This is a genomic window from Nitrospinaceae bacterium, assembly GCA_018669005.1.
In the GTDB taxonomy this organism is placed as follows: Bacteria; UBA8248; UBA8248; order UBA8248; family UBA8248; genus UBA8248.
Genome location: JABJAL010000067.1, coordinates 1 through 57107, shown reverse-complemented (window position 1 = coordinate 57107; position 57107 = coordinate 1). Strand labels below are relative to the sequence as shown.

The 57107-nt window shown below is 53.7% G+C and carries 56 protein-coding genes and 2 pseudogenes (1 of these 58 running past the window's edge); 23 read left to right on the top strand and 35 right to left on the bottom strand.

The annotated features are described in order from the left end of the window. On the top strand, positions 1-779 hold the 3' portion of the coding sequence (locus tag HOJ95_09260) for a DSD1 family PLP-dependent enzyme (GenBank protein MBT6394880.1). Its footprint begins 349 nt before the window's first position; 779 of the gene's 1128 nt are visible here — the last part of the coding sequence; the start codon falls outside the window, past its left edge; it ends in the stop codon at positions 777-779. Between the two features lie 13 nt (positions 780-792). Here the strand turns inward: HOJ95_09260 and HOJ95_09255 are convergent, their stop codons facing one another. From HOJ95_09255 to HOJ95_09235, 5 genes and pseudogenes are all read right to left on the bottom strand, one after another. Next, positions 793-1227 (bottom strand): VOC family protein, encoded by a 435-nt coding sequence (locus tag HOJ95_09255; protein MBT6394879.1) that lies wholly within the window; start codon positions 1225-1227, stop codon positions 793-795. 230 nt (positions 1228-1457) lie between these two features. Then, entirely contained in the window at positions 1458-2210 is a 753-nt protein-coding gene (locus HOJ95_09250; protein ID MBT6394878.1) for an SUMF1/EgtB/PvdO family nonheme iron enzyme, read from the bottom strand. Between the two features lie 3 nt (positions 2211-2213). Next, positions 2214-3011 carry a c-type cytochrome gene (locus HOJ95_09245; GenBank protein ID MBT6394877.1) on the bottom strand — a complete coding sequence of 266 codons (798 nt, stop codon included), beginning with the start codon at positions 3009-3011 and terminating at the stop codon, positions 2214-2216. A 152-nt stretch (positions 3012-3163) separates the two neighbouring features. Continuing rightward, positions 3164-3298, bottom strand: a pseudogene (locus tag HOJ95_09240) (thioredoxin family protein). A 1448-nt stretch (positions 3299-4746) separates the two neighbouring features. After that, positions 4747-5172 carry a DUF4079 family protein gene (locus HOJ95_09235; GenBank protein MBT6394876.1) on the bottom strand — a complete coding sequence of 142 codons (426 nt, stop codon included), beginning with the start codon at positions 5170-5172 and terminating at the stop codon, positions 4747-4749. 127 nt (positions 5173-5299) lie between these two features. On the opposite strand from HOJ95_09235, the gene HOJ95_09230 reads away from it, so the two are divergent. Beyond that, positions 5300-6094 (top strand): cyclase family protein, encoded by a 795-nt coding sequence (locus tag HOJ95_09230; GenBank protein MBT6394875.1) that lies wholly within the window; start codon positions 5300-5302, stop codon positions 6092-6094. Between the two features lie 32 nt (positions 6095-6126). Here the strand turns inward: HOJ95_09230 and HOJ95_09225 are convergent, their stop codons facing one another. The 9 genes from HOJ95_09225 to HOJ95_09185 form a co-directional block, all read right to left on the bottom strand. Then, positions 6127-7290 (bottom strand): GGDEF domain-containing protein, encoded by a 1164-nt coding sequence (locus tag HOJ95_09225; protein ID MBT6394874.1) that lies wholly within the window; start codon positions 7288-7290, stop codon positions 6127-6129. 85 nt (positions 7291-7375) lie between these two features. Continuing rightward, complete coding sequence (locus HOJ95_09220) at positions 7376-8221, bottom strand: alpha/beta hydrolase (protein ID MBT6394873.1); 846 nt, start codon at positions 8219-8221, stop codon at positions 7376-7378. A 90-nt stretch (positions 8222-8311) separates the two neighbouring features. Further along, positions 8312-8731 carry a monovalent cation/H(+) antiporter subunit G gene (locus HOJ95_09215; protein ID MBT6394872.1) on the bottom strand — a complete coding sequence of 140 codons (420 nt, stop codon included), beginning with the start codon at positions 8729-8731 and terminating at the stop codon, positions 8312-8314. Beyond that, positions 8724-8993 (bottom strand): hypothetical protein, encoded by a 270-nt coding sequence (locus HOJ95_09210; GenBank protein ID MBT6394871.1) that lies wholly within the window; start codon positions 8991-8993, stop codon positions 8724-8726. The genes HOJ95_09215 and HOJ95_09210 overlap by 8 nt, the downstream gene beginning before the upstream one ends. Beyond that, positions 8990-9463, bottom strand: a complete 474-nt coding sequence (locus HOJ95_09205; protein ID MBT6394870.1) for a Na+/H+ antiporter subunit E — start codon at positions 9461-9463, stop codon at positions 8990-8992. The genes HOJ95_09210 and HOJ95_09205 overlap by 4 nt, the downstream gene beginning before the upstream one ends. 24 nt (positions 9464-9487) lie before the next feature. Beyond that, on the bottom strand, positions 9488-10963 hold the full coding sequence (locus HOJ95_09200) for a hypothetical protein (protein ID MBT6394869.1): 1476 nt from the start codon (positions 10961-10963) through the stop codon (positions 9488-9490). Beyond that, positions 10960-11307 (bottom strand): Na+/H+ antiporter subunit C, encoded by a 348-nt coding sequence (locus HOJ95_09195; GenBank protein MBT6394868.1) that lies wholly within the window; start codon positions 11305-11307, stop codon positions 10960-10962. The genes HOJ95_09200 and HOJ95_09195 overlap by 4 nt, the downstream gene beginning before the upstream one ends. Next, entirely contained in the window at positions 11304-11747 is a 444-nt protein-coding gene (locus HOJ95_09190) for an MnhB domain-containing protein (protein ID MBT6394867.1), read from the bottom strand. The genes HOJ95_09195 and HOJ95_09190 overlap by 4 nt, the downstream gene beginning before the upstream one ends. Next, positions 11748-14096 carry a DUF4040 domain-containing protein gene (locus HOJ95_09185; protein ID MBT6394866.1) on the bottom strand — a complete coding sequence of 783 codons (2349 nt, stop codon included), beginning with the start codon at positions 14094-14096 and terminating at the stop codon, positions 11748-11750. It lies immediately after the preceding gene. A gap of 263 nt (positions 14097-14359) precedes the next feature. On the opposite strand from HOJ95_09185, the gene HOJ95_09180 reads away from it, so the two are divergent. After that, positions 14360-15043, top strand: a complete 684-nt coding sequence (locus tag HOJ95_09180; GenBank protein ID MBT6394865.1) for an N-acyl homoserine lactonase family protein — start codon at positions 14360-14362, stop codon at positions 15041-15043. A 201-nt stretch (positions 15044-15244) separates the two neighbouring features. Here HOJ95_09180 and HOJ95_09175 read toward each other — a convergent pair whose 3' ends face one another. From HOJ95_09175 to HOJ95_09165, 3 genes are all read right to left on the bottom strand, one after another. Continuing rightward, the gene (locus HOJ95_09175) at positions 15245-15658 is read right to left on the bottom strand and encodes a hypothetical protein (GenBank protein ID MBT6394864.1); all 414 of its coding nucleotides are present in this window, start codon (positions 15656-15658) and stop codon (positions 15245-15247) included. A 243-nt stretch (positions 15659-15901) separates the two neighbouring features. Then, complete coding sequence (locus HOJ95_09170; GenBank protein MBT6394863.1) at positions 15902-17296, bottom strand: VWA domain-containing protein; 1395 nt, start codon at positions 17294-17296, stop codon at positions 15902-15904. Positions 17297-17299: 3 nt separating this feature from the next. After that, positions 17300-18343, bottom strand: coding sequence for a MoxR family ATPase (locus tag HOJ95_09165; protein MBT6394862.1), 1044 nt, complete (start codon positions 18341-18343; stop codon positions 17300-17302). 206 nt (positions 18344-18549) lie between these two features. Between HOJ95_09165 and HOJ95_09160 the strand changes: the two genes are divergently transcribed. The 4 genes from HOJ95_09160 to HOJ95_09145 all read left to right on the top strand — a co-directional run bounded on the left by HOJ95_09160 (position 18550) and on the right by HOJ95_09145 (position 21264). Continuing rightward, a complete protein-coding gene (locus HOJ95_09160) occupies positions 18550-19161 on the top strand; it encodes a hypothetical protein (GenBank protein MBT6394861.1) in 612 nt (203 codons plus the stop codon). 642 nt (positions 19162-19803) lie between these two features. Further along, complete coding sequence (locus HOJ95_09155) at positions 19804-20334, top strand: (2Fe-2S)-binding protein (GenBank protein ID MBT6394860.1); 531 nt, start codon at positions 19804-19806, stop codon at positions 20332-20334. A gap of 45 nt (positions 20335-20379) precedes the next feature. Next, complete coding sequence (locus HOJ95_09150) at positions 20380-20880, top strand: VOC family protein (protein MBT6394859.1); 501 nt, start codon at positions 20380-20382, stop codon at positions 20878-20880. Between the two features lie 126 nt (positions 20881-21006). Then, positions 21007-21264 carry a hypothetical protein gene (locus tag HOJ95_09145; GenBank protein MBT6394858.1) on the top strand — a complete coding sequence of 86 codons (258 nt, stop codon included), beginning with the start codon at positions 21007-21009 and terminating at the stop codon, positions 21262-21264. Positions 21265-21522: 258 nt separating this feature from the next. Here the strand turns inward: HOJ95_09145 and HOJ95_09140 are convergent, their stop codons facing one another. Continuing rightward, positions 21523-21831, bottom strand: coding sequence for a hypothetical protein (locus tag HOJ95_09140; GenBank protein ID MBT6394857.1), 309 nt, complete (start codon positions 21829-21831; stop codon positions 21523-21525). A gap of 112 nt (positions 21832-21943) precedes the next feature. Here HOJ95_09140 and HOJ95_09135 point away from each other — a divergent pair, with 112 nt between their 5' ends. The 3 genes from HOJ95_09135 (at position 21944) to HOJ95_09125 (ending at position 23603) form a co-directional block, all read left to right on the top strand. Continuing rightward, a complete protein-coding gene (locus HOJ95_09135) occupies positions 21944-22453 on the top strand; it encodes a universal stress protein (protein ID MBT6394856.1) in 510 nt (169 codons plus the stop codon). A 95-nt stretch (positions 22454-22548) separates the two neighbouring features. Then, positions 22549-23136 carry a GAF domain-containing protein gene (locus HOJ95_09130; protein ID MBT6394855.1) on the top strand — a complete coding sequence of 196 codons (588 nt, stop codon included), beginning with the start codon at positions 22549-22551 and terminating at the stop codon, positions 23134-23136. A gap of 128 nt (positions 23137-23264) precedes the next feature. Then, positions 23265-23603, top strand: coding sequence for a hypothetical protein (locus tag HOJ95_09125; protein ID MBT6394854.1), 339 nt, complete (start codon positions 23265-23267; stop codon positions 23601-23603). 250 nt (positions 23604-23853) lie between these two features. On the opposite strand, the gene HOJ95_09120 is transcribed toward HOJ95_09125, so the two are convergent. The 4 genes and pseudogenes from HOJ95_09120 to HOJ95_09105 all read right to left on the bottom strand — a co-directional run bounded on the left by HOJ95_09120 (position 23854) and on the right by HOJ95_09105 (position 26647). After that, positions 23854-24306 (bottom strand): hypothetical protein, encoded by a 453-nt coding sequence (locus HOJ95_09120; protein MBT6394853.1) that lies wholly within the window; start codon positions 24304-24306, stop codon positions 23854-23856. Between the two features lie 104 nt (positions 24307-24410). Next, positions 24411-24599, bottom strand: a pseudogene (locus HOJ95_09115) (hypothetical protein). A 238-nt stretch (positions 24600-24837) separates the two neighbouring features. Beyond that, positions 24838-25902 (bottom strand): HAMP domain-containing protein, encoded by a 1065-nt coding sequence (locus HOJ95_09110; protein ID MBT6394852.1) that lies wholly within the window; start codon positions 25900-25902, stop codon positions 24838-24840. Next, on the bottom strand, positions 25892-26647 hold the full coding sequence (locus tag HOJ95_09105) for a response regulator transcription factor (protein ID MBT6394851.1): 756 nt from the start codon (positions 26645-26647) through the stop codon (positions 25892-25894). Before HOJ95_09105 ends, HOJ95_09110 begins: the two co-directional genes overlap by 11 nt. Before the next feature lie 253 nt (positions 26648-26900). Here HOJ95_09105 and HOJ95_09100 point away from each other — a divergent pair, with 253 nt between their 5' ends. Beyond that, on the top strand, positions 26901-27695 hold the full coding sequence (locus tag HOJ95_09100) for an SDR family oxidoreductase (protein MBT6394850.1): 795 nt from the start codon (positions 26901-26903) through the stop codon (positions 27693-27695). Positions 27696-27863: 168 nt separating this feature from the next. Here HOJ95_09100 and fetB read toward each other — a convergent pair whose 3' ends face one another. Together fetB and HOJ95_09090 are read right to left on the bottom strand one after the other, a co-directional pair. Further along, entirely contained in the window at positions 27864-28667 is an 804-nt protein-coding gene (gene fetB / locus HOJ95_09095; protein ID MBT6394849.1) for an iron export ABC transporter permease subunit FetB, read from the bottom strand. Further along, entirely contained in the window at positions 28664-29260 is a 597-nt protein-coding gene (locus HOJ95_09090) for an ATP-binding cassette domain-containing protein (GenBank protein MBT6394848.1), read from the bottom strand. Before HOJ95_09090 ends, fetB begins: the two co-directional genes overlap by 4 nt. Before the next feature lie 217 nt (positions 29261-29477). Here HOJ95_09090 and arsM point away from each other — a divergent pair, with 217 nt between their 5' ends. Next, on the top strand, positions 29478-30263 hold the full coding sequence (gene arsM / locus HOJ95_09085) for an arsenite methyltransferase (protein MBT6394847.1): 786 nt from the start codon (positions 29478-29480) through the stop codon (positions 30261-30263). A gap of 28 nt (positions 30264-30291) precedes the next feature. On the opposite strand, the gene HOJ95_09080 is transcribed toward arsM, so the two are convergent. Together HOJ95_09080 and HOJ95_09075 are read right to left on the bottom strand one after the other, a co-directional pair. Further along, positions 30292-31140 (bottom strand): hypothetical protein, encoded by an 849-nt coding sequence (locus HOJ95_09080; GenBank protein ID MBT6394846.1) that lies wholly within the window; start codon positions 31138-31140, stop codon positions 30292-30294. Between the two features lie 16 nt (positions 31141-31156). Beyond that, positions 31157-32422: a M20/M25/M40 family metallo-hydrolase gene (locus HOJ95_09075; GenBank protein ID MBT6394845.1), complete on the bottom strand. Its 1266-nt coding sequence runs from the start codon at positions 32420-32422 to the stop codon at positions 31157-31159. Positions 32423-32603: 181 nt separating this feature from the next. On the opposite strand from HOJ95_09075, the gene HOJ95_09070 reads away from it, so the two are divergent. The 3 genes from HOJ95_09070 to HOJ95_09060 all read left to right on the top strand — a co-directional run bounded on the left by HOJ95_09070 (position 32604) and on the right by HOJ95_09060 (position 34627). After that, complete coding sequence (locus HOJ95_09070; GenBank protein MBT6394844.1) at positions 32604-32768, top strand: zinc ribbon domain-containing protein; 165 nt, start codon at positions 32604-32606, stop codon at positions 32766-32768. Between the two features lie 94 nt (positions 32769-32862). Beyond that, complete coding sequence (locus HOJ95_09065) at positions 32863-33258, top strand: cytochrome c (protein ID MBT6394843.1); 396 nt, start codon at positions 32863-32865, stop codon at positions 33256-33258. 1 nt (position 33259) lies between these two features. Next, the gene (locus HOJ95_09060; protein MBT6394842.1) at positions 33260-34627 is read left to right on the top strand and encodes a phenylacetate--CoA ligase family protein; all 1368 of its coding nucleotides are present in this window, start codon (positions 33260-33262) and stop codon (positions 34625-34627) included. Between the two features lie 81 nt (positions 34628-34708). Here the strand turns inward: HOJ95_09060 and HOJ95_09055 are convergent, their stop codons facing one another. The 5 genes from HOJ95_09055 to HOJ95_09035 all read right to left on the bottom strand — a co-directional run bounded on the left by HOJ95_09055 (position 34709) and on the right by HOJ95_09035 (position 39763). After that, the gene (locus tag HOJ95_09055) at positions 34709-35413 is read right to left on the bottom strand and encodes an ABC transporter ATP-binding protein (protein MBT6394841.1); all 705 of its coding nucleotides are present in this window, start codon (positions 35411-35413) and stop codon (positions 34709-34711) included. After that, positions 35413-36147 carry an ABC transporter ATP-binding protein gene (locus tag HOJ95_09050; GenBank protein ID MBT6394840.1) on the bottom strand — a complete coding sequence of 245 codons (735 nt, stop codon included), beginning with the start codon at positions 36145-36147 and terminating at the stop codon, positions 35413-35415. The genes HOJ95_09055 and HOJ95_09050 overlap by 1 nt, the downstream gene beginning before the upstream one ends. 1 nt (position 36148) lies before the next feature. Continuing rightward, positions 36149-37360 (bottom strand): branched-chain amino acid ABC transporter permease, encoded by a 1212-nt coding sequence (locus HOJ95_09045; protein ID MBT6394839.1) that lies wholly within the window; start codon positions 37358-37360, stop codon positions 36149-36151. Positions 37361-37382: 22 nt separating this feature from the next. Continuing rightward, on the bottom strand, positions 37383-38366 hold the full coding sequence (locus HOJ95_09040) for a branched-chain amino acid ABC transporter permease (GenBank protein ID MBT6394838.1): 984 nt from the start codon (positions 38364-38366) through the stop codon (positions 37383-37385). Between the two features lie 113 nt (positions 38367-38479). Then, on the bottom strand, positions 38480-39763 hold the full coding sequence (locus tag HOJ95_09035; protein ID MBT6394837.1) for an ABC transporter substrate-binding protein: 1284 nt from the start codon (positions 39761-39763) through the stop codon (positions 38480-38482). A 720-nt stretch (positions 39764-40483) separates the two neighbouring features. On the opposite strand from HOJ95_09035, the gene HOJ95_09030 reads away from it, so the two are divergent. The 3 genes from HOJ95_09030 (at position 40484) to HOJ95_09020 (ending at position 46268) form a co-directional block, all read left to right on the top strand. Then, positions 40484-41122: a flagellar brake protein gene (locus HOJ95_09030; protein ID MBT6394836.1), complete on the top strand. Its 639-nt coding sequence runs from the start codon at positions 40484-40486 to the stop codon at positions 41120-41122. Between the two features lie 214 nt (positions 41123-41336). Further along, the gene (locus tag HOJ95_09025; protein MBT6394835.1) at positions 41337-43739 is read left to right on the top strand and encodes a tetratricopeptide repeat protein; all 2403 of its coding nucleotides are present in this window, start codon (positions 41337-41339) and stop codon (positions 43737-43739) included. Positions 43740-43853: 114 nt separating this feature from the next. Continuing rightward, the gene (locus HOJ95_09020) at positions 43854-46268 is read left to right on the top strand and encodes a tetratricopeptide repeat protein (GenBank protein MBT6394834.1); all 2415 of its coding nucleotides are present in this window, start codon (positions 43854-43856) and stop codon (positions 46266-46268) included. A gap of 48 nt (positions 46269-46316) precedes the next feature. Here the strand turns inward: HOJ95_09020 and nadB are convergent, their stop codons facing one another. The 3 genes from nadB to HOJ95_09005 all read right to left on the bottom strand — a co-directional run bounded on the left by nadB (position 46317) and on the right by HOJ95_09005 (position 48577). Beyond that, the gene (gene nadB, locus HOJ95_09015) at positions 46317-47768 is read right to left on the bottom strand and encodes an L-aspartate oxidase (GenBank protein MBT6394833.1); all 1452 of its coding nucleotides are present in this window, start codon (positions 47766-47768) and stop codon (positions 46317-46319) included. A 165-nt stretch (positions 47769-47933) separates the two neighbouring features. After that, positions 47934-48383 (bottom strand): hypothetical protein, encoded by a 450-nt coding sequence (locus HOJ95_09010; protein MBT6394832.1) that lies wholly within the window; start codon positions 48381-48383, stop codon positions 47934-47936. Continuing rightward, the gene (locus HOJ95_09005) at positions 48338-48577 is read right to left on the bottom strand and encodes a hypothetical protein (protein ID MBT6394831.1); all 240 of its coding nucleotides are present in this window, start codon (positions 48575-48577) and stop codon (positions 48338-48340) included. The genes HOJ95_09010 and HOJ95_09005 overlap by 46 nt, the downstream gene beginning before the upstream one ends. Before the next feature lie 256 nt (positions 48578-48833). Between HOJ95_09005 and HOJ95_09000 the strand changes: the two genes are divergently transcribed. Beyond that, a complete protein-coding gene (locus HOJ95_09000) occupies positions 48834-49766 on the top strand; it encodes a diguanylate cyclase (GenBank protein MBT6394830.1) in 933 nt (310 codons plus the stop codon). A gap of 76 nt (positions 49767-49842) precedes the next feature. Here HOJ95_09000 and HOJ95_08995 read toward each other — a convergent pair whose 3' ends face one another. Next, on the bottom strand, positions 49843-50472 hold the full coding sequence (locus HOJ95_08995) for a hypothetical protein (GenBank protein ID MBT6394829.1): 630 nt from the start codon (positions 50470-50472) through the stop codon (positions 49843-49845). A 237-nt stretch (positions 50473-50709) separates the two neighbouring features. Here HOJ95_08995 and HOJ95_08990 point away from each other — a divergent pair, with 237 nt between their 5' ends. The 4 genes from HOJ95_08990 to HOJ95_08975 all read left to right on the top strand — a co-directional run. Then, entirely contained in the window at positions 50710-52269 is a 1560-nt protein-coding gene (locus HOJ95_08990; protein MBT6394828.1) for an NCS2 family permease, read from the top strand. Further along, positions 52266-53783 (top strand): mercuric reductase, encoded by a 1518-nt coding sequence (locus tag HOJ95_08985; GenBank protein ID MBT6394827.1) that lies wholly within the window; start codon positions 52266-52268, stop codon positions 53781-53783. The genes HOJ95_08990 and HOJ95_08985 overlap by 4 nt, the downstream gene beginning before the upstream one ends. A gap of 324 nt (positions 53784-54107) precedes the next feature. Beyond that, positions 54108-56075, top strand: coding sequence for a pyruvate ferredoxin oxidoreductase (locus HOJ95_08980; GenBank protein MBT6394826.1), 1968 nt, complete (start codon positions 54108-54110; stop codon positions 56073-56075). 80 nt (positions 56076-56155) lie between these two features. Next, positions 56156-57107 (top strand): 4Fe-4S binding protein (locus tag HOJ95_08975; GenBank protein ID MBT6394825.1); only part of this gene is annotated, 952 nt, incomplete at its 3' end.

Genomic DNA, 57107 nt, shown 5'->3' with positions numbered 1-57107 from the left:
ATCCGAGAGGGGCGGAGCTTCTCTCCGAGGCTGCCAGAGAGGCCAAATCTTCAATCAGCGTTTTGGTAGACGTGGATGTGGGCCAGGGCCGCTGCGGTGTGCCGCCTGGTGTCCCTGCCGCCGAGGTGGGGAAATTCGTCGCCTCGCTCCCGGGTCTTGAAGTAAAGGGCATTCAGGCTTACGAGGGAAAGGCCCAGCACGTGGATGGTTTTGAGGCACGGCGAAAGGTGTATGAGGTGGCCACTCGTCGCATACAGGACACCGTTGAAGAATTTAACAGCGCGGGTCTCTCGACTGAAATTAAAAGCGGTGGGGGAACCGGTTCATGGCGTTGGGATCTTGAGGCGGGTGTCCTCACTGAGCTTCAGTCGGGAAGCTATCTTTTCATGGACGCACATTACTGCTCGGTTGGTGGGCCGGAAGGGGCCGTCTATGATGATTTCGAGGCCAGCTTGTTTGTCTTAACCACTGTAGTGAGCACACCTGCGAGTGATCGCGTTGTTGTTGACGGAGGGCATAAGTCTCTTTCCTCGGACAGTGGCTGGCCTCTGTGTTTGGATATTAATGCTGCCTATTCGGCCGGGGGCGATGAGCACGGAAACCTCACTGTTCCGGCTGGATCCCCCCGCCCCGACCTGGGCGATATCCTTCTTTTTCAGCCGAGTCACTGTGACACCACGATCAACTTGCACGATGTCTACTACGGCATTCGGGGTGGTATGCAAGGGGGTATTCTTGAGGCGATTTGGCCTGTCGCTGCAAGGGGGATGGTGCAATAGGGCCTTAGTCCTCTTAAGCGTCGGGCAATTTCATGCTTCCGTCCTCTTCGATTTGCCAGAATGGATTCCAGGCGATCTCCCAAATATGGCCGTCCGGGTCGGAGAAGTAGCCTGCGTAGCCTCCCCAAAATGTGTCCCCTGCGGGTTTGAGGATTTTTCCTCCCGCGGCCTCTGCTTCTTCTAGTATCTCGCCTACTTCCTCTTGGCTCCGGGTGTTCTGGGCGAGAGCAACCCCGCTGAAGCCAGAACCCTCGTTCGCAGTGGTGTTCGCATCCTCTGCGAGAGCCTCACGTGGGTAGAGTCCAAACACGGAGCCACCTGTTTGAAAGAAAACGACATTTTCGTGTTCCTTGCCAGTGGATTTCCAGCCTAGTCCTTCCGTATAAAACTGCCGCGCTCGCTCCAAATCATCAACGCCGAGTGTTACCATGCTGATTCTTTGATCCATTGAGTGGCTCCTTAAAAAAAAGTGCAAAGGAAACTGTCGTTCGGAGGTTGTGTTTCTAGGGAAAATCAAAACCCCCACCGAGCCCGAAGGCTGGTGGGGGTAGACCCTGAAGGAGGGGAGTCCTAATTTCCTCAGGGGTTAAGTTATATTAGACCATGTAAAAGGTCATGTCCACATTATGTGGACATGGTTGAGGTCGAAAAAACTCAAAACGGACTTGGTATTCTTAATTATGGTTCGATACTTCGGGCGCAACGAAAGCCGACTATTTTCCAACGAATGATGGCATCGAGACGAAAGCGGGTGGCGCTTCTAAGCATTTCGGGCGAATTTCTGTACGAGCCGCCCTTAATCGTGTGCAAAAAACCAGAGGGCGGGCCCTTGGGATTACGTTTCGGCGCTTCTCGGTAATAGAATTCTCCCCAAAAATCATTTGTCCACTCCCAAACGCCACCAGCCATTGCGCGAGCCCCCCAGGGACTCTCGCTCCCAGGTCGCCCACCGATGGGGGGCGGGGTGTTTCGCCCACGGGTGACGCGGGCCGGATCAAATAAGTTTCCCCAAGGGTAGCGGAGACCGTTGATGCCCCGAGCGGATTTTTCCCACTCAGCTTCGGTGGGAAGTCGTCCTCCGGCCCAGCGGCAATAGGCGGTAGCGTCGTGCCAACTGATGCCGACGATGGGCAGTTCTGCGCGATGGAGAGTGGGGGTATTTTGGTATTTTGAGGCTCGGTGGCCAGTTTTGGTCCGGAAGCGATTCCAATCGGCGACGGACACTTCGTCACGATCTATCCAGAAGGCGTCTAAATAAACTTTTCGCCGGGGGAGTTCTTGAAGCGGGCCGTCGTTGCTTCCTTGAATGAAAGGTCCCGCCTCGATGTAAATCATATCTACGTTGGGCCGAGGTGCCGCATCAGCCTCGCCCTGGCAAAGCGTAGATATAATAGCCGTGAGGATAATCACGCCGATAATTGAGGTTCGCATGGTTTATTTTTTCTTGCGCGGTTTCCCGTTGATGAACGTTTCTCTGACGTAGCGTACGACACCCCATATCTCTTTATCGTTCAGGACATGGCCGTAGGCTTTCATGAAGTCGAATTTTTTCTCCGTTGTCGCGTCAAGGCGTCCCACCTTGATGAGCCAGAAAAGGAATTCGTCGTCAAAACGGTCCATTTGCTCTTTTCGGGTGTAATCCATCGGTGGCGGTTGAATTTCACTCACAAAGGGCTTTCCAAGAGGCTGATCGCCCCTGGGGCGCTCGCCGTCGCCTTGACCTTTGAGGCCATGGCACTGGGAGCACGCATCCTTAAATATTTCCTCAGATTCGGCGTCCTTAAACATTTTTCCGGCGGCAATGCCGCGCTCCCATTTGAGGAGCTTTCGAATCTGATCGTCCTCAAGCACCTCGCCGAAGGCGGGCATCGCCGTTGGAGTCGTCCCTTTAAGTTTGAAGCCTTTGGTTTTATTTAGAAGAACGTTAATCTTGCCAAATTTCACTATCGAAAAAATATAATCGTCGGTCATGCGCTTCATATAGGGGCTGGTGAAAACTTGAGGCCGGGGCCGGGAGCTTCTAAAGCTCGGGCCTTTGCCGTTGCCCTTAATGCCGTGGCACGAGAAGCAGATTTCCTCGTAAATATCCTGGCCGAGCCAGTAGTCGCCTTTATTCATTTCAGCCTTGGGTGGCGCCTTCATTTTGGCCGCAAAGGCAGGGGAGACGAAAGAGGCCAGGAGGCTCATCGCAAGCGCAATAGTTAGTTTTTTGTGCCAATTGTGAACGCTCATGAAAAATCCCTTTTATCGTATCGTTAGTCCGGGCGAAAAAAGGGCGCGGAAGATGTTTTCTCTCCCGCGCCCTTTTTAAGCATGTTATTGGACGCGCTATCGCCGAAAGATTCTACCTAATTCTTCCCGGCATGGGTATTGTGCCACTCCTGCTATTTTCGAGCGCAGGGGTTCTTGCCCGCACATGGGTTGCACGGGTTCTTTCCGGCACACGGGTTTTTCGATGCACACGGATTGCCGCCGCAGGGGTTTTTCGCAGCGCAGGGGTTTCCGCCGCCGCATGGATTTCCTGCGCCAGCCGTTGTCTTCACGGTTTTCATGAAGGCTTTGCGCTTTTTCTCCCATGTGAGCATCCGCTTGTAGACTTTCGGAGACAATGAAACGACATAGGCCTCAAGGTCTCTATATTTTGTCGAATAGGGGTCCATCGGCTGATTGCCGATAAATACGGTTGAGCACAGATCGTTGAATTGGCCAACGCTTACCACCTGGCTTGCTGCCGTCATGCGGGGAAAATGCTCGGCTGCTCCGATGAGAGAGGGAATCGGAACGGGGTTTCTGTTGCCCATTACGTCAACAGCGGTTCCGCCTACGGTGCGGCCCCTCGGATGGCATCCGACACAGCCAGTTGAGCGAAAAACCTTTTTGCCTCGTTTGACCGAATCCGCGACCGATTTGTCACGTTTAAGTGTCATGAAAAACGGAGGCGGGGTGATGGTCTTGTTCTTTGAGGCTGCTTGAGCTGAAAACGGAATCGCTAGAGCGATGGCCAGGACAGCAGCTAAAAGTGCGTGTATTCTCATCATGTTTATCTCTCCATAGGTATGTGGAATATTCATTCAATCTGAATTGATTATTTTCTGCCCGCACATGGGTTGCATGGATTTTTGGCAGCACACGGATTGCGCCCCGCACACGGGTTTTTGGCCGCGCATGGATTAGCCGCACAAGGATTCCGCCCCGCACAAGGGTTGGCCGCGCAAGGATTTCCGCCACAGGGATTTCCGCCTCCGCCACCCGCTACGGCCCAGATGAAATTGGCTTTGTGGTAACTGCCCTTTGATTGGGTTGAGATGTTAACGGACATGCCAGCCTTGAGGGATTTTGGATTGACAGCCTTAGATCCAAGGTGGGCGGTAGTCCATTTCTGAAGGTGCACACTCACTGTTTTGCCGTTTGAGGCGCGTACTTTCAGGTAGTCGCCTTTGTAGCCAGCGATTTTACCGGAAACTAACACGCCCTCAAAGCTGGTAGAGGCTCCACCCGCAGCGCACGGATTACACGGATTTCCTACGGCACATGGGTTTTTCGAGGCACAAGGATTACACGGGTTTTTGGCCGCGCACGGGTTCTTGGCGGCACAGGGATTTTTTGCAGCGCAGGGATTACACGGATTCTTGGCCGCACATGGGTTGGCTGCGCTGACTTGTCCGACTGGCGTAAACATCCAGATCGAAAGGGTAAATAGTACACTGAGATATGATTTTAAATTCCGTTGAAACATGACTCTGCTACCTCCGAATAGGGTTTGTATTTTATTTCATATTTATAGGCCGATGAAATACTTTGGCCTCCATATTTTCATGCCCAATGTCCTTTTTGCCTTATTGAAGCAATAAAATATGTTACTTAGAGGAACACTTTTTAGGAGCATCTTATTCCGCCAGGGAGGGTGTAATATTTTAAGTTGAAGGAAATTAGCGGCTATTTGTTTATTTTAGATTGAACTATCCGTTTATGGGAGAAGTTGGAAACCTAGTATAGCTACGGCTAAAGAGATAAATATGGCGATAAAAGCGCAAAATATATGGATTTGTCGAAGGTCATCTCTGCCCGGGGCAATTCTCAATCTTCTACCGAGATAGGCGGTCCCCAGGAAAAGGGAGAGCGCAAGAGTGCCGAAAAAGCTGTGAGCTGTAGCGAATAATGGCTCGGCCAGCGCGAAATGCATTCCAAGAGGCCCAAGAAAATATCCAAATACGAGGAGTGCCGTGAACCACCTGCCGAGACGCATGTGTAGGCCGACTAATCGGGCGGTATGCGGATTTGGGCCGAAGCGCTTGTTATTTCTGATTCTAAGGCCAAGAGCTAGCAAAAACAGGCCGAGTATGAGGATTGCCACCTGCATGGTGGGATGTATGTATGGTCCTATTCCGTCCAATTTCTACCTCGCTAGAAAATTCGGGCAGTTAGCTCTCTGTTGCCATGGTAATTTGTGATGTTTTAAATATCTTCTTCCTATATGCTGAATTCAATTCCACGAACCTACTTATCATATAGAGGCGCTCATGAACTTTGAAGATCTTTGTTCGTTTGTTCGAGGGAGTAAGACTTTTGACATGGGGGTTGAACTGTTTCCGGGAATGCCCCATGTCCCGCTACATTCGCCTTATGGTTTTACACTACACCGAGAGCATGGAGACCATATGGCAGGTGCTGGCGCCTGTTCCGCTGTCGATACGATTTTTTGCACGGGCCATACTGGCACGCATATCGACGCTCTGAGTCATTATTCAAAGGATTTGAAACTCCACGGTGGCATTGATGCCATTTCGTCTCAGACTAAAACCGAGGGAATGAAGGTCCACGGGATTGAAACGGTGGCGCCCTTTATTCAGAGAGGAGTCCTCCTCGATCTCGCGACACATCTTAAAAAAGAGGTTCTCGAGGGAGGCTTCGGCATCGGTCCCAAAGAACTTGAGGCAGTAGCCAGTGCCCAGGGCACACGTATCGATGAGGGTGATGTCGTTCTTATCCGAACAGGTCAAATGAAACACTGGCCTGGCCGTGAGTACTATTTCCAGAAAAGTGGCCAACCGGGGTTGAATCTCTATGGGGCAAAATGGCTTTCGGATAGGGGAATTCGGATGGTGGGCTCAGACACTTTCTGTGTTGAGGTACGACCTGATCCGGCAAGCCCGGTGCACGTTCATATGCTCGTTGAGAAAGGGATTCACCTTCTTGAGTTGGCGAATCTTGAGGAACTCAGTCGGACGAAGACCTACGAATTCCTTTTTGTGGCGCTTCCTCTCAAAATACGAGGCGGAACCGGTTCGCCCGTTCGCCCGGTGGCAATCGTATAGAGCGAGTCGAAGGTCGAGAGTAGTGCGATCGATTATTCGTAGTCACCAGAGATAACGCGATTTCGGCCACTTTGCTTGGCTTCGTAAAGAAGTTCGTCAGCAACAGGATAGACATCCTCTAGCCTTGGGCGCCGGGAGGCGCCGACGGAAAGTGCCCCCAAGCTGATGGTCACTGAGCCAGCTTTGGGCATTTCGGAAAAATGCATTTCCTCAACAACCCGGCGAATTCTCTCGCAAACGAAAATCATTTCGTCTTTGGGTGTGTGTGGCAGTAATATCCCAAACTCCTCGCCGCCAAACCTGAAAACATGGTCAAGCGTACGTGTTTGCTCTCTGAGAATCTGTGCCAGTTGGCGAAGTACGCTGTCGCCAGCGGGGTGCCCATAGGTGTCGTTGATATTCTTGAACTTGTCGATGTCGATAATCACAAGACCAACTAGCTGGCCGGTACGCGATGTGCGCGAGAGTTCCCGAGCACCCGAATCTTCGAATCCACGCCTGTTCAGCAAGCCCGTCAGTGGGTCTGTGTATTGAACAGCGTGTAATTGCTCGCGGCTGACACGGTGCGCCAGGTAGATTGTTTCCAGGTCCATACGTGCGCGGGCCAAATCAAGAAGATTTTTGAGGTGTCTTCGGAAAGCTTGATCTTCGAGAGTCAGGGGAAGGACGGTCTGGGCCCAAGGGGGGCCTTCCTTGATGTAAGGAGATGTTTCATCTTTCACGATAGCAACAACGGAGGAAAATCCCATGGTGGGGACTTCCATGAGCTTGCCTACAATTTTTTCTGCTTCATCGTCCCCAGAGTTTTCTAGATGTACGAGAAGCATATGGGGTGGATTCGAACTCACTTCGTGAAGATTGTCGAGGGTGACGGTTTCGTAGTGCTCGCTGATGGGAACGGTCATCAGCGAAACAAGGCGAGACATCTCGTTTTCCGGAAGATAGAAGGCCATTACACGGGGTACATGTATGCCGCCGCCAAGGAAGGCATGGATTAATTCTTCGCGGGGTAGCTCGCTAAGGGGAAGGAGTCTGTGTCGCGAATAGGGGGAAAGGAGGTTTAAGAGGAACTCGCCCTTGTCATCTTCCCCCCCAACGTTTGTCTCAATGTTTTCCTTGGCCGCCTCGGATTCACTTTCCGAGACGGGCCAAGCATCCTCGTCGGTAGCGCCTGTCAGGTTTTCCATGTCCGCCATTATTGCCTCAGTATAGCTGTATCGATTTAAATTCGATTTCCGTAGAGATTGCCACAGAGTGCGCTGTCAATAAAGACGCAATCTCCTAAAGAGCCGAGGAAAGGAATTCTCGTGTCAGGTTAAGGAAATTTTCCGGGGCATCTAGGTGAACGTGATGATAGGCGCCGGAAACAGTTTCGATTCGAACGTCCCCCTGGCAGGAGCGAATCCAATCAAGATCCTCATTTGTGAGCCGGTCCGAATTCTCCCCAACTACCAACATTGTTGGCGCCGTTACAGCTTGCCATCCGGGCCGAAAATCCGTTACGGGCCTGTTTTTGTGGAAGGATTTGTCTGCTTTTAAAACCCAGGTGCCATCATCAATACGGCGAACGCTATGGCGTGCGACGTGGGCGAGGAGTTCTGGAGCAGCGTTTTCTCCGGCGGGCACGACTCGAAACTTTTCGACGAAAAGCTCTTGCGATGCCCATGGTCGGCTCGGGCGGGCGGCGACTTTTCTTAAAGGCGCTATAATACGTTCATTCAGTTCAAGTGGAACGTCCACCAGAACGATGAAGCGAAGATTGGGAGGCTGAAATTCGTGAAGTTTGAGTGTGGTCGCGCCGCCGAACGAGTGTGCCACCAAGCCGGGCGCCTCACCGCTTTCGGCCTCTGCCCACTCTACCCACGCGGAGATATCATCTGCGAACGCTTCGTAGGTATAATCATTGGCCCAATCACTCTCTCCGTGGCCTCGTAAGTCGATAGCTATGGGTCTTCCCATGTCAACGAGGCCAGGGGCTATCGGATCCCACCAGCGTGCATGAGCAACAGCACCGTGGAACATCAAGATTATAGGGCCATCGGAACCGCCGTGATCAAGGGCGTGAAGGCGAAGGCCATTGCGTTCGATATAAATGTCTCTCGTCTTGCCGTTTGTTATCTCGTTCAACCTGTTCTATCTCCTCAGGTGTAGCTAAGAATCTATAAATACTTGCAATATTGTATAGGTAAATTCAAGAGGAGGTCGAGGTTATATCTACTATGTGATCGGCCCCGCTGAAGGATGGCTAGAATCTTCATCCCCTTCATCAGATTTCTCTTCTTCTGCATCTTTGGCCGCTGCTTTTTCTTCTTCCTTGAGGTAGGGGCCGTAGTCATCAACCGTGGTGCTTGTGGCGAGATCCGGCCCCTGCCGATAGGCAGCACGCGAGATGAGGTGTGCTGAAACCGGCGCAGTCAGAAATAAAAAGAAAAGTGCCAAAATGGACTGAGCCGCCACATCTGGGCTGCCGAAAGTCAGTGCGACGGCTATCAAGATGCCCCCCATGCCGAATGTCGTGGCCTTTGTCGCACCGTGCATACGCGTATAGAGATCGGGAAAGCGAACAAGTCCCAAACTGGCAACGAGCATAAAAAAGGCGCCTATTAACAGCGCGGTTGCGGCAATGAACTCACTCAATGATCATCCCCCTCTCGAGGAACTTGGCCAATACCGCCGTTGCGACAAAGCTTAGAATGGTCAGCGCGACAACGGCGATTATTACCATCTTCTCGCCCGTTTGGATGGCGAACAGGGCGAGAACCCCAGTCAGATTCGTTGCGATGTTGTCTGCTGCAATGATTCGATCTGGAGTGGTAGGTCCTTTCGCTAATCGGTAGAAGCTGAATGCGATTGAGACGATAAGCATAATCAATCCGATTTGAATAGCGCCCTGGATCATTCGCAGGCCCCCTTTACCGGCTCTTCAAGCCCTCTTCGAATTTCGTCGCGTACTTGGTCAGGATGTTCCATATCGAGAATATGAATGTAAATGGTGCTCTGGTCCTCGGAAATATCAACGCTGAGTGTTCCTGGCGTCAGGGTGATCGAGTTAGCTAGCAATGTAATACCAAGGGGGGTCTTGCAGTCGGTCTTAAAGGCGATAATGCCGGGGCGAATGTTTAGTTTTGGAGAAAGAACAATTTTGAGGACCTGAATGTTCGCTACGATCAATTCGCGTGTGAAGTTAATGATAAAGTGAATGATATCTCCGACGCGGCGAAACGATCGTTCTTGATTGTAGGTCCGGCGCAGGAAAAGAATTAAAATGAACGCAACAATTAACCCCACGAAAAAATTTCCCGGCGAGGCGTCGCCCCGGAGTAGGAGCCATATCACCGATATGCTCAGCACGAGAGTGGCTAATGGCATGCTCTAATTCCTCCCAGGTTTCATCTACAAAGCGCTCCGCATGGCAGAAATGTATAACTCGGGCTGGGTTATCTGGGCGGCGACGAGGAGGCTCCAGTCATAGAGCCACGCCGCGCCGAGCCCGAAAATTATAGCAAAGGCAGCGAGAAAACTGACCGATGAGTACATCACCAAGGGCGCTTGGCCTACCTCGTTTCCCCCATCTCCCCATGCCATTCGCTGATAAGTCGTGAAATTGTAGTAGAGCGAAACTACACCCATCAATAGGGCAAACCCGGTTGCAAGGTAGGCACCTTGAGAAAATCCAGCCTGGAGCAAGAAGAATTTTGCGAAAAATCCGTTTAGCGGTGGAATGCCGGCCAGCGAAAGAAAGCCCACGAGGAGAAGCGAGCTTGCGTAGGGGGCTTTTTTCATCAATCCGCCCATTTCTTCAAGATCGACGGTTCCCGTGAGCTTTTGGATTAGTCCTCCGCCAAGGAGCATCGAACTTTTGAGGAACGCGTGGCTGACGATATAGAACACTGTCGCGGTCATTCCTAATGGCGAGAGCAATGAGATGCCAAACGCAATATATCCGAGTTGGTTGATGGTTGAGTAGGCGAGAATACGCTTAAGGCTGTTTTGAGGTAGTGTTCCCAGTGCTCCCCATACGATAGTTGCCAAGGCGATGACCATCAGAAGTGTCTGGAATTTTTCGAACGGTCCGATAAAAATCAATGTCGCGCATCGGATGATGGCATAAATGCCAACCTTCACAAGAACACCGGCAAGGATGGCGCCAATATGGGTGGGCGAAATAGAGTGGGCCGAGGGCAGCCAGAGATGCATCGGGAACAGGGCCGCCTTCATGCTGAATACGAAAAGAAATATGAGGGCCGTCACAATCATGAGTGGCTGGGGGCCAAGCTCGCGAATCTTAACAGAAAGATCTGCCATGTTGACGGTGCCTACCTGTGCATAAAGAAGTGATACGCCTACGAGGAACAATGCTGAGGCGATAATGTTGAGAAATGTGTATTTAAGCGCAACTTCGAGTTGATCGAGGTTGTAGTAAAAAGCGAGTAGGGCATAGGTCGAAATTAGCATGACCTCAAAGAATACGAAGAGGTTAAAAAGGTCGCCAGTAAGGAATGCGCCTTGGATGCCCATGAGCTGAAAGTGAATGAGGGGATGAAACGCCTCTTTTCTCTCGTTCCTGGATAAATACCCCTGAGCGAAGAGGGCACAGGCTCCCACAATTGTCGCTGAGAGAATCAGCATCGTAGCAGTAAGGCGATCAGCCGCGAGTATGATTCCGTAAGGAAAGGGCCACATACCCATTCGGTGAATTAGGATTTCTCCGCCAGCCGTGGTGCGAAGAATGAATAATACCAACACCAGATTGACTGACAACGAGGCAATACTGAGGCGTTCCTGGATGTTCTGACGATTGCGCAGGAGGAAAAGCGCTATGGCCGTGGCCAGTGGAAGAATTACCGGCGCAGGAAGGAGCAAAGTCATCCTTTCAGCCTCCGAATTTCATCCATGTCATCTGTCTTGAATTTAAGGAAGGCGTTGAGAGCAAGGACGAGAAGAAATGCTGTCACCGCGAAACTGATCACGATGGCCGTCAGCACCATCGCTTGTGGCAGAGGGTCCACATAGGCCCCGGGTTCTAAGTGCTTATTTGTGCGCAATATGGGCGATAGGCCGTCACCGACCCAGCCCGATGCAACGATCATTAAATTGGTGGCGTGGCTGAGCAGCGAAAATCCAAGGATCACTTGAAGAATGCGGCGCTGCATCACCATAAATACGCCTGTCGTCACCAGTATTCCAATGGTAATCGAGAGGTACCAAGTCAACTCGGGTCTCCTTCATTCCGGCTCGTGGCCCGCCGATCGCAGAAGTTCGTAAGGATTGACATCAACACGGCCACGACGACTCCGTAAACACCGAGGTCGAAGAAAAATGCAGTTAAAATTTCTACTTCTCCAATAAAGGGAAGGCTGATTTCATAGGGCGAGCTTTTGAGGAAGTAGCCGGATAGAAGTCCGAAGAGTCCGACAAAGGTAGAGAGTCCCAGAGAGGTACTAAAGATGCGCCCCCATGGCCAATTGTAGCGGCGCCATCCCTCTCCTGAATCGAAGGCGACCCACTGAAGTACAATACCCACCGCCGTCATGAGGCCGGCGATAAAACCGCCACCCGGCTGATTGTGTCCGTAAAGAAGTAAGAAGAATGAAAAAATCAGTGTTAAGTGGAGGACAATAGGTGCCACTGTTTGGAGGATTAGCGAGCGCATTTAGTGGCCTCCTTCTTCGTGTTGCATCGTACCCACGAGCCGAAGCATGGCGTAAATGGCAATACCCGAAATGACTAGTACTGAAATTTCGCCAAGTGTGTCATAGCCACGGTAATCCACGATAATGGCGTTGACGACATTGTTAAAGCCTGCCACCGGTTTCGACGTGCGCATAAAGTAGTCGGAAATGGTTTTGAAGTTGTGTGTGTTCATGGCAAGTGCCATTCCTGCGGTGGTTGTTGCGCCGAGGAAGATGGCGATAATCCAGTCTCGAACGTAGCGGGACCGGCTCTGGGGGATAATTTTGAGTTGAGGGAGGAACCAGAACGCCAGTAGGAAAAGGATGACAGATGCCGATTCAATCATGATCTGGGTGAGCGCCAAATCAGGTGCTTTCATGACAATGTAAAGACCCGCTATCGCATATCCCGCAGTGCCGAGAGCTAGTATGGCTGAAAGGCGCTTCGGGAAAAGTGCGGTGGCGATAGCTGAAATTGAAATCAACAGGCAAATCGCGCCGGCAAGCAGTGTGGCGCCTTCAAATTTAGGCCAACTAAGATAATTCCAATCCATCGTAAGTGCCGTTATGAAAATAATAAGAGCAGGAGCCATGATTGACCAGCGTAGATAGCGGCGTAGATTGCCATCCTGTAGGGATAGCAGAAGGGGCCAAGTACGCTCACGGGCAATGTAAAGAGCGCCATTGTAAATTTTGTTTGGTCCTGGCCCTGACTTCCAGAGGTTAGCCGCCGAGTCTAGGAAATTTGTGACGATATCAAGCTTCCAGTAGAGAGCTAGACCCGCCGCAACCGTAATGATGGACATGACGAGTGGCTGGTTCACTCCGTGCCATAGGCTGAGATGAAATTCGGGTTTAGCACCCCCAAGCGTGGCCGAGGCGGCGGGGGCGATAAATGTGTTTTCAATCAGGCCGGGTGCTACTCCGAAAGTTATCGCTAAAAGGACAAGTATTGCTGGTGCTGCGAGCATGCCGAGAGAGGGGTCATGGCCCGGCTTTGGCGAGTCGCCTTCTGCTGGTGTCCAAAACGGCGCGCCAAGGAAGCGCAAATGGTATAGGGCGGTGATAATACCCGCTCCGAGGGTGAGCCAGGGCCAGAAGGTGGCCCAGTCACTTGGCCCGCCGGGGTGGATGCTTACACCGTAAAGCATTTCCTTGGTGATGAAACCACCCATCGGCGGTATGCCAATAAGGCTAATCGCCGCCAGCACGGCAAGAATATGCGAGCGAGGCATTTTCCGAGATAGATGGCCAAGAAGCCGAACGTCCCTGGTTCCAGTTTCATGATCGATGATGCCAACAATCATAAACATGGCCGCTTTGGCCGCCGCGTGGTTATAAAGATGAAGCGTTGAGCCGATGATTGCTTCCTCGCCGCCATAGCCAAGGAAGGTGACGATTAGCCCTAGCTGGCTGATTGTCCCGTAAGCGAGAATAGCCTTTAGGTCATGGGCTCGCAGGGAAAGGAGCCCGCCGGTTATCATGGTCGTCATTCCAAGACTAATAACCACGTAGCCCCAGGCGGGATGACCTCCTAGAATGGGATAAAAACGCGAAAGAAGGTAGATGCCCGCTTTCACCATGGTGGCCGAATGAAGAAAGGCGCTAATCGGTGTTGGGGCTTCCATTGCATTGGGTAGCCAAATGTGGAATGGCCACTGCGCGCTTTTTGTTGCTGCGCCCATGATGATGAGTATAAAGGCAGCGAGTGTGACCTTTTCGCTCACTCCCGGCATGGCGATGAGTTTTGAGAGTTGCCACTCGCCGGTTGCCTGACCCAGAAGCAAGAAGCCTGCGAGCATCGCTAGCCCGCCTCCGCCGGTTATGAGTAGCGCTTTTTGTGAGCCGTATATCGCAGCTTCCCTGTCGGACCAAAAACCGATTAAGAAGAATGAGGTAACGCTGGTTAGTTCCCAGAAGATAAAAAGCGTTATCAGGTGATCTGAGAAGACAACACCCATCATCGAGCCCATGAACGCAATTAGCCAACCGTAGTAACGACCCAAATCTTCATGTTCATGGAGATACCAGTTCGAGTAGAGGACTATGAGAAGAGCGATACCGGCGACGAGGAAACCCCACATGATGCTGAGGCCGTCCACCAGGAACGAAACGTTAAGACCTGCCGAGGGAACCCAGGAGATTGTGTATAGAATGGAACTCTTGCCAGCGGCACTCCATTCGCCATAGAGGCTTATTAGCGCCCAGAGACTGACAACTGGGGCTGTAATAGCGAACCAAGCCGCAACCCTACGGTATTGGTTGGCGAAGTAAGGTATCGCCACCGCGACTGCGAATGGGAAGAAGACTGCAATATAGATAGATTTCAAATTTTAAAGCCATCTCTAAAAACTGGGCGAATTCCCGCAACCAATTGTAATATAATTACATAGATGAACAACAGGCGCAACAGGAAATGCACTCTTAACCTCGTTCCAAATGGTATTAAGTAAATAAAAACAGTAGTCTCGGACTGAAAGGGGATTTTATGGGAGTCGATACGAATTACCGAATTTTTGCACTCTGTCAAGGTTGGAGGGAGTGCGATTTTTCGCTTCTCCTATACCTGACTCAAACTGGGCGAATGGCCCGTATGCCCTATTTTTTCTGGATTCTTGTGCCTGAGGACACTAAAGGTATCTTGGGCGAGCCCATTCTAGTAGATACAGGATTCTTGGAAGGAGAATGCAAATCGCGTTATCCGGGATTTGAGGATTTTCGAAGGCCGCGAGATTTGCTGGAGCCCTTCGATATCGAACCCTCTGGGGTGCGCCGCGTAATTTTGTCTCACCTGCATTGGGACCATTTCTCGGCTTCAAGGCTCTATCCGGAAGCAAATTTTTATCTCCAGAAAAAAGAACTTGAATTCTGGCGTGGAAATAAGAGTGACCATCATTTCCTTCGCCATTTCGTTGCGAATTTAGAAGATGTAGCTGGTCTTGAAAAGGAGGGTCGTCTCCATCTTCTAGACGGAGAAACGGAGATTGAAGAGGGCATCACCGTTCATCTCACCGGAGGGCATACGCCTGGTCTTCAAATTGTTCGTGTGCGAACCGCGGAGGGTTGGGCCGTCCTCGCAGTTGACGCCGCCTATGTCATCAGAAGCCTTGAGTCGATGATTCCACCGGGTATTCATGTTCATGTGGATGAGTGTCTCTCCGCTCTCGATACGGTTAAAGAACTAGCCGACAGGCCAAACCTAGTTTTTCCAGGTCATGACATTGAGACTTTGAAAAGATTTCCTGAAGCACATCCAGGGGTTTTCCGGCTTGCGTGAGAGCCTCATTGAGCGTCGACGGGCCTCGCGCGACTCCTGCAGAGGCAAGGCAAAGTCCACGAGGGAAGAGCGATTTTGTCGAAAATTTATGAGTGGTTCAATGAAGGTTTTGATACAAGGGATTTAACGGAGGCCAAAACCTTGCTCGATGAACTATCTTGATGATATTTAAATGTCCGGGTGAGACGGAGCCAATTAAATCTAAGATGCTTTAGTCATGGATTTCTGAACGGCGGTGATAATCCATGTTTTCAGACTGTTGCTATCCCACTCGTGGACGGGGAAACCTTTGCTCGTAAGCCATTCTGCCCGGCCCCGCTGCATTTGGTTTGGCAGGTAAATGCCGAAAATACCCTTTTTATTCTCGAGACTTTTCTGAAGTGCATACTGGCACCATTTGCTCGAAGCAGTGTTCCGGCCTATCAGGAAAACGGTTGCGTCGGTATGGACAACGGCCTCATCGACCAGTTCAGTCAGTGCGGCGTTTCCTTTTTTAAGGGCGCCGGTCCATATTGATTCTGTGAAATAAATTGAGCGTGCCGCATTTTTGAATTTGCACGCATTATTGATGATATCTGCATTTTTGTAGTCAGCATAATTAAAAGAAAAATACACTCGTGACATTTCGACCTAATCAGGGCAGGAAATTTTAAACAGGCATAAATAACAAAAACAACTTACCAAATCCACGTGAAACGTCAAGAACGTAAGGGTTATGAAACTTATCGAAGATCACATATGTTGAAAATAATTAATAATTTTTTAAAACTAGGAACATTGGGCACATTGTCTTTGTGTCAATTCCTTGTTGGCAATCGTCCATGGTCATTCAATTAAATTTGATTGGTGCTTCATGGGTCACCTGTAATCGAAAAGAGTGTCGACCGCATTGGCAAGTTTGGAAAGGTTGCCTACTTCGTGGAGGGTGTCGCAGTAGGGTTGATAGGCAGGCATGTCTGAGTCACCGGAACCCCATAGGTAGGGGGCCTCGGGGTTCATCCAGACTAGGCGGCGACAATGGTTTTTAATTGTGTCCAAGCAGTCGAGTCTTGGGTCGTTAAAATTATTTCGCCCATCTCCGAGGACGATAACTGTCGTATTCCTGTCGATGTGGTTTAGATGATCTCGGCAGAGCATAGCGAGGCTGGCTCCAAGATCGGTGTTGTAGTAACCCGCTTGAAGATCGTCGAGGACTAACTCTACAGCTTTTTGCGGTGGATGCTCGTCGAACCACAGTGAAATTTCCACAAGGCGGTCGATAAAAGCATAGCTCCTTGCTCGTGCGACCTGATCTTGAAGCTGATAGATGAGGGAGAGCATGAATTCTGCGCAGTGTCGCACGGAAGTTGAAACGTCGCATATTAGTAAGAGCTTAGGCTTGATGACGCGCCGTTTTTTCTTGAGCTCAAGAGGAACGCCTCCGTAACGCATGTTGGTGCGCATGGTGCCCCTCATATCGATACGCCCCTTACGCGCTTTGCGGTGGCGAAGGGCTGCTCTGCTTCTTAGACGAGAGGCGAGACGACGAACTTCGTCGCGAAGACGCTCAGCTTCGCGCTCATCTAATCCTCGAAAAGGGAGTTCCATTACGTCGTCGATAGGTTCTTTTTTCTCGTAGTCATCCTGCATGCGGCGGGCAATGGCTTTGCCGACTTCTTTGCGTATCTGCTCCTCAAGAGCCTCTCTGTTTATTCCGGCAGTTTCTGCAAGGCGATCGAGGAGTTCTCCGTCCATACCCGAGGCGGAGAGTTCCTCAAGCAGTTCCATGAGCGCGTCCATGAGCTTTTCAAGGCCTAAGGTGCGCCCCATCCGGCGCTCCATCCGAGAGGCGTCACGTGGGCTAGAGGCCATTCGCAGTCCAGCCTGCTGGCCAAGCTGATCAAGATCGTCTTGTGAAAGTGGCTGTCCCTTAAGTAAGTTTTCTAGTATTCGGCGCAGAGCCTCGGGAGTAAGTTCTTCCGCCATTCGCTCAAGCGCTTCTAATAAACTTTGGGTGTCCTCCTTGGTCATCTCCGATATGGCGTCGAGGGTTGGTGGGACCTCAGTGCCGAAAAAAAGTGGGAAGAGGCGCTCGAAGTTCTCCTGGTCTTTTTCTTCTTTAACGAGAGTGAGGCGCAGTGCGCTTTTGAATTGATCGCGATTCGCGACCCCGATAATTTTTGAAGCTCGAAATGAATCTTCACTTTCTGCCAGAGATACGCGAATGCCAGAAGCTCTCAGGGCCTGGACAAAATCCACCATGCGGTCTTCCATGGCCTAATTCTCCAATTGTTCGTAACCCGAGAAGGGGTCGTCTGAATCTCCTCGGCCACGGCGCCGGCGACGAGAGCGCCGCCTGAGATCGGCTTCAAGTTCATCGAACATGGATTCCTCCGTACTGCGCTCGCCATGTCCTTGTTGTTGCTGAAGCTTCATGTTTCGCCGTGAGCGGAGGATGTCCTGTTCGTTCTTCAATAGGACGGTCAGTGTTGATTTTGTAGTTTCTTCATCGAGTTTCTCGGCGTTCAGCATGAGCAGTGCTTTGGCCCAGTCGATTGTTTCGCTCACACTTGGACTTTTCTTGAGGCCCATTTTTCGCAGTTCCTGTACAAAATCCACGGCTTCCTGGGCAAGTGTGTCACCCAGGCCGGGAACCTTGATACGGACAACTTCTAGTTCTGCCTCGGCAGAGGGATAATCAACAAAGATATAAAGGCATCGGCGCTTCAGGGCTTCAGAAAGTTCGCGGGTGTTGTTTGAGGTCAGTAGAACTGCTGGAGGGGATGTGGCACGGATAGTCCCCACTTCAGGGATTGATACTTGAAAATCACTCAGCACCTCAAGCAGAAAAGCCTCGAATTCGGTGTCAGAACGATCTATTTCGTCAATGAGTAACAGGGAGGGTTTGGTGTTGCGAATGGCCTGGAGGATTGGTCTGGCCAGTAAGAATCGCTCAGAGAAAAAGGCGTTTTCTTCACTTGCAATTCTGTCGGCAGCTTCGGCCAGGGTAGATGCATCAGTTAGCATATGCTGGACTTTATCCCTAAGAATCTGAGTGTAGAGCATCTGTTTCGAATATTCCCATTCATAGAGAGCTTTGGACTCATCCAGCCCTTCGTAGCACTGGAGACGGATTAATTCACGCCCCGTCGAGGCTGCCCACACTTTACCTAGTTCGGTTTTTCCCACACCGGCGGGGCCTTCAACCAGAATAGGTTTTTTAAGCCCTTCGGCGAGATAAAGAGCAGTACATATTTCGGCGGACGCGATATAGTCCTGGTCGGCGAGAGATGTCAGTACTTCCTCGGTGTTTTTATACACATGAACCTCCTGGCAGTAGAGAGGTGAAATGGATATTAAAGTAGCCTACCATAGTCGGGAATTTACTCTCAAATATTTTCCTCTAGCTAATTCTTATCGTACCCTTTATATAAAGAGTAGTTGTTTTTCGTCTTGTCTTCTGCCCAATTGGTTCTCGTTTTTATCCGATAAGATTTGGTTTGTTTTGTCTTCATGATGAGGGTGCAATGAAATTCACCCGATTAATTTGGATGGCCAGTATCCTTATCGTTGTATTCGGAATTGCAGTTTCGACACAAATATATGTGCTTTACGGAAAGCTCCAGTCTAGAGAGAGGACTATTCGTCTGCTCAATGCAGAAGTTCAACGAAAATCCAATGTGCCTGCCCGAACTGATTTTGGGAGCGTTATGGGCAGTTCCATCTCAGCACGTCTTAAGCTTCGCTCTAATAAAAAGGAAATTGATGAGCTTATGACTAACTTGATGTTTGTAAGTGGAGAGCTCGATGAGGTGAAAAAAGACATTGGAGTCAAGGAAAAAACGATATTGAATCAAAATCGAGAAATTGGTGCCGCCAAAAAAAGAATGAGCATTTTGTTGGTGGAGAAGAAGAAAAATGTAGAGCAATTGGTGCTTTTGAGAGCTGGCAGTGCTGCTGAGTTGGCAGAAAAACAAGCTCAAGTGGAAGCTCTTCAAAAGCGTAATGCTGAACTCTTGGAGTTAGTTGAAAAGTTTAAAGAAGATACGGGGAATTTGAAAAAGAAAAAAAAGGAAAGTTCTAAGCAAAAATTACCTAAGGCGCTTGAGGAGAAAATTAGAAATTTAAGCGGAAACTAATCAGTTTTCTCTCGCTGTTAATAATTTTATTCATTGATTTTTTTCGTTGTCCTAGTGGCGCGATTTGGTGGGCACTTTAATAACAATATGTCATGGTTCGTTGTGGTCGGGATTGTGGATGGGAACCATTGTTCTATGGGTCGCAATAATTGAACGAAGGCAACAACAAACAACTCCAGGTTGTTCCTCCTCTCTATAGAATAGCAACCGAGGTGGATGATTTTGTTCTCAGTTTAGATGTTTTTCTTATCCAATCTTCACAATTCTGTCCATGTTATGGAGTTCTTGGCCACAAGATATTATTGCGAGGGGAAATTTAGGTCTTTTTTTGCTGAGCTTTTGAATGACAGTTTTGTCTTGGGATCGCCAGAGGAATGTTTCGGGCAATTGAGTTCATGCTGGCAGGAAGTGGGGGTGAATCGCCTTGTCATTAGTACCCATTGGGAGGGGATGCCGCTGGCGTCTGCGCTTCACAGTACGTAGATGATCTCACGTGAACTTTTGCCTGAACTTAGAAAATTATAGTACTGTAATTTATGAAGAGAGTGTAGGCGGATGCGTGGCTACGAACTCCATGGTAGCATGACGTATCCTCATGAAAAAGATATTTTTGAAATGTTAATGAGTTCTTGGAAGGTACTCATGGCGCAAGCGGAAAAGAAAAATATTTCGTTTACCTTGAATGGGGATTTGGTCGATGTTGTCGTTCCCGTGACAAGATATCTTGTGGATGTCCTTCGAGATGACCTTTCGATGATGGGCACCAAGCGTGCCTGTGACCAGGGCGTGTGTGGCACATGCAGCATCATAATGAACGGCAAATTAGTAAGTTCATGTTTGACGTTGGCTGTTCGTGCCGATGGCGCAGCAATTATTACTATCGAAGGTTTGGGTAGCCTCGAAGAAGGGCTTCATTCGCTTCAGGAGAGTTTTGCCAGGCATGGTGCTACCCAGTGTGGTTACTGCACACCGGGGATGATTGTCTCGGCTTTTTCGCTTCTCAAAGAAAACCCTAATCCTACGGTGAGTGAAATTAAGCACTGGTTGACGGGAAATCTATGTAGATGTACGGGCTATCAGAAAATAGTAGATGCTATTAGCTCAGTTGCCGAAGGGCGAACTGAGCCCCGTGTTTTATCCGGAGTCGAAATTATTAAAAACTATGAAGACTAAGAGCATTGCAGGATGCCAGAATAGCTTGAATGAAGGATGGAACTGATGAAAACCATGATAGAGCATGTCGCCCTACGAGTTACGGATTTGGATCGTTCTATTGAATTCTATCGAAAAGTTATGGGTTTTAAGCCTGTAAGTCGTCGCATGATAGGAGATGGAGCGATTGAACAGGTGGTCTTCCGAGTTGGCGAAGATGTCCTTGTTCTTTTTTATAGTCACCAAGGAAACATTGATGCGGGTAGAGAGGAGCATCATGTTGTATCTGAAAATTTACAGAAAAATGCGGTCCAGAAGTGGACTGGTGGGATGGATCATGTCGCCTTCTCGTTCGATGAGGATGAATATGATGCTGTCATCCGGCGTGTTGGAGAAAATGGATACAAAGTCCACCGTGGCCCAGAGAGAAATCTTGGGGCTTTTGGAGTCGGTTATGCTAGTTATTTCTATGATCCCGACCATATTGAGATTGAAATTAAGCGCTACGAAGACCCTCCCGAACAACCTAGTGACGAATGGTTCGAAACGGGTCAGAAGTATACCTAATAAAATCTTACTTTGCTGCAGTCGATAATGTGAAGATGTTTTCCCCTTGTGGTTTTTGTTAACCATTTTGAAGTGGTTAAGTTTGTCTGCCTTTTCAGGAGGCATAGAATGGCATTGCATAATCGGATGGAGCGAATTTTTGCGGGTAGTGTTTCTGCTCCGCTTGGTGAGCGAATTCCAAGAATTGACGGGGCACAAAAGGTGGCGGGAGATGCCGGCTTTGGGGCTGATGTAGGTATGCCTAGAATGCTTTCTGGTAGAATGCTTTTGAGTCCTCATCCCCATGCTCTTATCAAAAATATCGACACCAGGCGTGCCCGGGCTTTGATAGGCGTCAAGGCTATTGTGACGGATGAGGACACTGCTCAGGTTCGGCTAGGGTAGGGAGGCTCTTCCCAAGGCGGATATCTCGATCACCTCACCTGGCGGCCAGGCTGGGTCCTCACAGCCACATGCCGCTCATTAATTTGTATTTCTGTAACGCAAATAAATTCAAATAAATACATCGTTTGTATCTATTCCATCCCTATTTTCCCTTTGTCATGGACGCCTCAAGAGGGTATATTTATACAGTCTTATCCATGTCTTGTGTCGGATAGTAAAAATGCCGCTATATTGGATAATGACAACCAGGGCCGGGTCTTAGGGCATCGAGTGTTCAATAGATAACGGTGCTGCTCGTATAACGAATCGTCGCCTGGGCAGGGAAATACGGGCCATCGCCACCGGATTTTTTCCGGCGGAACCATTTCCGGCGGAACCATTTCCGGCGGAACCATTTCTGGTGGAACCAATTTCCGCAAGAGGGATGCCGATGATAGCCACAAGCTCTCCCGAGCAATAAGCGCTGGCCTCGCGGGGGGCGATGACAAAAAAGCTGGCGCGGATAGAGCCGGGTGCAAACCCGCCCCCGGTCGCCTGGATGCAGGGGGCATCCAGACCGGACACCACTCGGGAGCGGGGCCATGCCCGCTCCTTACGACTCGAACAAAAGAAACATTGATCATGAAATGGCAGCCCAATGATTCCGGCGCCAGTCAACGGCCGGGGAGGAGGGAGAGCTATGAAGATCTACGATCCCAGGAAAATTCTCGTACCCATTGATTTCTCCGAGTACAGCGAGGGTGTCATCGAGGCCGGAGTGGACATCGCCCGCGACCGCGGCGCCACCGTCACCGTTCTCCATGTCGCAAGAGAATCCGACTACCTCGCCCACTACGGCGGCGAATTCCACGCCTCCAATATCTCATCGAGCAAGCTTCGTGACGACGCATGGCATTTACTCGAATCTCGGCTCAAGGCCCTCGTCAATAAGGCTGCGCAGGGCGCATGCGTTGAGGAAATCCTCATCTGGGGCAGCCCCGTGCGCGACATTCTCTCTGTCGCCGAACACGGCGGCCACGACCTCATCGTCATGGCCACCGAAGGCCGCCGAATGCTCAGCCGCTTTTTCCTTGGCAGCGTCACCGAGGAAGTCATTCGCCGCGCGCCCTGCCCGGTGCTCGCCATTCGGGCCAAGGTCGCCGAAAAAATACTCGCCCCCCAGAAGTTTGAGGAGGCCGTCGCTAACTAATCCGCCGCCCGCGGGGCGCGCCGCCCGTGGGGCGCACCGCCCAGGGGTCACAGTGGATTTTTTTATAAAATCCCGCTTGATAGAAAGGAGATGCGATGCCAGAGACTAACGAACGACCCACCTCCCGCCTCGAAATCATACGAGACGTCACGGGAGAGCTCACCTCCACCCTCGATGTGGACGAGGTTCTGCGCCTCATCATCCGCCTCGTGGCAGAAGCCATGGCGGTCAAGGGTGGTGCCGTTCGCCTTCTCAAGGACGAAACCAGCGAATACCGCCTTTCGGCCTCCTGGGGCCTTTCACATGCCTATCTCTCAAAGGGCCCCCTTGTTGCCGAGAGCAGCATTGCCGCGTGTATGCAGGGCGAGGTCGTCCATATTCCCGATGTTCGAAACGATCCCAGAATTCAGTATCCGCTCCACGCCCAGGACGAAGGCATCGTATCGATTCTCTCGGTGCCCATGATGATGATGAACAACGTTATTGGCGTGCTCCGGCTCTACCTGGCCGAGTCGCGTGAATTCACCGTTGAGGACATCGAATTTGTGCGCACGCTGGCCGATCTGGGCTCGCTCGCATTTGAGCACGCGCGCCTCTATTCGAGTCTCAAGGAACAGCACCACTCGTTAATTGAAGATTACCAGGCAGCATTTGAACAATCGGTATACCCACCCCAGTCCTGAAGGGCGGGATAGCCCCCGTCCTGGAGACAGGACGGGAATGAAAATTGAACGAAGCATCTCTTCGGAGGAAATCCACCAGGAACGAATCTGGAAGCCCTAGCCCGGGCTATAACAAGGAGGGCCAAACGATGGCCAAAAAACAAGAATTCAGAAAATTCAAACCCTACATCATGCGCTACCTTCACAGCCACGATCCCAATTTCGAGCCGGTACTCCGCGATTTACTCGACCATGAAAGATACGTCTACCAGGAACTCTCCAAACAGGGTGAAGAATTTACCCGCGGCGAGCGAAGCGCCAAGGGCTGGGAAATCGTATTCGGCGAGCTGGCCGAAATCCTCACCCCCAACCAGGTGCTGCAACTCCTTACCCGCTTGCGGGAGGATTTTGAAAAAACCTGCGAGACACTTCAACACATGGCCGAGGGCGAGAAAATCCTCATTGGCGACCAGGGCGGTGAATCCTGACCACCACCGCCTGTAACTCATAAATCTGCCCGTAATTTATTAGCGTTTTTTATGCTGAGGGGTGTGCTGCAGGTGAATATTTCAAGCGTGAAGTTATTCATAAAGGAATAAATTCGTTTGCTTATCTTTCCGGTAGCGAAAATTTGATGTGGTTTGACCCTTGGCTCGGGCTCTCCCTCACTGGCACCAACTCATACGTTTGGCTCTACCCCGGTAGGGGCCGGGCGTGGGCGCGCGTATTGCCCGAAGGCTATTTTTTTACAATGAGGGGGTAGTCTGGTGTCGGGTTGAGGGGGCAGGAATAAACGTAGCTGCCCTCTTTTAATGTGATGGCGTAGTCCTGTGTTTTGCCGCGGATGAGGCCGCCCCCTGAGACCTTGGGGAGAAGGATGCGGCCCAGGCCGCTTCCCCGGAGGTAGAAGCCCAGCTCATAGGGAACATTTTTATTCGTGACCCGAAAGATGTATTTGCCGGGTTTGAGGGTGATGGGTTTTGAGGCGGCGAGTCGATTCTCGCCGCTTTTTGCGTTGATGGCTTTGCAGTCGGCGCCCGATTTTGTTTTGAACTTTTTATCGCCCGCCTCGGGCTCGATGAATTGGCAGCCCGTTTGGGTGAGGGTGATGATTTTCGCCGTCGGGAGGCCCGATGCCGCCGGGAGGCCCGGTTCTGCCGCGTGGCCCGAAGCTGGGGCGAGGAGGGCAATGATGAGGGCTGCGAGCCCTGCGAGGGCCGCAAGGCCCCGGGTAATGAATTTTCGGTGGGAATCCATTTTCATCTCTCCTCCTCGCCCGAGATCGTTCGCTCAAATTACTTTTTAGCGCAAGGATTGCACGGGTTCTTGGCGGCGCAAGGGTTTTTCGCGGCGCACGGGTTCTTGGCGGCACAAGGATTCTTGGCGGCGCATGGGTTCTTGGCGGCGCAAGGGTTCTTCGCCGCACAAGGGTTGGCGGCACACGGATTTTTCGCGGCGCATGGGTTTTTCGCGGCGCACGGGTTGTGCTTCATGGCGTCGGCTTGGGTGGCGGTGCCGGGCAGGGCGAAGGCGAAGGCGAGCAGGGCTGCGAAGAGTAGCTTTTTCATCTTGATTCTCCTTTGCGAAAGCAATTTCTGAGGTGGCCCCTCGGGCCGGTTTAATTTCTTGTAGAGGCAGGTTAGCTGGCTACTTTAAAGGGAAAATAAAGGAATTTTAAAGATTTGGTAAAGATGACGTGGCCCGCTCAATATGATGTGCGGCTCAGGCCGGAAGCGTTATCCATATGCGGGTCTGACCAGCCTCGGAGCTCGCACCGACATGCCCGCCGTGGGCCTCGATGAGGCTCTTGACGATGGCGAGGCCAATGCCCGCGCCCCCGCTTTCCCGCGAGCGGGATTTGTCGGCCCGGTAGAAGCGCTCAAAGATGAGTGGTAGATCGCCCTGTTCAATCTGGGCCCCGGTGTTGGCGACGGCGAGCATGATGCCGCCCTCGGCAGGTGTTGCCGATATTTCGACCGAGCCGCCCGGGGCGGTGTATTGCCAGGCGTTCTGGACGAGGTTCCGGAGCGCCTGCATGAGCTTGTCGCGGTCGGCCATGACGCGTGTGGCGCCCTCATCGATGCGGGTGTTGGTGTCGATGCCCCGTCCCTCGAAGTCGCGCCGGTAGAGGGCCATGACCTGACCGATAATCTCACCCAAATCCACCTCCTCGCGGCGCAGGAAGGCGCCCGCCGCCTCGGCTCGGGTGAGCTGATTGAGGTCTCCGATCAGGCGTACAAGGCGGAGGATTTCACCCTCTAAGAGCGCGAAGGTTTCTTTCGAGGGAGGCACCACGCCATCGGCCATGCCCTCTAAGTAGCCGCGCACGTTGGTGAGCGGGGTGCGCAACTCGTGGGCGATATCGACGATCATGGCTTTTCTAAGCTGCTCGATCTTCTCAAGGCTGTCGGCCATCTGGTCAAAGGCGCGACCGAGTTGGCCCACTTCATCGCCAGAGGCAATTTCGGTTCTCGCCGAATAATCGCCAGCGGCCACCCGGCCTGCCGCATCGCCGATGCGACCGAGGGGCCTGAGCACGGCCCGCGTGAGGTAGAAGCTGAGCAGGGCGGCGAGACTCAGCGCAATCAGGCTCGCCCAAATGAGGTAGCTTCTAATCGCCTCGACGAACATCTGGTGCGAGCTCGTTGGCGAGATATGATATTTCTCCATCAACACCGAAAAATAATCGGCGGCAAGAAAATCGATGGCCAGCCAGACGACGAGGATGACCGTCCCGATGACGGGCAGGTTAATCGCCAGCAATTTCCACAAAAGGCTATTGCGCATCGCCCGCTCCTCCCGGCTCGGTCTCGACCGGCTTGGTCTCGGCCGGGTCGGTCTCGGTGAAGCTGTAGCCCACCCCGCGCACCGTCAAGACATAGCTTGGCCGCGAAGGATTTTTCTCGATCTTCTGGCGCAGGTTGCCGATGTGCACGTCGATGACCCGGTCCACAACGCTTTCATCATGCATGTAGAGATGCGCGATGAGGTCGTCGCGCGAGAAAACGCGGCCCGGCGAGCTCATCAGCTTGTCGAGCAACTTGAACTCCGACGGGGTGAGCGGGACCGTCTGGCCGTCGAGGGTGGCCTTGTGCTTGCCGGGGTCGAGGACAAGCGCCCCGGCCCGAAGCGGGCTCGTCGCTGGCGAGGGGCCTGGCCGCACGCGCCGCAAAATTGCTTTGACGCGCTCAACGAGTTCTCTCGGGCTGAAGGGTTTGACCACATAGTCATCCGCACCGAGCGAGAAGCCGAGTACGCGGTCCATCTCCTCCTCTCTCGCGGTGAGCATGAGAATGGGCACGTCTGATGTCTTGCGAATTTCGCGGCACACGTCCCAGCCGTCCATCCGGGGGAGCATGAGGTCTAAGATCACAAAGCCAGGCTTTCTGGTTTTGACGTACTCCAGGCCCACCTCGCCATCGTGCGCGACGATGGCGTCAAAGCCCGCCTTGTCGAGATACTTTGCCACCAGCGCGGCAATGTTCCGCTCGTCCTCGATAATCAGCACCGGCGCCAGCGCCCGCTCGGCCATGTTTAAAATCTCCAGAGGTCTTCAAGACGTGTGGCCGCCACAATCGTGCCCAAGCACATAGTAGCCACTCACCCCATAGGCATACCATGAAAATATAAAGGTTTGATAAAGGCGGCGCTTGCCTTATTTGGTGGATGGATGCACGCCGGGGCGGACAGCGGCGAATCCTCCCGGCAGCCGGGGCATATCGGCGCATACCGTGCTATCATCCCCCCATCCAATTAACGAATTTTTTCAATTAACTGAGGCGAATATGGATCTGGGAATAAAGGGCAGAAGAGCGATTGTCACGGGCGGTAGCCGGGGCATTGGATACGAGGCGGCAAAAAGATTTTTAGAAGAAGGCGCGCGGGTTTTCATCTGCGCCCGGGGGGCGGAAGCGCTTGAGGAAACGAGGGAATCGCTCGCCAAGGAAACAGGCGGCGAGGTCGTGGCGCTTCAGGCGGACACCTCTCAGGAAGGTAGCGCACAGAAAATCGTCGATGCGGCGGTGGCGGCCTTCGGCGGGGTGGATATTTTGGTGAACAACGCAGGCGAGATGAGCTCGGGCCGCTTTGACGTGCTCACCGATGAGGGTCTCCAGACCCAGCTCGACACCAAGCTCTTTGGCTTCGTGCGGATGATTCGCGCCGCCGTGCCCCACATGAAAAAAGGCGGCTGGGGCCGCATCATCAACATGATTGGCGGCGCTGGCAAAGAGCCCGACCCCTATATGTTTGTGAGCGGCATGACGAATTCGGCGCTGCTCAACCTCACGAAATCGCTTTCAGAAGAGTTGGGCGAGGCGGGCATTCACGTCAACGCCGTCTGCCCCGGCTGGGTGGACACCAACCTTTGGCAGCGCAACGCCCAGGGCCTTCAGGAAGAGTTCAAGGCCGAATCAGAAGAAGAGGCCCGCCGCCGCGCTCAGCGGCGAAACGCGCTCAATCGCTTCGGCAAGCCAGAGGAGCTCGCCGATGCCATCGCGTTTCTGTGCTCAGAGCGCGCCAGCTACATCACCGGTGTCTCGCTCAACCTCGATGGCGGCAGGTTAAAGTCTCTTTGGTAGAGCTAATCGCGAGGAGCGATTAGCTCTGTGTCACAGTGAGGACCCGCGACTTCTGTTCGTGAAGAACGATGGACTCCGTTTGTCGCGATGAGCCGCAAGCTCTGGTCACGGCGAGTAGCGCGGCGACATCTGTTTGTCGCGATGAGCGGTTAGACCTTTTGATCCCGGCTACTCCTTCGCCGGAGCAAGGCGATCAAGGCGCAGTCTGTGCCGCTCGTCGGTGAGCCGGTAGGCGCCCAGTTGAATTGCGGCGATGACGCCCAGCCCGGTTCCCCCGCCAATCAGAAACATGACAAGCATCTGATATTTAATCGCCTCCACCGGATCGACACCCGATAAAATCTGACCCGTCATCATTCCCGGCAACATCACGAGGCCAACCGCCGCCATGGCGTTCACGGTGGGGATGAGTCCGCTCCGCGCGGCGCGCCGCAAAAGTGGCCGGATGGCCCGGCCAAACGGCTCGCCCAGTGCGAGCTGCGCCTCAATCGATGAGCGCTCGCGCGAAACTTGAGAGGAAAGCGTGTTCAGCCCCAGGCTCACGCCGGTCATGGTGTTGCCTAAAATCATCCCGAACAGGGGAATCGAGTAGCGCGGGTCGTACCAGGGGTCGGCCTGAAGCTGGGTGGAGAGCGCATAGGCCGTCACGATGGCGACCGCCAAAAACATGCTAACCCCGCCAATGGCGTAGCCCCAGTTGCCCGCGAAACGGCGCTCTTGCCTGGCGCGCACCTCGCGTCCCGCGAAAAGAACCATGACCATCATCGCGCCCAGCGTGAAGGCGGGCGATGCGATTGTGAATAATGTTTTGAGAATAAATCCCATCAGCGTGAGTTGGACAATCATGCGGATGGCGGCGATGAGCAGCTGGCGCTCCAACGCCAGCCGGAGCCAGATGGAAATCCCCGCGTTGATGCAGATCAAAATCGCGGCCAAGGAGAGGTCCCAGCTATCGAGGCGGATATAGCTCATGGCGCCTCCTCGCGCACCGCGCCGCCCTCGACGATGAGTAGGCTCGACGCCATGCGCCGCGCCTGCTCGCGGCTGTGGGTGACCATCAAGATGGCGCACCCTTTCCCGAGACGGCTTTTTAACTCTTCCTCGGTGGCGCGGGTCGAATCTTCATCGAGGCCCGAGGTGGGCTCATCAAGAAGCAGCGCTTTCGGGGAGAGGAGCAGCGCCCGCGCCAGGGCAAGTCGCTGGCGCTCGCCGGTCGAGAGGCGGCCAATCTCCCAGCCGAGGCTTTCCTCGGGCAGCCCGAGCCGGGCGATAACGGCAGCGGCAGAGTCATGATCGGGGAAATGCTCTCCCACACGCTCGGCCCACCACCCCGCGTCGGCGGGAAGATAGACGACCTGCCTGCGCCATTCGGGGGCCGGGAGCGAGGAGCGTAGCGTTCCGCCCAGCGAGATTTCACCCTCGTTGGGATCGAGATCGGCCACCGCGCGCAACAAGAGCGATTTCCCTGCGCCAGAGGGACCTAAGATGGCTGCGCAATGGCCGCTATTTAGTTGAAAGTTAAAAGGTTTTAGGCCCAAGGGGGCGAGCCCCCTGATTTCGAGCATGGCCGTCTCCCGCTAGAGAAAATTGTGTGCGGCGCAGTATACGCCTTCCGCGCTGTTTTTATGTGTGCGGATAAAATTAAGAGGCAAGCTAGTGTTTTTTGTCTTGCCAACTTTCGAGGGAATACGCGAGGATAGCGAGGCGTTACAACTACTAACCGACTACACGCCGGTTTTCAGGATTTTAGGAGCCGGTCTTTATTTAAGGGAGTAAATCGAAATGGCGGATGCTTGTTGCGGAGGCGAGCAGGATAGTGGCGCTTCTGATTGCTGTGGTGATGGCGGGGATGTGAAGGCTGCCGTTCGGGAGCTTTACTCGAAAGTGGCCGAGGGCGAGGCGAGTTGTTGCGGCGGCGGCGATATGTTGATGGGAATCGATAGCCTAAAAGAGAGCGGCTACAGTGCCGAGCGTGTGGCGGATCTTCCCGATGATGTTGTGTCCTCGAACGCCGCCTGCGGCAATCCCATCGAAATGGTGGCTTTGAAGGCGGGCGAGCGGGTACTCGACCTGGGTTCGGGCGCGGGGCTCGATTGTTTTCTCGCCGCTGGCGAGGTTGGAGAATCCGGCCGGAGCATCGGCATCGATATGACCGACGCCATGCTTGCCAAGGCCGAGAGAAATCGCGAGAAAATGGGATTAAAGAACGTCGAGTTCAGAAAAGGCGAGATGGAGGCGATGCCCGTCGAGGACGGCGAGGTAGACGCCATTATTTCGAACTGTGTCATCAACCTATCGCCCGACAAGGGTGCAGTGTTCAGCGAATCGTTCCGGGTCTTGCGGCCAGGCGGGCGGTTTGTCGTCTCGGATGTCGTCATTGGAGAAGGGTTCAACCCCGAGGGCACCACCGATGAGTGGTGCGAATGCATCGCCGGGGCGATTAGCGAGGACGATTATCTTGGCGGTCTTCGCGCGGCGGGTTTTGAGGGTGCTGAAATCTTGGGCCGGCGGCCTTATCTTGTCGAGGGGCTAAAGAGCGCTATCATCCGGGCAGTTAAACCCGAATAATATTTTTTCTCTAGCCTCACCGTAATTTCTACAGCCCAAGCATCTTGCGGGCGGCCTGAGGGGTAGTCATGCCCGTGCGCACCCCGCGCGCCTCAGCCTCAGAGTTCATCACGGAAATAATGCCGTCCTCCCAGGTGCTCATCACATCGCCGATGCGCGCGCTCATCGTGCCGACGGCGGCGGCGGCGATCCCCGCCTCGGCGAGCGGGGCAAACGAGGAGATTCCCGAATCGTCCATCCCGCGCCCCGCATCGTTGGCGATCACGCCTTGTAGCTCCAGCGGGGTGACGAATTTGGCGAGTGTCGCGCCGCAGTGGGACGCCTGAACGAAAACATCGCGCGGCCTGGGCTCTTTGATCGAGCGCAGAACCGGGATGCCCCATGAGGCGTACACGGTTCCATTCTCGGTTTCTTCCATCGTATAAATTTCATCCGCAACCGAATCATCTCCCGGATCGGTGCTCTCGCGCACCGGGCCATCGAGCATGAGGCGGGCGGCCTCGGCGATGCTCTGGCCCACTTCGACTCCGAGAACTCTCGCGGCCTCGTTGAGGTGTCCAATTTTTCCGGTATAGACGGACTCGCCATCCGCCAGGCGGGCGGACATGGTTTCGCAGGCGGCGGCTGGCATGCCGAATTTGTCCGCAAGAGCGAGACCGCTAATTCCGGCCTCCTCCTTGCCAACGCCCGCCGCGTGGCTGATGCCTGCGCGCGCGCCCACCTTGAGCGCCCAGCCCAGGGTGGCGCCAGCGGCGTAGGAGCCCGACATGATCACGTCGCGCCCCGTTATCCGATCGTCGAAATAAGTCATCGAGTCGGCGTAGAACACGCGGCCCCGCCCGTCCTCATGGGCAAGTGTTATCGGATCGGGAGACATCGGGGGGCTCCTTTTCTTAGGCCGTTTGCTGGCTGCAAATGTCGAGGGCGGCGGCCAGATAGACCCGGGCGGCGGTGAGCATGTTCTCCACCGATACGTGCTCGCCTGCGGCGTGCATCCAGGTGCCTGCATCGGGATGGGTGAAGCCTCCGGGCCCATAGACAGCGCAGGGGATGTCGTAGCGGTTGAAGTGGGTCGAGTCGGCGGCGGGAAGGCGGATGACGGGCGCGGCCGAGGCGCCGGTGACTTCCTCGTGGGCGGTGCGCATTGATTTGATGATAGGAATTTCCGCGTCTATCAGCGTGGCCGGATCGTTCACGTAAAAAATAAGCTCAGCCTCGGGCATGTTCCGCTCTCCGGCAACTTGCTGGAGCACGGCGCGCAGCTCCCTCTTCACGTCATCGGCCTTTAACCCCGGTACGGTTCTCACGTCCACATAGAGGCTTGCCTCGAAAGGGTTGCGCGAAAGACGCCAGCGCAGCCCGCCCCGCACGGCGGCGATGGTGACCGAGGGGCGCTCGCCCATGAACTCGTGGCGCTCGCTGTAGCCGGGTGCCCAGTCGAGGAGGGCAGACTGGATGTGGTGAATTTCCTCGATGGCGTTGACGTGGCCCGGTTTTTTTCCGTAGGCGCTGTGGGCCATCGTGCCGCCAGCGGTGATTCGCGCCCAGATGCAGCCCATGTTGGCGTTCGAAACCTGGAGCGAGGTGGGCTCGGCCAAAATGGCATAGTCAGCGGTTATTCCGTGGGTGATGAGGTAGCGCGAGCCGGTGCCGTAGCCAGCGAAGTATTCGCCCTGGAATTCCTCGATGGGGGCTTTTTCGATCTCCCCAACCACGCCTGCAAGGGTAATGTCCCCCGGCAGGGAGATGCCTTCCTCGGCGATTGCCTCAAGCGCCACGAGGGCACAGGCGAGGCCGCTTTTCATGTTGTTGGCGCCAAGTCCCCATATCCAGCCGTCGCGGTAGACCGCCTTGGCCTTGAAGCCCTCTCCGGTGAGAAAATCCTCATCGCCATCGTAGGAGGTGTCCATGTGGCCGGTGAAGAGCAGGTTGCGGCCCTTGCCCGAGCCGGAAAGAGTGCCCACGACATTGGGCCGCCCGGCGCTGACCTCCTGGAGGGCTGTCTGGAGGCCTGCGCGGCTCATTCGCCGCTCAAGATAGTCAGCCATGTCTTTTTCGCCGCCCGTGGGGCTGGCGATGTCCACCATCTCCATTAGGGTTCGGCGAAGGGGGTCTTCGTAGATGTGGCGCTCGGCGCGTTCAAAATCGGGATGAGGCATGCTGGCTCCTCCAGGGTGCGTAACGCTATAGGCATTAAAGATAATTCAAGATAACCGAGAAGGGCCCCATGTTCAATGCGATTTTGATTGACGGGGCTTGCTCTGGTTCCTAGATTTAAGGGTATGGATGAGGATCTTCCCTCCAGCGGAATTTGTTTCCTTTATCTAGGAGGATTATACGATGCCGGTATACGAGTTCGAGTGTCATAGGTGCGGCGATACGGTGACTTTGATCCTTTCTCTGGCGGATTACGAGAAGAAAAAACCCAAATGCCCGAAGTGCGGATCGATTAAGCTTGAGCGGCTTATCACCTCGTTTGCGGTGCAAACGTCCCAAAAAAGCTGATACGCTTCGATAACAGGCTGGCGGTGTTTTACACCTGCGCGGGCGGGATGCCGCTTGCGCCTTTTTTCGTATTCGCTTTCAGGGGACGATTCACATGAACCGGAAGATTATTTTCGTCGCAGTGGTGGTTGCCGCCACTGCGGTGGTGTTATTTTTTGCGCCAAGGCCCTCAAGGCTGCCAAGAGAAGTATCGACGCTCTCAGAGTCAGAGTTTTCGCTGGCAAAGGGAGAGACCCTATTTCTTCAAAACTGTATGGTGTGCCATGGCAAGGATGCCAATGGGGCGGTCAAGGGCCCGCCTCTGGTGCACCGCATCTATGAGCCCAATCACCACGCCGACGCCGCCTTTTATCTCGCTGTTGAGCGAGGGGTTCGCCAGCATCACTGGAAATTCGGGGACATGAAACCCATGCAGTTTATAACGCGCAAGGATATGTCCTTTATTGTCGTATATGTCCGGAGTCTCCAAAAAAAAGCGGGGATTTTTTAGCGTGAATCCCAGTGCGCAAGGATTGGGCTCCCTCGATGAGCTTCGAGAGCTGAGGGAGGGGCGTCTTGCCCGAACAGTGGCACTTTGCGCCAAGGCGCACCCGTTTTACAAAAAACGCTTCAAGGATATTGGCATAGCTGCATCGGACATCAAGAGCCTCGATGATCTCGAAAAGATTCCGCTAACGCATAAAAGCGATTTTATGGCCGATCCGTCCGCCTTCTCACTCGATTCGGCATTGGCCGAGGAACTCTCCTTCGAGGAGCGTACTCTCTGGAACATCGCCTACACGACAGGCACCACGAGCGGTCGGCCCTCGCCGTTTTTCAACACCACGCACGATCAGTACCACATCATGATGCAGGCGCGCGTCTGCAACGAGGCCGAGGGAATAGGGCGAGGCGATATGATCGCCAACCTTTATCCGCTCTCGCCGATGCCTACCGGGGCATTTTTGTGCACGGTGCGCTCTGCCGAAATTCTGGGCTTGCCCATTGTGAGCGCCCTGACGGGGAGCCCGCACGCGGACTATCCGGTGCGCCGGAATCTCGATGAGGCCGTCGATGTCGTGGCCGAGGCTGGCGCGACGGTGATTTGGGGGGTGCCAAGTTTCGTGAGGCGCTTTCTTCGCCATGCCAGGGAGCGTGGCGCGCAGCTGGACAAGGCGCGAATGGTACTTACGACGGGGGAGGCCGTGAGCGAGGCGCTGGTTGAGGAATATCTTGATCACCTTCGCCACTTCGGGGCCGAGGACCCCCAGGTGCGCACCCGTTATGCCGCCACCGAGATGCAGGGCGGGCTCGTTCAGTGCGCACACGGCGCCGTGCCGCAGAATCTGGCGCCCGATCTGTATTATCTCGAAGTCGTGGACCCGGGCACCGGGCGACGCCTCCCCGAGGGAGAAGAAGGGGCTGTCGCGCTCACGCATCTACACCGCCGGGGAACGGTTTTCCTGCGCTATCTGATTGGTGATCTCATCGGCCTTAAACTCGAGGCGTGCCCGTTGTGTGGCCGCCTCGGCGAACGCATTGTGAGCGCGCCGCGGCGCACGGGCGATCTGGTGAAGGTTAAGGGAATGCTGGTGAACCCGGACATCATATTCGATTTGCTCTCGGCCGATCGGGGGGTCAGGGAGTATCAACTGGTTATCCAAAAGCGCGAGGCGGGGGACCCCGATTCGATGGACGAGCTCATCGTGCGCCTCGAGGCCGATGCTACTGAGCACGAGCGGCTTGCCCGAGAAGTGCCCGCCCTCATCAGTAAGGCGGTGATGGTCACCCCTGAGGTCGAATTCGCCGCCTATGGCGAGATTCACGATCCGATGAAGAGCGTCAAGGCGCGGCGGCTGGTGGATCTTAGGAAAAAATAAAAACACCCCGGTTGGTCTGCCGGGGCGCTTCATGTTTTGCTTTCGTAAAATATCGATTGTTCGATAAATGCTGCCTGAGAATTACACCCCCAGATACTTCATCCGTGTTTCCTTGTCTTCCAAGAGATCGCTGCTTTTCCCCTCCCAGCGGATGACGCCCTTTTCAATGAGATAGGCGCGGCTGGTGATGGTGAGCGCCATGCGAAAGTTCTGCTCGACGAGCAGGATGGCGATTCCCTTTTTTTGAATTTCCGCCAAAACGCTATGAATCGTCTCGACGTAGGCGGGCATGAGCCCTTCAGTCGGCTCATCCACGAGCATGAGCTTGGGCTCGGTTCCCAGCCCGCGCGCCATGGTGAGCATCTGTTGCTCGCCGCCGCTCAGTTGGTTTCCCTTGTTGTTGATGCGCTCTTTAAGCCGGGGAAAGAGGCTGAATATCCAGTCGAGGTGGGTGTCGAGGTGTTTTGCGCCGTCAACGGGCAGGCGGCTGATTTTGAGATTCTCGAACACCGTGAGGTTCGGGAACACTTGGCGGTCTTCGGGGACAAGGGTGATCCCGTTCAGGGAGACCGTGTGGGCCTGCGCTTGAGTGAGGTCCTCACCATTCATGGTGATTTTCCCCCTCTGGGGCGTCAGGAGCCCCATGACCGTTTTGAGCGTCGTTGTCTTCCCGGCGCCGTTTCGGCCAAGGAAGGCCACCGCCTCGCCCTCTCCAATGTTGATTGAGACATCGTGGAGGATATGGCTTAAATCGTAATACGTATTGATATTCTCGACCTGTAGCATTAGTCCCTCAGATATACGCGCTGGACATTTTCATTCGCGCGAACTTCATCGACGGTTCCCTCGGCCAGTAACTCGCCGTTGTGAAGAACCGTGATTTTGTCGGAGATTCCCATGACGATCTCCATGTCGTGCTCGACAAGGATTATGGTCAACGGATTGGCGAGGCTTTGGATGAACTGGGCCGTTTGCTGCGATTCCTCGGGGCTCATCCCGGCGGTCGGTTCATCGAGGAGGAGCATGTCGGGGTCTGTTGCCAATGCGATGCCGATCTCAAGGTAGCGCTGCTCGCCGTGGGCCAGGGTGCCGCCCAAATCCTGTCGCTTGTCGGCGAGGTTGACCCGCTCGATGATGTGGTCGGCTTTTTCGATAAGCTCTTTGTGGTCGTTTACCCCCGACCAGAGGTTGAAAGTTGTTTTCCGCGATTGCGCGGCGATGCGCACATTTTCGAGCACCGAGAGCTTCGGGAAGATATTGGTGATCTGGTAGGTGCGCCCGATGCCCTTGTGGGAGCGCTCGAAGGTGGACAAGGCGGTTACATCCTCACCTTTAAAAAAGACATTTCCCTCGGTGGCATCAAGGTCGCCGGCAATCATGTTGAAGAAAGTGGTTTTTCCTGCGCCGTTTGGCCCGATGATAGAGCGCAGCTCGCCTGCCTCGACCGTATAGCTCACCTGGTTGACGGCGATGAGACCACCAAAATGTTTGCTGAGGTTTCGCGTTTCAAGAATAGGCATTTTATGATTCCTGCGATTCGGCCGCCTTGGCGGCTTTCGCTTCCTCTAGTTTGTTCATGTAGTGCTTGGCCCGATATTCGACCGACCAGTTTCGGAGCGTGCCAAGAATGCCGTTTGGGAGGAATAGAACGATTAAGATAAATATTCCGCCAACCCAGGCTTCCCAGTACTGGAAGATATCCAGGTATTTGACGAACTCCGTGCTCATGAGCTGGCGTAGATACCAGTAAATGAACGATCCCACCACCGGGCCGAGAAATACGCCAGCCCCTCCGAACAGGGTGATGATGACGATCTGGCCCGAGGTCTGGAAGTGAATGTTTTCGATGGGCACGGTCTCGCCGTAAATAACTGCCAGCGCGCCAGCAAGGCCCGCCAGCGAGCCGCTCAACGTGAAGGCCATGAGCCGCACTTTTGCCGTGTTGTAGCCGCAGTTTCGGGCGCGATTCTCGTTCTCGCGAACGGCGCGGAGTACCTGGCCAAAGGGTGATCGCAGAATCTGCCAGACGATCGCGATAGTCAGCGCCGTCATGATGAAAATAAAGTAGTAAGTCACATTGGCATTCATGATGCCCACGCGAAGATTCAGGGTGCCAAGACGCATGTTCTCTAGTCCGCCCAGGCCGTCTGTTCCTCCGGTGATGTCGTCGAACGTCTGGGCCGCATAGTAAAAGACCATGCTCAACGCGAGAGTGACCATGGCAAAATAGACGCCTCGCTTGGAGCTGGCCACCAACCCGATCAGGTAGGCGAAAAGGGCGGACACCAAAACGGCCGAGATGATGGAAATCTCAAGGGGCGCGATGGCGAAAGTCTCAGAAATCCACGAGGGAGGGGGGGTGCCTTTTTTAAACCAGGCGTGCATCAGGCCCAGCGTATAGCCTCCGATGCCGAAGTAGGCGCTGTGGCCGAGGGAAAGCATGCCGGTGTTTCCGAGCAAAATGTTGAACGCCATTCCGAAGAGCGAATAGATGAGGATCTGAATCATCAGCGGGGTGCTGGGCACGAAGCCGCGGATGAACGAGAGCGTAGGGGTGAGCCATTCCGCAAAATCCTCGGACCAATAAATAAGGTCGTTGAGCCCCTGAAACATGAAGGGGTAGACCGCTAAAAACGCGCCGAGTATGAGGATTCCGTAGTTGTCGAGTATCTCTAATATCCGCGCACAAAAATCGCTGGACTTGAATTTTGAAGCGCTTTGGTCGGTTGCCACGCTGTAAAACCTTTCTTGGGTTCTAGTCGAATGCGCCTTCTTGTCCGAACAGGCCCCTGGGGCGAAGTATCAATATGACCGACATCAAGACGAAAAAGAGAATGTCGGAGGCCTTTTCCCAAAATTCGGGCCCGATCATGGTGCCCGAGAGATTGTTGATGACGAACGTGGTTCTGCCGATGAGCGGGGTGAGCGCCCAGAGCTGGCCGATGATAAGCCCGCCTATGACAGGGCCGATGAAGCTGCCCATGCCCCCGACCACGACCACGATGAAGGTCTGAATTAAAATGTCGTCGCCCATCGTCGGATCAACGGCGAAGAGCGGTGAAATCATAACGCCAGCGAATCCTGCCAACGCAATTCCGAGCCCGAAGGTCTGGCGCCAAACTTTTGAGACGTTGATGCCCAACACCTGGACCATGATGTTGTTGCTCGTGCCAGCCCGGATCACCATGCCGAGGTTCGTCCTGAAGAGAAGGAACCAGATCATGGCGACGAGAATAGCTGCGACGAAGACGACGAACGTTCTGTAGGCCGATACGTTGAGCGACCCGATTTCTAATATGGACCACTGGAACATGGGCGGGATGTTGAACGATTTGCCGGGACGGCCCCAAATTATGCGGACAAAATCAGGCAGGAAGATAGAGAGGCCAAAGGTGATGAGAACCCCGCGAAAGCGCTCGTTCTCGGTATTGTAAATTTGGCTGATAATGATCTTCTCGAAAAACATGCCGATGCCGAACATGATCGCTGGAACTGCCGCGAGCGCGAAAATGAAGGCGACGTTTTCGCCCAGGATCGGAGCGACAACGAGCGAGATGATGGTGTAGCCGACATAGGAGCCGAGCATATAGAAGACGCCGTGGCCGAAATTGATGATTCCCATGAGGCCAAAAATAATGGAAAGGCCCAGGGCGAGCAGTACGTAAAAACTTCCCTGGACCAATCCGAGAAACAAGTGCTGCAAGAATTCGGCGAGTTCAACGCCGCTGGCGGCCTCCACTTTATTGCTCCTTCATGCTTCCACACTTCTTGGATGAAAATATACAGAAAGGACCAGGGCGACCGGCTGCCGCCCTGGTCCGATATCTGCTTAGCTTGTAAGTGCCACTTTACCTAGCTGCGTGTGCTCGCGGCACTTTTGATGCCCTTGGCCTCGCAGGAGAGCGTGTTCTGCTCGCCCGAGGATTCGGCGACGATCTTCAGGTGGTCGAAGGGGCCCTTCATCTCGGCTTTCGACTGACCTTTGAGGAAGAATACCTGCTGGACACAAATGTGGTCGCAGGGCCGAATCGTGTTGTTGCCCTTGCTGTAGGCGAAGGTTCTGCCCTCAAGGGCCTTGGCCAGCTTGAAGTGATCCTTGGGTTTGTAGAGCTTCGTCTCCTTGGCCGTGTCGAGAATGACGCGGGTGAGGTCGTGCGCAAGGGCACCGTATCCCGAGGGTACGCGTTTTCTGCGCTTGAGGAACTTGTTGTAGAGCGACTTGGCGCCCGGATACTTGTCTTTAAGGCTCCAATGCCACATTGCGCCGGCGAGGATGCCCTCGTAGGAGCCGGGGCCGGCGGCCTCGGGGATCGTCACCTCGGTGTTACCGATGATGATCTGAACCTTTTTGTGGAGGCCAGCTTCGATGGCTTGCTTCACGAAGGCAACCTGGCGTTTACCCCAGTTGAGTACATATAGAACATCGGGGTTCGACTTGAGGATTTTCGGGAAGTTCGCCGAGTAATCCATCGCCGTTGGGAAGGGCACCCACGAGGCATGTTTTTTGGGGTCGAACGTGGCACCGTATTTTTTCGAGAGATCGGTCAACGCAGGGATAAACATCTTGGGCCAGATGTAGTCGTCTCCCAGGAAGTACCATTTCTTGCCCAGCTTGTTGTCGTTAATGTAGGTCGCAGCGCTTGCGGCGAGCTGATAGGGCGAGGTGTTCGCCGTGAAGAACAGGGGCGACATCTTCTGCCAGCTCTGGGGCGTCGAGATGATGTGCTGCGGGTAGTTTGCGTAAATAATCTTGCGCTTTTTCGAAAAACCGTTGAGCCGCATCTCCTCGGGGCCGACCATCGAGCCGGCGAGAAAGTCTACGCGGTGGTTGTCGAGAAGATCGAGGGCGTGGGTTGTCACCTGGTCCCATTTGAACTGATCGTCCCGGAAGAGAAGTTTGACCTCGCGACCATCGATGCCGCCAGCGGCGTTGACATCTTCGATGGCGATGCGCACGCCTTCAAGCTGGTCGAACGCCTCTGTGGCGTAGGGGCCGGTGGTGGGATGGATCGAGCCCCACTTGATGGGTCTGGCGCCGAGGCCTTCTTTTAGGAATGGCGTTGCAGTCTGCGAGGCGATGACGCCGCCGATAAGACCTGCACCTTTCAGGAATGACCTTCTGTTTAAACGGCTCATTTTGGGTCTCCTATCTTCCTGCTGCACTGAGTATGGACCTTCAATTCATCAAGGATGGGGACGCTTAAAAAAATGAACATCCCTCTCCAGGCTGAAAAGAAGATAACGCCACCCAAGCGCACTACGCGCCTCGAAATGGCTCTAGAAATTTCCGATATGGTCCGATAGATACTATAGATGGCATATTTGTATGTCAAGAGAATATATTCTCCGAAAACCCTCTCGGAGTCTCGTAACCATTTGATTTTGTGTCATTTTAAGGCAAAGCGCACCAATCCTTTCTATGATTAACAATGGAACATGGATAGAAAGTCCCTGGGACTCGATTTTTTTTAAACAATTATGGGGAATGTGGGCGATGTTGAATTTTTCCGGCATTCAAAAATGGTGTTTTCGAGAAGCCGTAGTCGAGCTTCTCGAAAGGTATGAGTATTCATACCAATCCGGACTCATCGCAATGGTTTCTATGTGCAAGTTGTGCTCGATGCCTCAGCAAGGCCGCGTAGAGTAATTTTTTTAGCACGCATTTTTCAATTTTTCGGATTTTATTGGATGGGCATAGAGTATTTCTCAAGAATTAGCTAGTATTACTTCGGCATGGGTAAAGTTTCCCATTGCTAGTGTTATTCTATTAGTTATATTTGCCTCTTGCTTGGAGGGGAGGGCCTCTAGACTTGAGTTGCGTTTGGATTTTTTTAAGTATTCTTTAAGGAGATGGGCTTGTTTCCTGTCGGCTCAAATGTTCAGGTAATCGGTTATCTCGATAAGAGAAAGCTCACGGCGAAGGTCCTGGGTTGGGCCGAGGGCGAGTATCTGGTCATCTCCGTTCCAACCTTTGGCGGCGAGGCGGCCAATTTGCCAAAAGACGCCGCCGTTGTTTGTCGTGGTGTCCAGGACGGTCGGATGTTTGGTTTCAAAACAAGTGTCCTACATCAGATGACCCAGCCTTATGAATATCTGTTTCTAAGCTATCCTCCTGAGATGGAAGATCTCTCAGGCTCGAAGGGATTTCGCCTCGGCTTCGATCTTCCCGCGCAAGTCATTCTCGCGTCTGCGGACATGGAGACGCCGCCGGATTCGGCTAAAGGTGTTAAGGCTTCGATTCATAACTTGAGTTCCACAGGTTGTGTCGTATCAATTCCTGATGAACTGAAGGGAAATGATTTCGATGCCGTTTTCATGTCGTTCAAGTTGCCGAACGAGAAGACGGTTCAGAATTTGCGGGCCAACGTTCGAAAAGATGTGGCGCTTCCGGATGGCGGCTCCTTTGGCGTTGAGTTCAACGAAGGCGATCCCGCTTTTGCCCCGGTTTTCGATTTTCTACTTCTGGCCAATAAAATATCGGCGATGAACGATTAGCGGTGACTGACGACGACCGCCGTCAATTTTTCTTTTCTTGATATTTCTTTTCCGCCATCGAATCTCTCGTTCCTGTGTTCAACTGCCAATTAGGTTATATTTGGTCTGCTGTTGCACCCGGCGACGGTTGTTGCGGGTGCCTTTTGGGTGGGTAGAAAAGTTTTTTTGATTCCAAGTTTATTGAAGGCGTGGGTCTCAGAATAAGGAATTGCCAATGGCACGCATCTCGAAAGCCGCCGAGCGCCGCAAGAGGCGCCAAAAAGAGCGGGAGGCGGTTTCTCCACCTGTCGCGAGCCCACCTGAAAATTCTCCGCCGCCCCCCCCGCAATCCAATACTCCCGAAATGATGCAAACCGCCATCGGCCATCACATGGCGGGTAGGTTTCAGGAGGCAGAGTCCATCTATCACCAGGCGCTCGCGCAGCACCCCGATTTGCCTGATGCGATTCATTTGCTCGGAGTGATTCGCCATCAGACGGGCAACCATGAGGAGGCTGTCGAGTATATCTCGAAGGCGATTTCTCTGAACGACTCGCAATCTGTTTACCATTCAAATCTCGGCGCCGCGCTTCTCTCTATGGGAAAAAATGATGAGGCGATAGAGCGTTTTACTCGAGCCATTGCGCTGGACCCGAACAACGCCGATGCCCATTTGAACATCGCCCGTGGGTTTAGAATACAGGGGAGGAATGCAGAGGCAGCGTCAAGTTTTAGAAAATTAATTGGACTCAAGCCCGATCTTGGCGATGCCTGTCGGGAACTGGGCCATGTCCTGCTCGCGTTGGGCGAGTCAGCCAGCGCGGCAGAGGCATTTCGGGAGGCGGTTCGCCTGAACCCGGCCGATTACGATTCACTCTATCAACTCGGCTCGAAGGCTAACATCTTAGAGGCGGAAAAACTTGTGCGCGAGGCGCTTGCTCTTCGTCCAGATGATTTGAATGCGCAGTTGTTTCTGGGTGCATCTCTTTTCGAGCAAGGGGCGTACGATGAGGCGGGCAATTGGTTTCGGAAGGTTTTGGAGACGAAGCCCGATTTCGCCGAGGCGCTCTTCGGCCTGGGTCTGATCTGCTGGGTGAGGAAAGATCTTGAGGGGTCCGTGGAATTTCTGCGGCGGAGCCTTTTGGCCAAGTCCGATTTTCAGGATGTCTATTACTATCTTGCTGCCGTTTATTCGGAATTGGGCATGATTGATGAGGAGAGAGGGGTATACCGCGATGCTCTGGCTAGATGGCCGGACAACACGGTGTTGAGGCTTCTCGTCGATACCTATTTCCCGCCAATATGTATGTCCTCCGATGAGATGGACGAGCGGCGCCGGACGATGAGAGATGCACTTGAGAGGTACGATCCGGCCCAATTGAAGATTTGGCCCAAGATTCTTCCCGTGTTCTGGCGGCCCCATTTTTTTCATATGGGATTTAGTGGCCGGGACGATTTGGGCCTAAAGTCAACTTACATGGATCTGCTGGCCCGGAGCTTCAAGGAGAATTTCCCACATTTCTATGCAGGGAGTTCCGTGGTTCCTTCTCGAAATGGAGAGCTTCCCCATATCGGTTTCGTGGCAACCGTCACAAATTCACTTTTGTTGTGGTTGAAAGGCGTCATCCGGCATATGACACCGGGGCGATTCCGTGTCTCCATCGTTTGTACAGCTATGAACCGTGCAGAGATTGCCGAGAATTTCGAGGATTTTGAAGGGCTCGAATATCTTGTCATCGATCATAATTTTGAGCACGCAGTGAATGAAATTCGAGAGGCGAATTTTGATCTGCTTTTTTATCATGAAATAGGTACCGAGCCTCTCAATTCAATTCTACCCTTCTTCAGGCTGGCGCCGGTCCAGTGCACCTCGTTTTACGGGCTAGGCAGCACCTCGGCGAATCCCGAGGTGGACTATTACCTATCGAGCGATTTGGTGGAGCCCGAGGGGGGCGAAAAACATTATCGAGAAGAGCTTGTGCGTCTTAGGTCTCTGGGGTTTTATCTTGAATGGCCCAAGAGGCCTGAATTGATGAAGGATCGCTCGCACTTCGGTTTTGATGTTTCCGAGCATATCTATGCCTGCCCGCAGGCCCTCTATAAGATTCATCCCGACCTCGACAAAGTATTTGGCGAAATTCTCCGCCGCGACCCGGCGGGTGTGCTTGTTTTGCTGGAGAGCCGGCACCCGGAATGGAATGAGATTTTGATGCGGCGGCTCCATGCGGCTTTTCCGGATGAAGCCGTGCGCGTGCGGATGCTCCCCCGGCAAGAGAATAAGGATTTCCTCAACCTCATTGCTGTCTCTGATGTGCTTCTCGACTCGATACATACTAGTGGTGGGACCTCTGCTTTCGAGACCCTGGCTATGGGCACTCCCATCGTTACCTGGCCATCCGAATTTGCCCGGGGCCGGACGACTCATGCTTTTTACGACAAGATGGGGGTGCTCGATTGCACCGCCAGCTCTCTTGATGAGTACGTTGAAATCGCCGTGCGGCTCGGCTGCGACGTTGCCTATCGCGAGGAAATTAGGAACAAAATTCTCGCTGCCAATCACCTGATTTACGAAGATGTCGAATCCGTGCATGAGCTTGAAGATTTTTTTCAGTTGGCTGTCGATAAAGTGCGGACATAGGGTGCCTCGGTTTTAAGGTTGTGTTGATTGTCTGCGGCGGTGAATTTTGCCCGAAAATATCGAAAGATGTTTTACCTCTTTTGAAGGTACAATTTTGAAAACGGAGAATTGGTGATGGCACGCTTTTCGAAAGCCGCCGAGCGCCGCAAGAGGCGCCGAAAAGAACGGGAAGCGAATTCCCCGCCTGCCGCGAGCCCGCCTGTTGATTCTCCGTCTGTGTCTCCGCAATTTGATATTCCCAGAATGATGCAAGTCGCCATTGGCCACCACATGGCGGGTAGGTTTCAAGAGGCTGAATCCATCTACCACGAGGCGCTTGAGCAGAATCCCAATCAATCCGATGCGATTCATTTGCTCGGGATGATTCGCCTTCAGACGGGCAATCACGAAGAGGCAGTAGCGTATATCTCGAAGGCGATTTCATTGAACGACTCGCAGGCTGTTTACCATTCGAATCTCGGTGCCACGCTGCTTGCCGTGGAAAAAAATGATGAGGCAATAGAGAGCTTTGCTCGCGCCATTGCGCTGGATTCGAACAACTCCGATGCCCACGAGAATTTGGCGCGGGTTCATAGAGAGCGGGGCGCGAATTCAGAGGCGGCCGATAGTTTCCAGAAGCTGCTTGCGCTTAAACCTGATCATCCTTCTGCTCATCGAGAGCTGGGCCATGTTCTGCTCGCGCTGGGAGATGCTGCCGGTGCGGCAGAGGGATTCCGCGAGGCTGTGCGCCTTAACCCGGCAGATACTGATGCGGGGTTTAATCTTGGCGCAATTTTGAAAGACGCTGGTGATCTCGATGGGGCCGAGGAGGCTCTTCGCGAGGCGCTTCGCCTTGGCCCGGACGATTTGAGGGCGCAGCTTTTCCTTGGGGCAACGCTTTTCGAGCGTGGGGCGCACGATGAGGCGCAAGGGTGGTTCCAAAAGGCGCTTGAGGCGAAACCAGACTTCGCCGAGGCGCTCTTGGGCCTTGGAGCTGTCTTTTGGCTGAAAAAGGAACCTGAGGCGGCTGAGGATCATTTGCGCCGGGCGCTCGGAATCAAGCCTGACCTTCAGGACGCTTATTTCTATCTGGCCGCCATTTATGCCGACAACGGAAAAGTCGAGGAGGAAAGCGCCATCTTCCAAGAGGCGCTGGCGAGGTGGCCGGATAATGAGTCGTTGCGGCTTCTCGTCGATATTTATTTCCCGCCGATATGCATGTCCTCAGAGGAAATGGACGAGCGGCGTCAGGCAATGAGCGATGCCCTTGATCTACATGATCCGGCCAAGCTGGAAATTAGGCCCAAGGATCTTCCCATGTGGGGCAGGCCCCTGTCTTTTTACATGTCCTACAGCGGCCGGGACGATCTTCTCCTGAAATCCAAATACGCCGACCTTTTTGCCCGTAGTTTCAGTGAGAAGCTCCCGCATCTGTATCCTCCGGCGGGGGTGATGCCGCCTTCTGGGGGAGGTAGGCCGCACATCGGTTTCGTCGCGACCGTCACCAGCTCGTTTTTGATATGGATGAAAGGCGTTATCTGCCATATGACTCCGGGTCGCTTCCTGGTTTCCATCGTTTGCACGCCCGAGAGCTACGCCACCATCTCCGGGCACTTTAAAGAGGTGAAAGAACTCGAATATCTCATCATCGATCAGAATTTCGAGCAGGCCGTGAACGAAATCCGGGCGGCGAATTTTGACCTGCTTTTCTATCATGAGGTAGGTTCGGATCCGGCCAATTATTTTCTTCCTTTCTTCCGGCTGGCGCCGGTCCAGTGCACATCTTTTTATGGATTGGGCAACACCTCGGCGAACCCCGAGGTGGACTATTACCTGTCGAGCGATTTGGCCGAGCCCGAGGGAGGTGAGGCGCACTATCGCGAGGAGCTTGTGCGCCTCAAGTCGCTCGGGTTTTATCTCGAATGGCCCGAGATGCCCGAGTTGATGAGGGAGCGCGCGCACTTCGGTTTTGCCGCCTCCGAGCATGTCTATGCCTGCCCGCAGGCCCTCTATAAGATTCATCCAGATCTCGACGCCACATTCGGCGAAATTCTCCGCCGTGATCCGGCGGGGGTGATCGTCCTGATCGAGAGCGGGCGACCCGAATGGGACGAGGCCCTGATGAGCCGGCTCCGGGCGGCCAATCCGGTCGAAGTGGATCGGGTGCGGATGCTTCCCCGGCAGAAGAAAAAAGATTTCCTCAACCTTATTGCCGTCTCTGATGTGCTTCTCGATTCGATTCACGTAAGCGGAGGAACGACCACTTTTGAGAGCCTGGCGACCGGCACCCCGCTGGTTACATGCCCGGGTGAATTCGCCCGCGGGCGGTTCACCTATGCCTGCTATCGAAAGATGGGAGTGCTCGATTGCGTGGCTGGCTCGCTTGAGGAGTACGCCGATATCGCCGTGCGGCTCGGGTGCGACCCGGTCCTGCGCGAGTCAGTTAAAAATAAAATTCTCGCCGCGAATCATTTGCTCTACAAAGATGTTGATTCTGTGCACGAGCTTGAGGAATTTTTCCAAATGGCCGTCGAGCGAGCCCGTGGCTAGTTTTTTTGTTGATGCGCGTAGTCTCGCATATCCTTCAGGGTGTTTTTCTTAAGCGGAGTCTAATCGGTAATGGCAGCCCAAGCTTTTCTTTCGTTTCAGGGCGGCCTGGGCGATGAGGCGACCGCAAACGATTAAATTCCGTGCCTCGATAATTCCTTGGTTGACGCCCCCGGGCAGGGTGGATTCGAGCTGGTCCAACTCCTCGATGGCTTCCCTGAGCCCCGCTTTCGAGCGGACGATTCCGACGTGGTCCCACATGATATTTTGTGTCTTTCTTTTTGCGCCTGACCGCGCTTTGGTGTGCTTGTGTTCGGGGGTGGAAACTTCCCGTATCGGGCTTTTCAGGCACTTCAGGGTTTTCAGGATTTCGTTGCTGAAAACGAGGGATTCGAGAAGAGAATTACTGGCCAGACGATTTGCGCCGTGAACACCCGTGCAGGCCACCTCTCCGAAGGCGAATAGATTTTTCAGCGATGTTTCCCCTTGAAGGTTTACCTTCACTCCCCCGCAACTGTAATGGGTGGCTGGCGAAACGGGTATGAGATCCCGCGAGAGATCAAGGCCGTAGGTTTTCATCTGCCGGGAGATGATGGGGAAGCGTTCCGCGAGGAAGGCGGATTTCTTGTGGGTTATATCGAGGTAGACCGGGCCTTTGCGAAGCTCAGAAAAAACCGCTCTCGAAACAATGTCTCTGGGAGCGAGTTCTTTTAGGGGATGGATGTTTTGCATGAAACGCCTCCCCTCGGCGTTTTTGAGGTAAGCGCCCTCGCCGCGCAGGGACTCAGATAAGAGGAATGAACGTTTGTCCTTGAGGTCCAGGGCCGTGGGATGAAACTGAATGAATTCCAGGTCTTTCAACTCGCACCCGGCGCGCGCCGCCATGGCAACCCCGTCGCCAGTCGCAACAGCAGGATTGGTCGAATATCGGTAGAGTTGTCCCAGTCCGCCCGTCGCCAAAATTGTGGCTTTGGCGAAAACGTTATGTATTTTATTTTCCTTCATATATTGCACGCCGTAACATCGATTTCCTCTAACGATGAGATCGATGGCCATGGCATTTTCTTGAAAAGTGATTTGTGGGTGCCGCCGTACCCTTTGCACCAGCGATTGTTCGATGGCCTGCCCCGTCTTGTCCCCGACATAGGCGATCCGCGAGGTGGAATGGCCGCCTTCGAGCGTTAAGGACAACGCCTCACCGGTTTGCTGAAAAGGAACGCCCTGGGCGGAGAGTTCCAGCACCAGGGCAGGGCCCCTTTTAACCATGAACTTCACCGCTCGTTTATTGTTGTGGTAGCCACCCGCTTTTAGTGTGTCCTCATAATGGGAATCGAGCGTGTCGGATTGGTCCAGAACTGCCGCAATACCGCCTTGTGCATAATTAGTGTTCGATTGGCGAATCGTTTTTTTCGTGATGACAAGGACGTTTCCGAACTCGGCGGCTTTTAGACTGAAATTTAGGCCGGCGATTCCCGAGCCGATAACGATGAAGTCAGTTTTCATATGCGCTTTCGTTTTAATTCTTAAATCGGTGTGGAAATTGTAGGCATCCAGATATTCGGGTGGACGTCGGCTTCTTGGTAGGCGGCGATGTCCACAGGGATATCCTACATACCATTCCTTATGAGAAATGGAAAGAATTTCACGGTAACATAGAAAAAAATCCGCTCAGAGATGGCCGTGCAGTCGAGTCGGTGTCATGGCGGGTGGATGAAGAAATACAAGGCGGGGAGCCCAATCGGCCCCCGCCTTGCTCGTTTTACTTGGAAAGATCTTCGGGAACGCGGCCATCGCCTTGAGGGCGGCGTCTTGAAAACTCGTGTCCACGAACTGATCGGATGATAGTTTTTTCATGAGTTGCTTGTAGTCCAGGCCGCCCGTCACGACGAAATCGAAGGCTTCTTTGGTGACGCCGTCGTTCTGGCTCCAAGATTTGAGATCGAGAAGGGTATCGTAGCCCTTGGAGAGATACTTGGGTTTCACCTTCATGTGTTTTTTGGCGACGGCCAGTGTCTTGGCCTTGTGTTTCACAATGTAGCGGTTCACGTCGATATAGGTCTTGATCAGGTTAATCACGTCCTTGCGGTTCTTCTTAAGAAAGTCGTTGTGGATCGACATCCAGAAGAAGGGGTACTTCGGCAAGAGCTTGGGGATATTCGCGAGGACATGGAGGCCGCCTGGTAGACGGACTCAACGTGCATGACGGCGGCATCGATTTTTCCAGCGATGAGCGCCTTGCGCCGCACGCCGCTGGTGCCGATGGGCATTACCATGGGAAGGCCGAGCTCGAACTGAACAATATTATGAAACACTAATAGTGACGATTCCACTGAACTAATTTTAGAGTTTGGATTAATGCGAGATATTAAAAAAAGTATGGCTACTTCACCGTGATGCATACTTGACTGAAATGATGTAGTATCTGAAATATCATGTAGTTACCTCGGTGTGGGTTTTGATTGAATCGACACGGGTTGGTTAGTAATTGAAATTATGAAGTTTGTGAAATATGTTGGTTCTTAAGAACTTTTACTTGGGATTGAAGGGTTAGCTCGGGAAAGTGAATTTATGGCCGCAAGGGTGAACGCGAAGAAGAAAACTGTAGCGAAGAGGAAAACTGTAGCGAAGAGGAAATCTGCGGCCAAGGTAAAGCGCCCGGCGAAAAAGAAGTCCTCGAAGCCGGTTGAACTCAACATGGGCGGCATGAAGGAGTTGCTTGTCGAGACTTCTCCCGACGGCATTGTTGCAGTGGATCGTAAAGGTGTGGTTCGCTACCTCAATGCCGCTGCGCAAAAATTACTCCACACCAAGTCGGCTGAGATGGTGGGCCAGAAATTCGGTTTGCCCATAGATACGAACCGGCCCCAGGAAGTGAGCATCGCCGAATCCGACCATCAGGAAATAGTTGCCGAGATTCGCACGACGGAAGCTAAGCTAGGTCGGGAGAAAATCTATGTTGTTTCCCTCCGGGACATCACCGAGCGGGCAAAGATGGAGGCACAGCTTCGCGCCCTCTCGGATGTGGACCCGCTGACGGGACTACTCAACCGCAGGGGATTCCTCGATGCATCGCAACGGCAACTGAACCTGGCCAAACGTCAAAAATGGGGAATGTCGCTTTTCTTCCTCGACCTGGACGGTCTTAAGTGGATTAATGATGAATATGGCCATCTCGAAGGGGACCAAGCGCTGATCGAAACGGGCGCCATCCTTCGAAAGACGGTTCGTGGCCCGGATCTCATTGGCCGGTATGCGGGCGATGAGTTTACGATACTGGCGTTTGAGGGCACCGATGATCTTGACGCAGGCGATAAAATCACCACGCGTCTAAGAGAAAATCTCGACGTCCATAACGCGCGCAAAAGAGCGGGCCGAAAAATCTCGTTCAGTATTGGAGTCTCAAAATTTGATTCTGATAACACCGCCTCCCTTGAGAATTTAATAGATGACGCCGATTACAGAATGTATGAGGAAAAACGCCAGAAGCGGCGCACACGCTGAATTCGCTACTAAGTTTTCACCTCACCAAAATTTTCCAGCCTGGTTCTGATAATCATCTGCTTTTAAATCAAGCAAATTAAAACAAATCCTCGGGCACGGGGACTTCCTTGTATCGCTCGGGGGCGAGGGGGCTGTCCGGCTCGATGCCCATCATCGGCATGTAGTGGTAGGCCTGCCGTAGATGCTGGATGGCGTGTCCGAGCGCAAGCTCGATCAACTCGTGCACGGTAATGGGGCCCATGTAGCTCTCCACTTTTTTCGAGAGCCTATCGCTGTTGCCTAAAAAAGCGGCTAGCTCGGGCTCAATCTGATCGCCGTAGGCGCAGATGTCCGCCTGGGTGTGATAATTTTGAGAGAGCGTCTCGTAGCGCCGAACCATGTCCTCGGTGTAGGCGCCTCCTTCCCATGCCTCCATGCCAAGTATCGGGCGCTCGAAGCTGTGCCACAGTAGCTGGCGCATTGAGCGCGGTCGGCCGGGGGAAATCCAGTCGAGTTGTTCGAGTGAAAGCTGGTTCACTGCGCGCTTTAGGGCATCGAACACCAAGCGGTACACTTCCATCATTTTCTCGGGGTGCATTGGCCCCCCTGCCTTGGGGTCGATCCCGAAGGTCTCGCAAAGATCAGCGACGTTGTAGCCCACTACCACATCTTCCCCGCGCACCGAGACGGGAAGCGCCTTGATGCCAAGTACCCGTAGCTCTGCCATCGCCTCGGGATCGTTCGTGCAGTCGCGGTTAATGACTTCAATTCCATTGGCCGAGAGAAACTCTCTCGTTCGCGCACAGGTGTATCAACCGTGGCGTGTGTAAACCTTGACCGCTTCCATGGCCTAGCTCCTTTGATGGGTTTAAGATAGGGATATGATTTTGAAGGAAATTTGAAGTTTTTGCCATGGTGTAGAGATTGGTACAGACATACACCCGTCCCACTTGAGGTGGCTTCTATGAGCGGCACTCGTCTTCCCTGGCTCGTTAAAGGCGATATCGATGGGTTTTTCGGGCTCTGGATGGATAACATCGTCCAGCTTCTTTTGATCGTCTCGTTGTTAAAAGGTGTTTTGGGTTTCTCCGACTCCCTTATTTTCGCTCAAGTGCTCCCGGCGGCGGCGCTGAGTATTTTGGGCGGCAACCTTTTTTACACCTGGCAGGCGCGCAGACTTGCCGAGCGCGAGGGCAGAGAGGATGTCACGGCGCTCCCCTATGGCATCAACACGGTGAGCCTTTTCGCTTTCGTGTTTTTTGTGATGCTTCCGGTGAAGATTGCCACCGGAAGTGCGGAGGCGGCTTGGCGGGCGGGCATCGCCGCCTGCTTCGTGAGCGGTGTTATTGAAACGGCGGGAAGTTTTGTGGCGGGCTGGGTGCGCCGGGTAACGCCTCGTGCCGCACTTTTATCAGCGCTCGCCGGCATTGCGGTGACTTTCATCTCGATGGATTTCGCCCTCAAGATTTGGGAGCGCCCGCTGGTCGCCATGGCGCCCCTTGCCATTATCTTTCTTCAATATTTTGCCAAAATGCGGTTTCCCTTTGGCCTGCCCGGTGGCCTCGCGGCCGTAGCCGCCGGAACGATACTCTCGGCGGGGATTTATGGTCTTCCCGGGGGAATCCCGACGCCGGTGGGGTTGGCGCCGCCGACCAGTTCGCTCGGTGCGCTGGCGAGCGTGATGATCAGCCCCTTGATGTGGGACTACCTGGCGATATCGATACCGATGGGCCTGATGACGCTGGTGGGCAGCTTGATGAATCTTGAGAGCGCCGAGGCGGCGGGCGATCGATTCGATACGCGAAGCTCGCTTGTGGTCAACGGCGCGGGCTCGATTCTGGCCGCGATGTTTGGTAGCTGTTTTCCTACTACGCTCTACATCGGGCATCCCGGCTGGAAGGGGCTGGGCGCACGCTCGGCCTATAGCACCCTGAACGGCGTGGCCGTGGCGATTTTATGTCTGACGGGCTCCATAGCCACGCTGGCCAGCCTGATTCCGAACGAGGCGGTGATTGCCATCCTCCTTTGGATAGGAATCATCATGGTGGGCCAGGCGTTCTCTGCCACGCCCGCCGAGCATGCCCCGGCTGTAGCGCTGGGGTTCATCCCAGCCATAGCCGCCTGGGGGTTGTTGATGACGCAAACGGCCCTCCGAGCCGCCGGAACGAGTATTCACAAGCTGGGCACGAATGCGCTTGAGAGCGCAGGTTTTCACATTTCGGGAATGATTTCGCTTGAGCGTGGTTTCATCTTTACGTCGATGATACTTGCTGCGATGGCTGCGGCGCTCATTGATCGAAGGCCATTACGCGCTGCTGGCTGGGCCATAACGGCGGCGGCCTTGACATGGTTCGGTGTCATACACGCCTGGGAAATAACGCCGGATGGCGTTGTCAGCCCCTTTGGGTGGGCGAGGGCGCCAGGTGTTGCAGGTGGATACATCGCCATGGCGGCGCTTTTCGTCTATTTCGGAAAGAGTTTTCGTGACACTTCACACGCCGAGGGCAGAGGAGAGGGTAAATGAGCGAGTCACCCGACACATTTGATCTTGTCTGCATCGGCGGTGGAGTAGGCGGTCTGGTGGCCTCGGTGGGGGCGGCGCAACTGGGCGCTCGGGCGGCCATTGTTGAACGGGGAAGTTTGGGCGGCGATTGCCTGAACTTTGGTTGTGTTCCCTCAAAGGGGCTGATTCACGCGGCGAGGCTGGTAGACCAGGCTCGGCGGATGGGTGAGTTTGGGGTTGAGGTGGGTGAGGTGCAGGTCGATTTCCCGCGCGTGATGGAGCGAATGAAGGCGTCGCAGGCGAAAATCGGAGAGCATGATGCGCCTGCTCGATTCGAGGGGATGGGTATCGAAGTCATCTTCGGTGCGGGCCGATTTACGGGGCCCGATACCTTTGAGGTGGCTGGTCGCCAGATAAGGGCGCGCCGGTTTCTTCTCGCCACCGGAAGCTCTCCCTTTGTCCCCGAGGTGCCAGGCCTGTCGGATGTTCCCTACCTCACCAACGAAACCGTTTTTGATTTAAAGGAGCAGCCGAGACGACTGGCTGTTCTTGGTGCGGGGCCTATCGGCCTGGAGTTGGCGCAGGCGTTTCAACAGCTCGGCACCGAGGTCGAGGTCATCGAGATGATGCCCAAGCTTCTTCCCAGGCTTGACCCTGAAATGGCTGAAGTCCTCCGGGCGGCTCTTGAGGAAAGTGGCCTGCGCCTCCATTTTGAGACGAAAGTAACCCGCGTGGAAAAGCGGGGTGACGAAATTTCACTCGACGCAGATACCCCTGACGGGGGCCGCTCTTTTTCGTGCGATGCCCTTTTGGTGGCGGTTGGTCGAAAGCCTAATGTTGAGGGCCTCGGTCTCAATGCCGCCGGGGTGGCGCATTCGCCTCGCGGGGTGGAGACCGACGAGAGGCTTCGTACGTCGAGCCCGCGAATCTACGCGGTGGGAGACGTTCGCGGCGCCTATCAGTTCACCCATGTTGCCGAGTATGAGGCGGGCATCGCGCTCAGGAACATGTTGTTTAGCGAGCCATTTGGTATTCCACTTCCATTTTTGAAGAAAAAAGCGTCCTATCATGCTGTTCCGTGGGCAATATATACGAGCCCCGAGGCCGCGCATGTCGGGATGACAGAGACCGAGGCGCGAGAGAAGCTGGGTGAGGTGCAGGTGCTCCGCTTTCCAATGTCCAGGGTTGATCGGGCGATCATCACAGGAGAGGAGTCGGGATTCTGCAAGGCGATCTGTGATTCGAAAGGCCGCCTTGTTGGTGCAGATTTGGTAAGCGCCTCTGCCGGGGAAATTCTCCATGAATTTGCCCTGGCTGTGCGAAAAGGGCTTCACGTCCGGGAAGTCGTGGATACGATTCACGTCTATCCGACTCTGGCTCAGATCAACAAGCGGGCGGCGGGGCAATTTTATGCCCAAAAACTATTTACCCCGAATTTTCGTAGAAAAATGAAAAAGATATTTGGCCTTAAGGGAGGGTCTGAAGTTGTGGATCCCATGGGATTGGATACCGATGAGGACCGGAAATCAACTTGAAAAACTATAAAACGTACAGAAAAAACAAAATTTAGTAAAATATATTGTATACATCGCAATTATCTAGAATAATCATTGATTTTTAACGCTTTTTCCCATTCCATGAATTCGCCGAAATAAAAAAACATGCTATTATTTTTGGTGTAATTTTTTCTGTTGTTTGTGATTTTGCAACAGTAAATTTTTTCGGTTTTCAGTAGGCGGTCTCAGAAATAGTCCTATATTGGATGAGGTTGCTACATATAAGGATTATTTTACGGGGTTCATATCCCGCATTCATTTGGCAGTTTCTTAGCCCGAGCCTGCCTGAGGGGGTTTTGTACTATGAGCGGAACCAACGGCAAGGCGTTTCCATATCCTGGCATACCCACCACATCTGATGGTGCCGGTGCGGTGGCCTGGGTGGAAACCCATATTACACAAGGCGCCTGCGCCTACCCGATTACAAGCTCGACCACCATGGGGCAGGGTTATCAGGCCGAGGTGGCCAACGGGAAGGAAAATTTGTGGGGCGAAAAACTCTTCTTCCTTGAGCTTGAGAGTGAGCATTCGAGTGCCAGCACCTGCGAGGGCTATGCCGTCGCAGGGGGACGTGTTTCAAACTTCACCTCGGGACAGGGCCTCATCTTGATGAAGGAGGTTCTCTATACCATCAGCGGCAAACGCCTTCCGGTGGTGTTTCACATCGGTGCCCGGGCGTTGACCTCCCAGAGCCTCAACGTCCACGCGGGCCATGATGACGTGATGGGCGTCACTGACTGCGGCTGGTCGATGTTCTTTGCCCGAACGGCTCAAGAAACGGGCGATCTTGCCCTGATCGCCCGCCGCGTTGCAGAGGACAGCGAGACCCCGGTTCTCAACATCCAGGACGGCTTCCTCACCACCCACACAGTCGAAAACGTCTCCCTTCCCGAGCCCGAGTTTATGAAGTCCTATATTGGCCCGGCAGGGGAGAAAACGCCGAACCTGATGGATTTCGATAATCCCATCATGAGTGGCGTTGTACAGAACCAGGACGCCTATATGAAGGGCAAAATTGCCCAGCGCTATTTTTACGACAAAATCCCCGGCATCGTGAAAAATGCGATGGATGAATTCTACGAGGCCACCGGTCGCCGCTATGACATGGTGGACTCATACCGGATGGAGGATGCTGAGTACGCCTATGTCGGAATGGGCTGCTACATGGAAACAGCTTGCGCCACGGTTGATTATTTACGCGAGCAGGGCGTCAAGATTGGTTTGGTGAACGTTACGGTATTCCGGCCCTTCCCGGGAGCAGAGTTGGTCGAGGCCCTCAAAGGTGTAAAGGCGTTCACGATTCTTGAGCGGCTCGATGTTCCTAACGCCCAGTCGAATCCGCTGACAGCCGAGACAAAAGCGGCTTTCTCGGATGCTTTGATCGGAAGCGAGGGATACGCTGCTATTGACCGCATTCCGGTCGTGTTCTCTGCCTCGGCGGGTCTTGGCAGCCGTGATGTTCGGCCTGGCGATCTTATTGCCGTGGCGCACAACATGATGGAAGGCGGAGAGGGGAAGCGTTATTTCTCCATCGGCATCGACCACGCCACCGCCCTCGAACCCATGGAAGACCCGGATCTTCGTCCGACCGGCTCGTTCTCAATGCGCGGCCACTCGGTCGGCGGATATGGCTCGGTTACGACGAATAAGGTCATCGCCACCATCGCGGGCGACACATTTGGCCTCAATGTCCAGGCCTATCCCAAGTACGGCTCTGAGAAAAAAGGCCTGCCGACCACCTACTACCTGACTATCGCAGAGGATGTGATTCGGACTCACTGCGAGTTGCGCCAGGTCGAGTTCATCCCTCTAAATGATGTAAACGCGCTTTATGCCGGAAACCCGCTTCAGGGGCTCAGCGAAGGCGGAATGGTGTTCATACAAACACCTGAAAATGAGCCCGAGGCGGTATGGGAGAATATTCCCCAGTCCGCGAGGAGCGCCATCCGGGCCCGGAAGACGCGGATCGTCTACATGGACACCGTTCAGGTTGCTCGTGAAATCGCTAGTGATCCTTCGCTTGAGCAGCGCATGCAGGGCATCGTGCTTCTTGGAATCTTCCTTAGCTGCACACCCTTCGCTAAAGAAAAAGGCATTAGCGAAGAAGAAGTTTTCGCTAGCGTTGAGAAATCGATTCGCAAATACTTCGGTCGCCGCGGCGAGCAGGTCGTCAAGGACAACATGGAATGTGTCCGGCGCGGCTACACCGAGAATAAGGAAATTCCCCAAGAGTTGATCGAAACAGCAAGTACACTGGAAATGGTGGGCTAAAAATCAGCCCAGGTTTCTCTAGATAAAATACTCGGCTCCTGCCAGCAATTGGCTGGGCCGCTTGTATCAGGAGTCAATAGATGAGTGAAAAAGGCGCAGGGAGCGTAGCGGACGAGACTTTCTTAGATATCGGAGATTTTAACGAGCGCATCGTAGGCGCTTATAACGACGGTTCGGCCGAGCTAGGGATTGAGGCCGATATTCAGATGGCCCGTAGTTTGGTTCCCGCCGGAACCGGCGCGTTTCGCGATTTTAGTTATATTGCCCCCGATATTCCAGAATTTTACAACGACAAATGTGTGGGATGTATGGACTGTGTGACCGAGTGTCCGGATACGGCAATTCTCGGCATAGCTGTCGGCGAGAAAGAGCTTGAAAGCCGGCTGGCCCAGATTCCTGACGAAAAAGATCGCGAAACGATGCGCCTGCGCTTCTCAAAGACCAGCAAGTTTCATAAGCAGGCCGAGAAAAAAGGTCTCGATGGCGCCATGTTCGGCATCTTCGTTGACCCTTCCAAGTGCAAAGGTTGCGGAGAGTGCGTTGAAGTATGCGGCTCCCACGAATCTTTAGGCATGATGCCGAAGACGAAAGAAAATCTTGAAGAATTTAATTCGAGTTGGGACTTTTACAAATCCTTGCCCGAGACGCCCAGCGAATATGTTAACGAAAAATTTCTCGCGGACATGATGCTCACCGAGCGCTCGCTGATTTTTGTGGGTGGGGCAGGTAGTTGCATGGGCTGCGGTGAGGCGACGGCTCTTCGGATGATGACGGCTGCCACTGGATTTCAGTACGGCGTAGACGGCATGGGTATTGTCGCCTCGACGGGCTGTAACACAGTTTACACCAGCACCTATCCCTACAATCCCTATCGAGTGCCCTGGACGAATTCTCTTTTCGAGAATAGCCCGGCCGTTTCGATGGGCGTGCGTGCGCGCTGGAATCAGCGAGGCATGGAGCATAAAAAACTCTGGTGCATTGGTGGCGACGGCGCGATGCTGGACATTGGTTTCCAGTCGCTCTCGCGGATGC

Coding starts and splice junctions, on each gene's coding strand:
- HOJ95_09255 (MBT6394879.1), bottom strand. CDS start 1,227: ATGGATCAAAGAATCAGCATGGTAACACTCGGCGTTGATGATTTGGAG.
- HOJ95_09250 (MBT6394878.1), bottom strand. CDS start 2,210: ATGCGAACCTCAATTATCGGCGTGATTATCCTCACGGCTATTATATCT.
- HOJ95_09245 (MBT6394877.1), bottom strand. CDS start 3,011: ATGAGCGTTCACAATTGGCACAAAAAACTAACTATTGCGCTTGCGATG.
- HOJ95_09230 (MBT6394875.1), top strand. CDS start 5,300: ATGAACTTTGAAGATCTTTGTTCGTTTGTTCGAGGGAGTAAGACTTTT.
- HOJ95_09225 (MBT6394874.1), bottom strand. CDS start 7,290: ATGGCGGACATGGAAAACCTGACAGGCGCTACCGACGAGGATGCTTGG.
- HOJ95_09210 (MBT6394871.1), bottom strand. CDS start 8,993: ATGATCCAGGGCGCTATTCAAATCGGATTGATTATGCTTATCGTCTCA.
- HOJ95_09205 (MBT6394870.1), bottom strand. CDS start 9,463: ATGCCATTAGCCACTCTCGTGCTGAGCATATCGGTGATATGGCTCCTA.
- HOJ95_09200 (MBT6394869.1), bottom strand. CDS start 10,963: ATGACTTTGCTCCTTCCTGCGCCGGTAATTCTTCCACTGGCCACGGCC.
- HOJ95_09190 (MBT6394867.1), bottom strand. CDS start 11,747: ATGCGCTCGCTAATCCTCCAAACAGTGGCACCTATTGTCCTCCACTTA.
- HOJ95_09180 (MBT6394865.1), top strand. CDS start 14,360: ATGCCCTATTTTTTCTGGATTCTTGTGCCTGAGGACACTAAAGGTATC.
- HOJ95_09170 (MBT6394863.1), bottom strand. CDS start 17,296: ATGGAAGACCGCATGGTGGATTTTGTCCAGGCCCTGAGAGCTTCTGGC.
- HOJ95_09160 (MBT6394861.1), top strand. CDS start 18,550: ATGAAATTCACCCGATTAATTTGGATGGCCAGTATCCTTATCGTTGTA.
- HOJ95_09155 (MBT6394860.1), top strand. CDS start 19,804: ATGGCGCAAGCGGAAAAGAAAAATATTTCGTTTACCTTGAATGGGGAT.
- HOJ95_09150 (MBT6394859.1), top strand. CDS start 20,380: ATGAAAACCATGATAGAGCATGTCGCCCTACGAGTTACGGATTTGGAT.
- HOJ95_09145 (MBT6394858.1), top strand. CDS start 21,007: ATGGAGCGAATTTTTGCGGGTAGTGTTTCTGCTCCGCTTGGTGAGCGA.
- HOJ95_09135 (MBT6394856.1), top strand. CDS start 21,944: ATGAAGATCTACGATCCCAGGAAAATTCTCGTACCCATTGATTTCTCC.
- HOJ95_09130 (MBT6394855.1), top strand. CDS start 22,549: ATGCCAGAGACTAACGAACGACCCACCTCCCGCCTCGAAATCATACGA.
- HOJ95_09125 (MBT6394854.1), top strand. CDS start 23,265: ATGGCCAAAAAACAAGAATTCAGAAAATTCAAACCCTACATCATGCGC.
- HOJ95_09110 (MBT6394852.1), bottom strand. CDS start 25,902: ATGCGCAATAGCCTTTTGTGGAAATTGCTGGCGATTAACCTGCCCGTC.
- HOJ95_09105 (MBT6394851.1), bottom strand. CDS start 26,647: ATGGCCGAGCGGGCGCTGGCGCCGGTGCTGATTATCGAGGACGAGCGG.
- HOJ95_09100 (MBT6394850.1), top strand. CDS start 26,901: ATGGATCTGGGAATAAAGGGCAGAAGAGCGATTGTCACGGGCGGTAGC.
- fetB (MBT6394849.1), bottom strand. CDS start 28,667: ATGAGCTATATCCGCCTCGATAGCTGGGACCTCTCCTTGGCCGCGATT.
- HOJ95_09090 (MBT6394848.1), bottom strand. CDS start 29,260: ATGCTCGAAATCAGGGGGCTCGCCCCCTTGGGCCTAAAACCTTTTAAC.
- arsM (MBT6394847.1), top strand. CDS start 29,478: ATGGCGGATGCTTGTTGCGGAGGCGAGCAGGATAGTGGCGCTTCTGAT.
- HOJ95_09080 (MBT6394846.1), bottom strand. CDS start 31,140: ATGTCTCCCGATCCGATAACACTTGCCCATGAGGACGGGCGGGGCCGC.
- HOJ95_09075 (MBT6394845.1), bottom strand. CDS start 32,422: ATGCCTCATCCCGATTTTGAACGCGCCGAGCGCCACATCTACGAAGAC.
- HOJ95_09070 (MBT6394844.1), top strand. CDS start 32,604: ATGCCGGTATACGAGTTCGAGTGTCATAGGTGCGGCGATACGGTGACT.
- HOJ95_09065 (MBT6394843.1), top strand. CDS start 32,863: ATGAACCGGAAGATTATTTTCGTCGCAGTGGTGGTTGCCGCCACTGCG.
- HOJ95_09055 (MBT6394841.1), bottom strand. CDS start 35,413: ATGCTACAGGTCGAGAATATCAATACGTATTACGATTTAAGCCATATC.
- HOJ95_09050 (MBT6394840.1), bottom strand. CDS start 36,147: ATGCCTATTCTTGAAACGCGAAACCTCAGCAAACATTTTGGTGGTCTC.
- HOJ95_09035 (MBT6394837.1), bottom strand. CDS start 39,763: ATGAGCCGTTTAAACAGAAGGTCATTCCTGAAAGGTGCAGGTCTTATC.
- HOJ95_09025 (MBT6394835.1), top strand. CDS start 41,337: ATGGCACGCATCTCGAAAGCCGCCGAGCGCCGCAAGAGGCGCCAAAAA.
- HOJ95_09020 (MBT6394834.1), top strand. CDS start 43,854: ATGGCACGCTTTTCGAAAGCCGCCGAGCGCCGCAAGAGGCGCCGAAAA.
- nadB (MBT6394833.1), bottom strand. CDS start 47,768: ATGAAAACTGACTTCATCGTTATCGGCTCGGGAATCGCCGGCCTAAAT.
- HOJ95_09010 (MBT6394832.1), bottom strand. CDS start 48,383: ATGTCGATCCACAACGACTTTCTTAAGAAGAACCGCAAGGACGTGATT.
- HOJ95_09000 (MBT6394830.1), top strand. CDS start 48,834: ATGGCCGCAAGGGTGAACGCGAAGAAGAAAACTGTAGCGAAGAGGAAA.
- HOJ95_08995 (MBT6394829.1), bottom strand. CDS start 50,472: ATGGCAGAGCTACGGGTACTTGGCATCAAGGCGCTTCCCGTCTCGGTG.
- HOJ95_08990 (MBT6394828.1), top strand. CDS start 50,710: ATGAGCGGCACTCGTCTTCCCTGGCTCGTTAAAGGCGATATCGATGGG.
- HOJ95_08985 (MBT6394827.1), top strand. CDS start 52,266: ATGAGCGAGTCACCCGACACATTTGATCTTGTCTGCATCGGCGGTGGA.
- HOJ95_08980 (MBT6394826.1), top strand. CDS start 54,108: ATGAGCGGAACCAACGGCAAGGCGTTTCCATATCCTGGCATACCCACC.